This is a genomic window from Phaeocystidibacter marisrubri, from assembly GCF_008933165.1.
Lineage (GTDB): Bacteria > Bacteroidota > Bacteroidia > Flavobacteriales > Schleiferiaceae > Phaeocystidibacter > Phaeocystidibacter marisrubri.
Genome location: NZ_WBVQ01000002.1, coordinates 345,536 through 402,506, shown reverse-complemented (window position 1 = coordinate 402,506; position 56,971 = coordinate 345,536). Strand labels below are relative to the sequence as shown.

At 45.1% G+C, this 56,971-nt stretch carries 53 protein-coding genes (2 of these 53 cut by a window edge); 25 read left to right on the top strand and 28 right to left on the bottom strand.

Annotation, left to right across the window (positions count from 1 at the left end; genetic code table 11):
• Nucleotides 1-1,073, bottom strand: the 5' portion of a protein-coding gene (fumC, locus tag F8C82_RS09250; protein WP_151693305.1) for a class II fumarate hydratase. It extends 325 nt beyond the left edge of the window; the window shows 1,073 of its 1,398 coding nt (coding positions 1-1,073); its start codon is at nucleotides 1,071-1,073; its stop codon lies off the left edge, out of view.
• A gap of 23 nt (nucleotides 1,074-1,096) precedes the next feature.
• The gene (locus F8C82_RS09245) at nucleotides 1,097-1,423 is read right to left on the bottom strand and encodes a hypothetical protein (protein ID WP_151693304.1); all 327 of its coding nucleotides are present in this window, start codon (nucleotides 1,421-1,423) and stop codon (nucleotides 1,097-1,099) included.
• A 138-nt stretch (nucleotides 1,424-1,561) separates the two neighbouring features.
• On the opposite strand from F8C82_RS09245, the gene F8C82_RS14745 reads away from it, so the two are divergent.
• The gene (locus F8C82_RS14745; protein WP_170266210.1) at nucleotides 1,562-1,729 is read left to right on the top strand and encodes a hypothetical protein; all 168 of its coding nucleotides are present in this window, start codon (nucleotides 1,562-1,564) and stop codon (nucleotides 1,727-1,729) included.
• A gap of 69 nt (nucleotides 1,730-1,798) precedes the next feature.
• Here F8C82_RS14745 and F8C82_RS09240 read toward each other — a convergent pair whose 3' ends face one another.
• Together F8C82_RS09240 and F8C82_RS09235 are read right to left on the bottom strand one after the other, a co-directional pair.
• Complete coding sequence (locus tag F8C82_RS09240) at nucleotides 1,799-3,280, bottom strand: TIGR00341 family protein (protein WP_151693303.1); 1,482 nt, start codon at nucleotides 3,278-3,280, stop codon at nucleotides 1,799-1,801.
• A gap of 7 nt (nucleotides 3,281-3,287) precedes the next feature.
• Nucleotides 3,288-4,373 (bottom strand): mannose-1-phosphate guanylyltransferase, encoded by a 1,086-nt coding sequence (locus F8C82_RS09235; RefSeq protein WP_151693302.1) that lies wholly within the window; start codon nucleotides 4,371-4,373, stop codon nucleotides 3,288-3,290.
• A 148-nt stretch (nucleotides 4,374-4,521) separates the two neighbouring features.
• Between F8C82_RS09235 and F8C82_RS09230 the strand changes: the two genes are divergently transcribed.
• From F8C82_RS09230 to F8C82_RS09220, 3 genes are read left to right on the top strand one after another with little or no spacing between them, the layout of a single operon-like run.
• On the top strand, nucleotides 4,522-5,094 hold the full coding sequence (locus F8C82_RS09230) for an adenylate kinase (protein WP_151693301.1): 573 nt from the start codon (nucleotides 4,522-4,524) through the stop codon (nucleotides 5,092-5,094).
• A complete protein-coding gene (obgE, locus tag F8C82_RS09225) occupies nucleotides 5,094-6,095 on the top strand; it encodes a GTPase ObgE (RefSeq protein WP_151693300.1) in 1,002 nt (333 codons plus the stop codon). The genes F8C82_RS09230 and obgE overlap by 1 nt, the downstream gene beginning before the upstream one ends.
• Before the next feature lies 1 nt (nucleotide 6,096).
• Entirely contained in the window at nucleotides 6,097-6,678 is a 582-nt protein-coding gene (locus tag F8C82_RS09220) for a phosphatase PAP2 family protein (protein ID WP_151693299.1), read from the top strand.
• Here the strand turns inward: F8C82_RS09220 and F8C82_RS09215 are convergent.
• Nucleotides 6,653-7,021, bottom strand: coding sequence for a DUF1801 domain-containing protein (locus F8C82_RS09215; protein ID WP_151693298.1), 369 nt, complete (start codon nucleotides 7,019-7,021; stop codon nucleotides 6,653-6,655). The genes F8C82_RS09220 and F8C82_RS09215 overlap by 26 nt on opposite strands.
• A 51-nt stretch (nucleotides 7,022-7,072) precedes the next feature.
• On the opposite strand from F8C82_RS09215, the gene F8C82_RS09210 reads away from it, so the two are divergent.
• Complete coding sequence (locus F8C82_RS09210; protein WP_170266209.1) at nucleotides 7,073-7,453, top strand: fluoride efflux transporter FluC; 381 nt, start codon at nucleotides 7,073-7,075, stop codon at nucleotides 7,451-7,453.
• Here F8C82_RS09210 and F8C82_RS09205 read toward each other — a convergent pair.
• The 3 genes from F8C82_RS09205 to F8C82_RS09195 form a co-directional block, all read right to left on the bottom strand.
• On the bottom strand, nucleotides 7,437-9,629 hold the full coding sequence (locus tag F8C82_RS09205; RefSeq protein ID WP_151693296.1) for a PKD domain-containing protein: 2,193 nt from the start codon (nucleotides 9,627-9,629) through the stop codon (nucleotides 7,437-7,439). The genes F8C82_RS09210 and F8C82_RS09205 overlap by 17 nt on opposite strands.
• Nucleotides 9,630-9,706: 77 nt before the next feature.
• The gene (locus F8C82_RS09200; protein ID WP_151693295.1) at nucleotides 9,707-10,621 is read right to left on the bottom strand and encodes a GYDIA family GHMP kinase; all 915 of its coding nucleotides are present in this window, start codon (nucleotides 10,619-10,621) and stop codon (nucleotides 9,707-9,709) included.
• Entirely contained in the window at nucleotides 10,618-11,970 is a 1,353-nt protein-coding gene (locus tag F8C82_RS09195; protein WP_151693294.1) for a hydroxymethylglutaryl-CoA reductase, degradative, read from the bottom strand. Before F8C82_RS09195 ends, F8C82_RS09200 begins: the two co-directional genes overlap by 4 nt.
• A 140-nt stretch (nucleotides 11,971-12,110) precedes the next feature.
• On the opposite strand from F8C82_RS09195, the gene F8C82_RS09190 reads away from it, so the two are divergent.
• Both F8C82_RS09190 and F8C82_RS09185 read left to right on the top strand, forming a co-directional pair.
• Nucleotides 12,111-12,398 carry a hypothetical protein gene (locus F8C82_RS09190; RefSeq protein ID WP_151693293.1) on the top strand — a complete coding sequence of 96 codons (288 nt, stop codon included), beginning with the start codon at nucleotides 12,111-12,113 and terminating at the stop codon, nucleotides 12,396-12,398.
• Nucleotides 12,398-12,769, top strand: a complete 372-nt coding sequence (locus F8C82_RS09185) for a hypothetical protein (protein ID WP_151693292.1) — start codon at nucleotides 12,398-12,400, stop codon at nucleotides 12,767-12,769. Before F8C82_RS09190 ends, F8C82_RS09185 begins: the two co-directional genes overlap by 1 nt.
• On the opposite strand, the gene F8C82_RS09180 is transcribed toward F8C82_RS09185, so the two are convergent.
• From F8C82_RS09180 to F8C82_RS09170, 3 genes are read right to left on the bottom strand one after another with little or no spacing between them, the layout of a single operon-like run.
• The gene (locus F8C82_RS09180; RefSeq protein WP_151693291.1) at nucleotides 12,732-13,304 is read right to left on the bottom strand and encodes a hypothetical protein; all 573 of its coding nucleotides are present in this window, start codon (nucleotides 13,302-13,304) and stop codon (nucleotides 12,732-12,734) included. The genes F8C82_RS09185 and F8C82_RS09180 overlap by 38 nt on opposite strands.
• A gap of 47 nt (nucleotides 13,305-13,351) precedes the next feature.
• Complete coding sequence (locus F8C82_RS09175) at nucleotides 13,352-14,017, bottom strand: hypothetical protein (RefSeq protein WP_151693290.1); 666 nt, start codon at nucleotides 14,015-14,017, stop codon at nucleotides 13,352-13,354.
• The gene (locus F8C82_RS09170) at nucleotides 14,014-14,472 is read right to left on the bottom strand and encodes an META domain-containing protein (RefSeq protein WP_151693289.1); all 459 of its coding nucleotides are present in this window, start codon (nucleotides 14,470-14,472) and stop codon (nucleotides 14,014-14,016) included. The genes F8C82_RS09175 and F8C82_RS09170 overlap by 4 nt, the downstream gene beginning before the upstream one ends.
• A 157-nt stretch (nucleotides 14,473-14,629) precedes the next feature.
• Between F8C82_RS09170 and F8C82_RS09165 the strand changes: the two genes are divergently transcribed.
• The 3 genes from F8C82_RS09165 (at nucleotide 14,630) to F8C82_RS09155 (ending at nucleotide 18,402) form a co-directional block, all read left to right on the top strand.
• The gene (locus tag F8C82_RS09165; RefSeq protein ID WP_151693288.1) at nucleotides 14,630-15,076 is read left to right on the top strand and encodes a hypothetical protein; all 447 of its coding nucleotides are present in this window, start codon (nucleotides 14,630-14,632) and stop codon (nucleotides 15,074-15,076) included.
• A 371-nt stretch (nucleotides 15,077-15,447) separates the two neighbouring features.
• Complete coding sequence (locus tag F8C82_RS09160) at nucleotides 15,448-15,975, top strand: hypothetical protein (RefSeq protein ID WP_151693287.1); 528 nt, start codon at nucleotides 15,448-15,450, stop codon at nucleotides 15,973-15,975.
• 123 nt (nucleotides 15,976-16,098) lie between these two features.
• Complete coding sequence (locus F8C82_RS09155; RefSeq protein WP_151693286.1) at nucleotides 16,099-18,402, top strand: TonB-dependent receptor; 2,304 nt, start codon at nucleotides 16,099-16,101, stop codon at nucleotides 18,400-18,402.
• A 370-nt stretch (nucleotides 18,403-18,772) separates the two neighbouring features.
• Here the strand turns inward: F8C82_RS09155 and F8C82_RS09150 are convergent, their stop codons facing one another.
• The 3 genes from F8C82_RS09150 to F8C82_RS09140 all read right to left on the bottom strand — a co-directional run bounded on the left by F8C82_RS09150 (nucleotide 18,773) and on the right by F8C82_RS09140 (nucleotide 21,437).
• A complete protein-coding gene (locus F8C82_RS09150) occupies nucleotides 18,773-19,210 on the bottom strand; it encodes a hypothetical protein (protein ID WP_151693285.1) in 438 nt (145 codons plus the stop codon).
• A 249-nt stretch (nucleotides 19,211-19,459) separates the two neighbouring features.
• On the bottom strand, nucleotides 19,460-19,816 hold the full coding sequence (locus F8C82_RS09145) for a hypothetical protein (RefSeq protein WP_151693284.1): 357 nt from the start codon (nucleotides 19,814-19,816) through the stop codon (nucleotides 19,460-19,462).
• Between the two features lie 148 nt (nucleotides 19,817-19,964).
• Nucleotides 19,965-21,437, bottom strand: a complete 1,473-nt coding sequence (locus tag F8C82_RS09140) for an energy transducer TonB (protein ID WP_151693283.1) — start codon at nucleotides 21,435-21,437, stop codon at nucleotides 19,965-19,967.
• Nucleotides 21,438-21,556: 119 nt separating this feature from the next.
• Between F8C82_RS09140 and F8C82_RS09135 the strand changes: the two genes are divergently transcribed.
• Nucleotides 21,557-23,599 carry a tetratricopeptide repeat protein gene (locus tag F8C82_RS09135; protein WP_151693282.1) on the top strand — a complete coding sequence of 681 codons (2,043 nt, stop codon included), beginning with the start codon at nucleotides 21,557-21,559 and terminating at the stop codon, nucleotides 23,597-23,599.
• Between the two features lie 2 nt (nucleotides 23,600-23,601).
• Here the strand turns inward: F8C82_RS09135 and F8C82_RS09130 are convergent, their stop codons facing one another.
• Nucleotides 23,602-24,249 carry a hypothetical protein gene (locus F8C82_RS09130; protein ID WP_151693281.1) on the bottom strand — a complete coding sequence of 216 codons (648 nt, stop codon included), beginning with the start codon at nucleotides 24,247-24,249 and terminating at the stop codon, nucleotides 23,602-23,604.
• A 298-nt stretch (nucleotides 24,250-24,547) separates the two neighbouring features.
• On the opposite strand from F8C82_RS09130, the gene F8C82_RS09125 reads away from it, so the two are divergent.
• The gene (locus F8C82_RS09125; RefSeq protein WP_151693280.1) at nucleotides 24,548-24,970 is read left to right on the top strand and encodes a DoxX family protein; all 423 of its coding nucleotides are present in this window, start codon (nucleotides 24,548-24,550) and stop codon (nucleotides 24,968-24,970) included.
• On the opposite strand, the gene ygiD is transcribed toward F8C82_RS09125, so the two are convergent.
• From ygiD to F8C82_RS09110, 3 genes are all read right to left on the bottom strand, one after another.
• A complete protein-coding gene (gene ygiD / locus F8C82_RS09120; protein ID WP_151693279.1) occupies nucleotides 24,957-25,844 on the bottom strand; it encodes a 4,5-DOPA-extradiol-dioxygenase in 888 nt (295 codons plus the stop codon). The two genes, F8C82_RS09125 and ygiD, sit on opposite strands and share 14 nt — an antisense overlap.
• A 159-nt stretch (nucleotides 25,845-26,003) precedes the next feature.
• The gene (locus tag F8C82_RS09115; protein WP_151693278.1) at nucleotides 26,004-26,522 is read right to left on the bottom strand and encodes a hypothetical protein; all 519 of its coding nucleotides are present in this window, start codon (nucleotides 26,520-26,522) and stop codon (nucleotides 26,004-26,006) included.
• 73 nt (nucleotides 26,523-26,595) lie between these two features.
• Complete coding sequence (locus F8C82_RS09110; protein WP_151693277.1) at nucleotides 26,596-27,150, bottom strand: inorganic diphosphatase; 555 nt, start codon at nucleotides 27,148-27,150, stop codon at nucleotides 26,596-26,598.
• 308 nt (nucleotides 27,151-27,458) lie between these two features.
• Between F8C82_RS09110 and F8C82_RS09105 the strand changes: the two genes are divergently transcribed.
• The 4 genes from F8C82_RS09105 (at nucleotide 27,459) to F8C82_RS09090 (ending at nucleotide 29,728) form a co-directional block, all read left to right on the top strand.
• Entirely contained in the window at nucleotides 27,459-27,893 is a 435-nt protein-coding gene (locus tag F8C82_RS09105; protein ID WP_151694072.1) for a DoxX family protein, read from the top strand.
• A gap of 11 nt (nucleotides 27,894-27,904) precedes the next feature.
• Nucleotides 27,905-28,384: a glutathione peroxidase gene (locus tag F8C82_RS09100; protein ID WP_151693276.1), complete on the top strand. Its 480-nt coding sequence runs from the start codon at nucleotides 27,905-27,907 to the stop codon at nucleotides 28,382-28,384.
• A gap of 1 nt (nucleotide 28,385) precedes the next feature.
• On the top strand, nucleotides 28,386-28,841 hold the full coding sequence (locus F8C82_RS09095; RefSeq protein ID WP_151693275.1) for a MarR family winged helix-turn-helix transcriptional regulator: 456 nt from the start codon (nucleotides 28,386-28,388) through the stop codon (nucleotides 28,839-28,841).
• Between the two features lie 83 nt (nucleotides 28,842-28,924).
• Nucleotides 28,925-29,728: an SDR family NAD(P)-dependent oxidoreductase gene (locus F8C82_RS09090; RefSeq protein WP_151693274.1), complete on the top strand. Its 804-nt coding sequence runs from the start codon at nucleotides 28,925-28,927 to the stop codon at nucleotides 29,726-29,728.
• Here the strand turns inward: F8C82_RS09090 and F8C82_RS09085 are convergent.
• Nucleotides 29,725-31,500: a tetratricopeptide repeat protein gene (locus F8C82_RS09085; protein WP_170266208.1), complete on the bottom strand. Its 1,776-nt coding sequence runs from the start codon at nucleotides 31,498-31,500 to the stop codon at nucleotides 29,725-29,727. The genes F8C82_RS09090 and F8C82_RS09085 overlap by 4 nt on opposite strands.
• Nucleotides 31,501-31,969: 469 nt before the next feature.
• On the opposite strand from F8C82_RS09085, the gene F8C82_RS09080 reads away from it, so the two are divergent.
• The 5 genes from F8C82_RS09080 (at nucleotide 31,970) to F8C82_RS09060 (ending at nucleotide 38,645) form a co-directional block, all read left to right on the top strand.
• Nucleotides 31,970-32,221, top strand: coding sequence for a hypothetical protein (locus F8C82_RS09080; RefSeq protein ID WP_151693272.1), 252 nt, complete (start codon nucleotides 31,970-31,972; stop codon nucleotides 32,219-32,221).
• Between the two features lie 119 nt (nucleotides 32,222-32,340).
• Nucleotides 32,341-32,763 (top strand): hypothetical protein, encoded by a 423-nt coding sequence (locus F8C82_RS09075; protein ID WP_151693271.1) that lies wholly within the window; start codon nucleotides 32,341-32,343, stop codon nucleotides 32,761-32,763.
• Between the two features lie 154 nt (nucleotides 32,764-32,917).
• Nucleotides 32,918-34,000: an efflux RND transporter periplasmic adaptor subunit gene (locus F8C82_RS09070; RefSeq protein ID WP_151693270.1), complete on the top strand. Its 1,083-nt coding sequence runs from the start codon at nucleotides 32,918-32,920 to the stop codon at nucleotides 33,998-34,000.
• Between the two features lie 24 nt (nucleotides 34,001-34,024).
• Nucleotides 34,025-37,186 (top strand): efflux RND transporter permease subunit, encoded by a 3,162-nt coding sequence (locus tag F8C82_RS09065; protein ID WP_151693269.1) that lies wholly within the window; start codon nucleotides 34,025-34,027, stop codon nucleotides 37,184-37,186.
• On the top strand, nucleotides 37,176-38,645 hold the full coding sequence (locus tag F8C82_RS09060; RefSeq protein WP_223279529.1) for a TolC family protein: 1,470 nt from the start codon (nucleotides 37,176-37,178) through the stop codon (nucleotides 38,643-38,645). Before F8C82_RS09065 ends, F8C82_RS09060 begins: the two co-directional genes overlap by 11 nt.
• Nucleotides 38,646-38,731: 86 nt before the next feature.
• Here the strand turns inward: F8C82_RS09060 and F8C82_RS09055 are convergent, their stop codons facing one another.
• From F8C82_RS09055 to F8C82_RS09030, 6 genes are all read right to left on the bottom strand, one after another.
• Entirely contained in the window at nucleotides 38,732-39,181 is a 450-nt protein-coding gene (locus tag F8C82_RS09055; RefSeq protein WP_151693267.1) for an energy transducer TonB, read from the bottom strand.
• Between the two features lie 12 nt (nucleotides 39,182-39,193).
• Entirely contained in the window at nucleotides 39,194-39,664 is a 471-nt protein-coding gene (locus tag F8C82_RS09050) for an energy transducer TonB (RefSeq protein ID WP_151693266.1), read from the bottom strand.
• Between the two features lie 70 nt (nucleotides 39,665-39,734).
• Nucleotides 39,735-39,956, bottom strand: a complete 222-nt coding sequence (locus F8C82_RS09045; RefSeq protein WP_151693265.1) for a VF530 family protein — start codon at nucleotides 39,954-39,956, stop codon at nucleotides 39,735-39,737.
• Between the two features lie 461 nt (nucleotides 39,957-40,417).
• Complete coding sequence (locus F8C82_RS09040) at nucleotides 40,418-41,734, bottom strand: DEAD/DEAH box helicase (RefSeq protein WP_151693264.1); 1,317 nt, start codon at nucleotides 41,732-41,734, stop codon at nucleotides 40,418-40,420.
• A 627-nt stretch (nucleotides 41,735-42,361) separates the two neighbouring features.
• Nucleotides 42,362-45,124, bottom strand: a complete 2,763-nt coding sequence (locus F8C82_RS09035; protein ID WP_151693263.1) for a T9SS type A sorting domain-containing protein — start codon at nucleotides 45,122-45,124, stop codon at nucleotides 42,362-42,364.
• 199 nt (nucleotides 45,125-45,323) lie between these two features.
• Nucleotides 45,324-47,351: a copper-translocating P-type ATPase gene (locus F8C82_RS09030; protein ID WP_151693262.1), complete on the bottom strand. Its 2,028-nt coding sequence runs from the start codon at nucleotides 47,349-47,351 to the stop codon at nucleotides 45,324-45,326.
• Nucleotides 47,352-47,754: 403 nt separating this feature from the next.
• Here F8C82_RS09030 and F8C82_RS09025 point away from each other — a divergent pair, with 403 nt between their 5' ends.
• Nucleotides 47,755-48,405 carry a DUF1801 domain-containing protein gene (locus tag F8C82_RS09025; RefSeq protein WP_151693261.1) on the top strand — a complete coding sequence of 217 codons (651 nt, stop codon included), beginning with the start codon at nucleotides 47,755-47,757 and terminating at the stop codon, nucleotides 48,403-48,405.
• 84 nt (nucleotides 48,406-48,489) lie between these two features.
• Here the strand turns inward: F8C82_RS09025 and F8C82_RS09020 are convergent, their stop codons facing one another.
• Nucleotides 48,490-48,942 (bottom strand): hypothetical protein, encoded by a 453-nt coding sequence (locus F8C82_RS09020; RefSeq protein WP_151693260.1) that lies wholly within the window; start codon nucleotides 48,940-48,942, stop codon nucleotides 48,490-48,492.
• A gap of 513 nt (nucleotides 48,943-49,455) precedes the next feature.
• Here F8C82_RS09020 and F8C82_RS09015 point away from each other — a divergent pair.
• From F8C82_RS09015 to F8C82_RS09005, 3 genes are all read left to right on the top strand, one after another.
• Nucleotides 49,456-50,706, top strand: a complete 1,251-nt coding sequence (locus F8C82_RS09015) for a thioredoxin family protein (RefSeq protein WP_170266207.1) — start codon at nucleotides 49,456-49,458, stop codon at nucleotides 50,704-50,706.
• A 163-nt stretch (nucleotides 50,707-50,869) separates the two neighbouring features.
• Nucleotides 50,870-52,255 (top strand): hypothetical protein, encoded by a 1,386-nt coding sequence (locus F8C82_RS09010; RefSeq protein WP_151693258.1) that lies wholly within the window; start codon nucleotides 50,870-50,872, stop codon nucleotides 52,253-52,255.
• Nucleotides 52,256-52,278: 23 nt separating this feature from the next.
• Entirely contained in the window at nucleotides 52,279-55,065 is a 2,787-nt protein-coding gene (locus tag F8C82_RS09005) for a hypothetical protein (protein ID WP_151693257.1), read from the top strand.
• Between the two features lie 6 nt (nucleotides 55,066-55,071).
• Here F8C82_RS09005 and F8C82_RS09000 read toward each other — a convergent pair whose 3' ends face one another.
• Together F8C82_RS09000 and F8C82_RS08995 are read right to left on the bottom strand one after the other, a co-directional pair.
• On the bottom strand, nucleotides 55,072-56,325 hold the full coding sequence (locus F8C82_RS09000; RefSeq protein ID WP_151693256.1) for a PD-(D/E)XK nuclease family protein: 1,254 nt from the start codon (nucleotides 56,323-56,325) through the stop codon (nucleotides 55,072-55,074).
• Nucleotides 56,322-56,971, bottom strand: the 3' portion of a protein-coding gene (locus F8C82_RS08995; protein ID WP_151693255.1) for a DUF429 domain-containing protein. Its footprint extends 124 nt past the window's final position; the window shows 650 of its 774 coding nt (coding positions 125-774); its start codon lies beyond the right edge, outside the window; it ends in the stop codon at nucleotides 56,322-56,324. Before F8C82_RS08995 ends, F8C82_RS09000 begins: the two co-directional genes overlap by 4 nt.

The window sequence follows — 56,971 nt, the reverse complement described above, 5'->3', positions numbered from 1 at the left end:
TCAAAATGACCCGTTGCACCACCCATAGAAACTGCAACATCGTTGCCCATTACTTGAGCGGCAACCATGGTTAAAGCTTCAGGTTGAGTCGGGTTCACTTTGCCTGGCATGATGCTAGACCCTGGCTCGTTGTCTGGAATGATCAATTCACCAATACCACAACGCGGACCTGAGCTGAGCATGCGAATGTCGTTGCCAATCTTCATCAAACTAACAGCAACGCGCTTTAGTGCACCACTCAATTCTACCATTGCATCGTGAGCAGCCAAGGCTTCGAACTTGTTAGGAGCTGTTACGAATGGAAGTCCGGTAAGGTCAGCGATTTTCTTGGCAACTAATACGTCGTATCCAGCAGGTGTGTTCAAGCCAGTTCCTACAGCTGTACCACCCAATGCGAGTTCACGTACCATTTCAAGTGCGTTTTCAATCGCGCGAATACCATTGTTCAACTGTTGAACATACCCTGAAAATTCCTGACCCAGTGTAAGTGGGGTAGCATCCATGAAGTGGGTTCTACCTGTCTTAACGATGTTCGCAAATTCAGTGCTCTTGGCCTGAAGGGTGTCGCGAAGCGTCTTGATGCCCGGAATGGTATTCTCTACTGTCAATTTGTAGGCAGCAATGTGCATGGCCGTAGGGAAAGTGTCGTTGGAAGACTGCGACTTGTTCACATCATCATTCGGGTGAAGAGCCTTACTTTCATCAGTCAACGAACCTCCACTGATAACGTGTCCGCGATTTGCCACCACTTCGTTGACGTTCATATTGCTTTGAGTTCCTGAACCGGTTTGCCAAATCACCAAAGGGAAGTGATCTTCGAGTTTACCTGCGAGAATTTCGTCACAGGCCTTTCCAATCAATTCAGATTTTTCGGTGGATAGAACGCCTAACTCATTATTCGCTTGAGCGGCAGCTTTTTTTAGGTAAGCGAAGGCGTGAATTACTTCACGTGGCATGGAAGCCTCTGGGCCAATTTTGAAGTTGTTTCTACTTCTTTCGGTTTGCGCACCCCAGTAGGCGTCGGCAGGTACATTTACCTGGCCCATGGTGTCGTGCTCAATGCGATAGTCCATTTTTATTGGGTTTATCTGTGAGATTATTGTAGAATTAGCATAATCAAGAAAGCGGGAATCAAGCTCAATACAGAAGCGAGGAGTCCTTGCTTTACAAATGTTCCTGTAGACGATTCTTTTAGTCGGCGAAGTGCCATGGTGTGATAGGAGAGAAGAAAGCCGCCGTAGGCAAAGGCTCCAGCTCCATAGGCACGGTTCAATTGAATCCACTCTTCGGGCTCAAGTGGTACATTTCCATTAAAGCCAATTAAGGCGTTTTGCTCAATCATCCCAGAAAAAAGCGGAAAGCCCAATGCTATGATAAGCACTGATGCAGTGATAAATGCGATGGAAAATGCCTTCTTGAACATCACGTTGATTTACGGACAAATTTACAACGCGAGGATGGGTTCACAGAGCTAAATTGCTCATTTCTGAATTTTATCCCGAAAAAGTTGTGGCGAGACACGTCTTTTATATTTAATTTAGCGCCGTTAATCATTTTAGATATGAAGTTTCTAGGTTTTCTAATCTTCTTGCTAGTAGCCCTAATGGGATTTTCAATGTTGGTTTTCCTGGCCTTGTTTGTTGGCTATTGGATTACACTGACTACAATCGAGCGTTTCAATCCAGAAATGGCGAACCGCATGGTAGGCTATAAGGAAGAGGAGAAGTAATTCCTCTAACATAGATATGAAAAAGGGCTCCGAATTTCGGGGCCCTTTTTTTATTGGAGTACTTTGAGATCAATTGATGGAGCTAACCCACACGCTGTCGGATAGGCCACGTGTTTCTAGCCATCGACTGATTCGGTTGGTGTATTCTTCCACGCGTTCTTCTGGGATGGAAATATCGTTCTTGAATTGCAAGAAAACCGTGCAGATGGTGTCGTTGCTCAACGCAGATTGCGTCAACTGACCGGCATAAGCATTGGAAAGTACATCGTCGTATTGAGCGAGAATTTCAGCAATCAACGACTTTGGAATTCCCCGCTCTTCCATGAACTCTATTCGATTGTTTAAGGCCTGGATCTCTCTGTCTTTTTCGGAGAGTAGCGACTGACTATTCACGACAATCTCTGCCATACGCGCAGAGTTCCCGCCGTCTTCATTGGCTACTTCCGCGCCTTGGAATACGTGAAAATCGAGTTTGTCTAATTTGTATTTCGGGAGTTTCCCTTTCCAAGATTCAATGACTTCTACGGGAATGGTTTTTCCCAAAAAGACTACGGATAGGTAACTGCTATCCTTGTCAAAAACAAACTGCTCGCGCACAAGAGAAGTCTCTTTGTAGTGGAGTTCATTGTCGATGAATTCTCGAACTCTTTGTTCATAAAATGCCCCCATCACCAAGTTGTAGAAAATGTAAATACTTGGAAGAACGAAGATGAAAATAGTAACACCAACGATGCGCTTGGTCTTGCGCTCTTTCTCTGGATCGGGAAGTTTGCGAACCGGGTACTTCAAGTAACGAACGACAAGGGTAGTTGTTAAGCCAATGAAAATTGAGTTGATCAAAAAGAGATAAATCGCTCCAAAGAAATAGCTCAGTTCACCAGTGGCTATACCGTACCCAGCTGTACACAATGGCGGCATCAAAGCCGTTGCAATCGCAACCCCTGGAATTACATTGCTCTTCTCTCTTCGCGAACCCGCCAGGATACCAGTAGCACCACCAAAAATGGCGATTAATACATCCAGTAAGGTAGGTTGAGTTCGCGCTAGGAGTTCGTCAGATTCATTGCCAAAAGGCATGATTAGAAAGTACGTGGTGGAAGCTATAATCGCCATGCCGACAGCAATCCCTAAGTTTCGAAGCGATCGTTTGAGAAGCTCAACATCATTTACACCAATCGCGAGCCCCGTACCCATGATGGGACCCATAAGTGGTGAAATAAGCATGGCTCCAATCACAACGGGTGTTGAGTTGGTGTTCAGGCCAATGGAACAGATGATAATGGAGAAGATGAGAATCCACAGGTTAAACCCTCTAAATTCCACATCCTTTTCTATGCCTTCTATGGTAGAAGATGGATCAGCATTGTCAATAATGCTCAATCTCTGCCTAAGGAAACGAGTAAAAGTTTGAAGGAAGATGCGAAAGTAAAATCTCGATTGCTGTCTCGCGTGCTCTTCCTCCTTAACATGTTCTTCTACATGCGGATCTGCTGCGTTATCCTTATTGGGATCTTTTGGGGTGTTCGAGGTGTCGTCGTTTTGCTCAGCCATAAACCAATCAAGTGTATAAATCGCCGAACTCTACTTTAACGTCACTCACAAACATTTTAATTTCCTGCTCTTGGGATCGCGGACAAATGAGAAGTCGGTTATCATCTTGAATGACGATGAAATCTTCCATATCACTTATAACCGCCATCTTATCTGAGTCGATGCGAACGATGTTGTTTCGGCTATTATAAAGTAACACCTTTTTTGAATTCACACTATTGCCGTGCTCGTCCTTTTTGCTTTCATCGTGAACGGATCCCCAAGAACCGAGGTCGCTCCAACCAAATGAACTCGGAATAACATAGACGTTTTTCGCCTTTTCCAAGATCCCATAGTCGATGCTTTCATTCTCACAACTCGGATAGATCTCGCTGATGTATTCTGTTTCTGCATCGGTATTCAAGGTATCCCATCCTTGTTCAAAGGCCTGATACATATCTGGCAAATACTTGTCAAACGCGTTCATAATCGCATTGGCATTCCAGATAAAAATGCCAGAGTTCCAGAGGAAATCGCCGCTTTCTATAAATGACTCGGCCATCTCTAGCTCCGGTTTTTCAGTAAAGGTCTTTACCTTTTTGATATTCGGGTGATAGTTCTTGTCGTGTTCCTTGTATTGAATGTAACCATATCCCGTTTCTGGTCGATGTGGTTCAATTCCCAAAGTGAGAAGGATGTTGTTGTCCTTAGTGGTTGTAAGTGCGACGTCCAAAATCTCTTTCAGTGAATCTTCATCCGTCACCAAATGGTCCGCTGGGGTGATAATCATATTGGCCAAAGGATCTCGCTTCTTGATTTTGAAGGAAGTGTAGGCAATGCAAGGTGCAGTGTTTCGGCGCGCGGGCTCTGCAATGATGTTATCTGGGTTGATGTCTGGCAATTGTGCCGCAGTCACATCTACATATTGCGTATTGGTAATCACGTAGATGTTTTCAGCTCCACAGATTTTCGCAAATCGGCGGAAAGTTTGTTGAATCAAAGTCTCTCCAGTGCCAAGGACGTCCAAAAATTGCTTGGGTTTCTTGGATGTGCTAGCTGGCCAAAAACGACTGCCAACACCGCCGGCCATGATTACGCAATATGTATGATTCATGTGATTTTCTTTCAGGGTATGGCAAAGATAAAATTTCAAGCCACTTCAGTGAGACAATCGTCCATTTAGGCAACGTCAATTTTGGCTATCTTCGCGCCACAAAGACAGTCTTTTTTCGCCAGTCTTGGCGAGCATAAAATAAAACAGCATGTTGAATCTTGTTCTATTCGGACCTCCGGGGGCCGGCAAAGGAACGCAGTCTGAGCGACTCATTGACCGATATAACTTAGTTCACTTGTCTACCGGCGATATCTTTCGCTTTAATATGAAGAACGATACGGACTTGGGGCAACTCGCCAAGCAGTATATCGAGAAAGGTCAGTTGGTTCCAGATGAGGTGACCATTAATATGTTGGCAGCAGAAGTAGAGAAGCACCCAGAGGCGAAGGGATTTATCTTCGACGGTTTTCCTCGCACGAAGCCACAAGCGGGTGCTCTTGATGAGTTGCTTCATTCTATGAATACCTCGATTAGTGCCATGGTTGCACTTGAAGTTCCAGAGGATGAGTTGAAGGCTCGTTTGAAGGAAAGAGCGTTGAGCAGTGGTCGTGCAGACGATGCTGACCCAGCAATCATCCAAAATCGTATTGACGTTTACAATGCAGAAACTGCTCCAGTTAAGGACTTCTACATTGCTCAAAATAAATTCCACGGCATTGACGGCGTGGGTTCTATCGACGATATTACATCGCGACTCACTTCTGTGATTGATACATTATAATGGCCGGATCCAATTTCATCGACTACGTTAAGATTCACTGTACCTCAGGTAAAGGTGGACAAGGTTCTATGCACCTGCTTCGAACCAGAGGGAACGCCAAAGGCGGACCTGATGGCGGAGACGGTGGACGTGGAGGTCATGTTATAGTGAGAGGAAACTCCAATATGTGGACGCTCCTTCACTTGAAGTATCACAAGCATATTCGTGCTGAACACGGTTTTGCAGGAAGTAGAATGGACCGTCATGGTGCCAATGGTGAAGATAAGTACATCGAAGTGCCATTGGGAACCATTGCGAAGGATCCAGAAACGGGAGAGACTCTTTTCGAAATCACTGAGCACGGTCAGGAAGTGGTCTTGATGAAAGGTGGACGTGGAGGAATGGGGAATACCCACTTCAAATCGTCTACCAATCAAACACCACGTTATGCCCAGCCTGGTGAAGAAGGTGAAGAAGGATGGAGAATTCTCGAATTGAAAGTTCTTGCTGATGTAGGGTTGGTCGGTTTTCCAAATGCTGGAAAATCAACGCTGCTTAGTGCGGTTAGTGCGGCCAAGCCTGAAATTGCAGATTATCCATTCACTACACTTGTTCCAAACTTGGGCATGGTGGCGTATCGCGATTATCAATCATTTGCAATTGCAGATATCCCAGGAATTATTGAAGGTGCCAGTGAAGGTAAAGGTCTCGGACACCGATTCCTTCGTCACATCGAGCGAAACGCGCTCTTGTTATTCATGATTCCAGCCGATGCAGAAGATCATGCAAAGTCCTACGAGATTTTACTTGAAGAACTTCGCAAATACAATCCTGAATTGCTGGATAAGTCAAGAGTTCTCGCGGTTTCCAAAGCCGACCTTCTCGATGAAGAGTTGGAAGAGGAGATCCAAAAGGAACTGCCATCTGATATTCCGGTGATCTTTATTTCCTCAGTTACGGGCAAGAACATTCAGTCTTTGAAGGATCTACTCTGGCAGAAGCTGAACGAATCTCCAGAGTAATATGACGTTTGACGGACCTATTTGGGAGTTTGATCGACAACTTTTTGTTACCCTGAACAACGCGGGCTTTGAGGCTTTAGACGGCTTCATGCTCCTCGTTTCGGGAACACTCCTGTGGATTCCGTTGTACGCTTACCTAATCTTTCTTCTTTTCAAGAAGTTTCCCACTAAGAATGCCATCGTTGGATTAGCGTGGGTTGTTGTGTTGATTTTCCTATGCGATCAGCTTTCTGTTCATGCCTTTAAGGAGGTCTTTGAACGATTAAGACCTTGTCATGAACCATTGCTGGCAGGCCAAGTTCGATTGGTGAAGGAGTCGTGTGGCGGACAGTTTGGATTTGTTTCTTCACATGCTACCAATACATTCGGTTTAGCCGTTTTCTTAGGAGGACTACTCGGGTCAAAAGTTAAGTGGCTACCGGTTGCCTTATTGCTCTGGGCTGCTTTGGTGTCGTATAGTAGAATCTGGCTGGGCGTTCACTATCCACTGGATATTCTTGGAGGCGCCATTCTAGGCACCGTCATCGCCCGCTTTTTATTGATGGTGGCCAATAGAGCTATGAGCGCTTCTTCATCTTCTTGAGTAAGGCATCTTTGCTGATTTGCATGATCTTTAGCAAATCATTTTCATTGTATTCGTCTAGGGAAGGGATGACGAAACTTCCCACTAATTTCCTGCCGTCAACTCGCAGTTTACTGGCAAGTACGGGTTCTATAGCGCCATTCATAAAGGAAACCTCCAGTCCTCCTGATTTGAGCGGATTTAAATAGATCCATTGCTTGTTGTGTAGGGCAAATACGGGCAAGGACCATTTGATGGCTTCTTTCACTCCTTCATCGGATTGAAGAATCAACCAGCGAATGTGAATCCAAAGAGCATGTTCGTGTGCAGGGCGTCTATCGATGTATTCTTCTACTGGATTCATTTGGAGTTTGGGCTTCCAGCGAACATAACAAAAAGCAAGTATATTCGCTGTATGAACTTCGTATGGGTTTTTATTGGAGGTGGTATTGGCTCCATGTTGAGATACGCAATCTCATTGGGGTACGTAAACACTTTTTCGCAAAAGTGGGCTGCACTTGCCGCTACCTTAACTTCCAATATTATGGCGTGTATTCTGTTGGCTGTAGTTTGGAATCTTCAACAAGGAGCCGGTTTGTCAAAAGCGGGAATGCTTCTCTTGGCAACTGGGATATGTGGAGGATTCAGCACCTTTTCAACCTTTAGCTTAGAAACGTTCTATTATTGGAAGAATGGCGACTGGATGTATGCCGTTGCAAATGTGGTAATTAGCATTGTACTAGGACTTGCTGCAATTGCCTTGATCACACGAGCATATCCTACCTCAGAAGGGTAACCGTTCCTTTTCGCTCTATGTACTCTCCTTCTGTTGATCGGAATTTCACGACCCATACATAGGTTCCTTGGGGAGAAGGTTCTCCTGTGTTTTCGTTCACACCATCCCACCATTCAAAAGCATCTACGCTTCGGAATACAAGGTTTCCCCAACGATCGTAGATATCCAGTCTAAATTCACTGTAACCCGAGGAGAAAGATCGAAAACCATCGTTCAGTCCGTCTCCATTCGGAGTGAAGGCATCAGGCGTGTAAATCAGCGGAATGGGGGCAACGCGGAAGAGGAATAGTTGCTCGAGTCCACATCCATAGATATTATCAGCAACCACACGGATTTCATACCACCCCGTATCGCTGTATTTGTGTCGGAATTGCGTCAGGTTCGTGTAGGAACTACCATCTCCCATGGCAACAGCAAAGCTCTCATCGGGTTCAACATCGGTGATGGTCACATCAACATAGGGATTAAAGATGTCTGTCTTCGTTGGACTCACATTCAAGGTGACTTGCGCCGAAGGGTAGATGGTGATTTCAAAGGTGAAGAAGGCAGAGTCTGCACATCCTTCTAACGTGTACATCAATAGGGAGCCGTTATAGGTTCCAGGGATGTTGTAAACCTTTTGAGGATCAGGCTGGTTACTCGTAGTCCCATCTCCAAAAATCCATTCATAATATACAGGTAGAGTAGAGGTGACCGATTCGCCAAGGTCTAACTCATAAGGAGCACAGAACGTTCCGACTACGTCATTTCCAGTGAAAAATGGTCGCTCGGTTACGATGATAGAATCTCCATAAGTGGAGGTACAGCCAAAATCTGTGACTTCCAATTCAACCCAGTAGCTGCCTGTGGCGTTGAAGTTTATAGGAGGGGGATTTGCACCCGAGAATTGCTGGATATTTGCCTGCGGTGGGAAGGTCCATTCGTACTGCGCATCGGCGCTGAAGTTACCCGAAGCAGCATAGATGAAATTCTGAATATCGAAGCACGGGTTTCCAGAAGAAGTCACCGTAAATACAACTGGATTTCTCACTTCGAAAACGGCGGTTGCCGTATCAGCACAAGGTTCTCCTTTATTTACAATCAGGGTTACCGTATAAATACCCGTATCGTTGAACGTATAGGTAGGATTTGGTTGATTGCTTGTATCTGATGCGATCAAAGGATCGCCAAAATCCCAAAAGAAAGTCGTGGCATTTATGGCATTTTCTTGAAAGGCAACCGTTCTGCCCGAACAAATAGAATTAGGGATAACGATTTGGGAGATAATATCACTTCGAACATTACTCTGACAGTTCGTTACATTAAACTGGTAATCCCTGCTGATGGTTGATAACCTCTGGCCATTCCGGAACTCACTCACACATATCGCAAATACATACTGACCCAGTTGATTTGGAGTGCCTGTTAGCATTCCTGTATTTGGGTTGATGGAGAAGGTTGGATTCGAAGGAATGGGGTTTGCCGCTGATTGGGGAGCATTAAACGGAACAGCAATATATGGTGGAGCCGTAGCTGGATCGGGTTTTACACAGGTTCCACAATCGGGTGGACTAGTCGTTTGTCCACCTCCGTGAAGTGGTGAGCAGAGTTCATAGTAGATGGAGTCTCCATCCGGTTCGATCACAGAAGCATCAATGTTCAATGGGTCATTTAGACAAAGAACAATGGGAGGTTCGCTGGTAAACCTGGGAGAGGAGTTGCATGAAACATCGTTGCTCGGGATATTGACGGAGTAGGTGTTCCCCCAAGTTCCTGGATTGGGAATGTTAGCTATGGTGTTGTTTCTACAGCAACGTTGGTGGGTGATCGTGTACCCTCCGGCAATGGGTGGAAGGGTAACATTTGCGTAGTAATCCGTGTATTCGGTACAAATGTTTGGTGGACTTTGTAGACACGGGTTGTTGGTTACAGCTGGAAGACGGACTTCGGCTCCATGCGGAACTTGAAGGTTTTGAACGATGTTCCCATTAATGTCATAAATAGTAATGGTCGCCAACTGGTCAAAGTCAGCTCCGCCCGAATTACAATCGCGATAAATCCTAAGGTGGATTCGGTATTGGTTATTCCCCAAACACTCATAATCCATTTCTCCCCCTACCAAGTGTGCAGCTTGGGCGCTTGAAAAGGCGAGAAGCAAAAAGACAATAGCGAGATATGAGCGTAATAGTTTCTCCATTCGTTGCAATCAACTATATAAGGTACGAACAAGATGGAGAATAGGTTGATATTTCATGAGAGAGAGTTTTTGAAAATCTATAGAATTAATTCATTCCAGTTGAAAATCGTTGTGATTCCATGAGCTTTAAGTCGCTCTAGGTCTCGGGAGTCTTCTGTAGCGAGTAAGAAAAAATCGCCTCCCCATGCTCCTAAATGCTTGATCGTTCCACTGAGGTTAGGTATCGTATTCTGGAGAACCTCCCTTTCCATAATCGTGCCGAGTATTTCCTCATGCTGAGACATGCATTGACAGAAATGATGAAAATTCTCAGTGGAGTGCATTTGTTCCGTTAATTCCGTGATGGGGTCTACGAGTGTTTGGCGCATTTCGGGAGCCAGCTGACTATAGCTTTTCACTTCTCGCTGACTATTTTGCTTTTTGCCGGAATAGGCGAAATAGAGTTGATCCGCGAAGGTGGGGTGATGTAGAGTTACCTCATATTCTGGTTTCGATTCGTGAAGTTGAAAGAGGACCCCAGCATTTTCATAAGCCACTGCTACATCATATCCAGAGCCTGTGAGTGTATTGTAGAAAAGTTCATGTGGGTTAACTTCCAACCAATGGGCGAGTAAAGCAACTAGACTGCTGCTCGAACCCAAGCCCCATTCATTAGGGAACTCAAGTTGAGTTTCAACACTCCATCCTCCAAACGGGTTGGAGTTGAGGTCGAGGGCTTTCATCAAAAGTCGATGCAAGGTTTCTGCTACTTCGATGTCGTTCTGATTGAGCAATTTTCCATCAGAATCCCAAAGACCTCTAAACCATGCTTCGCCTTTACTATTGGTGCTTTGCCATTTAAGACCAGCGCCAGGAGAAGGGATGGCCGAAAGGTTTTGGCCTAGAACTGTAGGTACAGCCCAAGCGAGTGCACCATCGAGTACGGCGTACTCTCCGGTAAGCATCAACTTTCCGGAAGCGTGAATTTGCTTCGGGCCAAATGAATGACTCATTTGTCTTTATTCACACCTGACTTAGGTACAGGAATGCCTCTGAGTTCGCAGAATTTGGAAACAACCAAGTTGTGATGTGGCACCTTATCGGTAAAGTGCTTTACAATGGCATCGCGTTCTTCCGGAGTGGCTTCAAGTTGGTTGAGAATATTGAAAAGGTGCATTTTCATGTGACCTTTTTGAATACCTGTGGTAACCAATGCACGAAGGGCAGCAAAGTTTTGAGCTAGTCCTGAAGCAGCAACAATACCCATCAGTGTTTCACTGTTGGGATCGCCGAGCATCTCGTGAGCGAGTTTCACCATTGGATGAAGCTTGGTCAATCCACCAACAGTTCCCAAGGCAAGAGGGATTTCAATCCAGAAAGTAAATACGCCGTTCTCCACTTTACAGTGTGTGAGGCTGGAATACTGTCCGTTTCTAGAAGCATAGGTATGCGATGCTGCTTCGATAGCTCGGAAGTCATTTCCCGTTGCAATTACAACGGCATCAATACCATTCATAATTCCCTTGTTGTGCGTTGTTGCTCGGTAAGGCTCCACCTCGGCAATTCGAACGGCACGCTGGAATTTGCTGGCAAACTCCTCTGGAGATACATCCTTGTCATCGTTGAGTTCTTCAACCTTACAAGACACTTCTGCGCGAACTACACATTCTGGGGTGTAGTTACTCAAGATGCACATAACCACTTGAAGATCGCGGTCTTCAGCTGATAGATCGGTTCTCAACTCGATATCTGCTCTCATTACCTGAGCAAATTGCTCTAAACAAGAGTTGATGAAGTTTGCCCCCATTGAATCACACGTTTCAAAACGCGCTTCAATTTGGTAGTAGTTTTCGAGGACATCCGTTTTATTGACCAGAGCAATACTCAAAATACCACCTCCACGAGCACGCATATTAGCCGTGAGTTCTTCAGTCTCTTCGTAGAATTTTGGTTTCCAATCTTCAAAGAGTGTAGAAAGCGTTTCAAACGATCCAGCATAGTTAAAGTGAACATGGCCTACTTTAGTTGTGCTGATGATTTCCGTTTTAAAACCTCCTCTTTTCAACCAGAAGCCCGCAGCTTTCGAGGCTGCAGCAACCACCGAACTCTCTTCAATGGTCATGGGAAGAGTGTACAGTTGATTGTTAATTAGGAAATTAGGAGCTACTCCAAACGGGAGGAAGTAGTTGGTCATCGTGTTTTCGATGAAATCGTCGTGTAGTTGTTGACGCTTTTCGTTCGAATGCCAATACTCCTTTAGCAATTCGCGTGCTTCTTCAGGATTTTCAAAGTGTTCGTTTACTAACCACTCTATTTTACCTTCCTTAGAAAGTTTACTGAATCCCTTAATCGGTTGTTTCATAGCTTCTAATTGTGTTGCAAAGGTAAACGATTCCAAGCAAAGGAATGTTTTTAGTGTGTTCGTTAATTTGAATCTAAAGTTGGGGCAAATATCCACTCGTGTACGTTCGTGATTGTTCCATTTGGATGTATCTTTACCGCATGGCAAACCTCATAAGATGTGCAAGTTGCGGGCATTGGAATGATGCGTCGCTGACAGATTGTGCGGAGTGTAATGCGCACCTGCACGCCGAAAAAACAAAACGTGCTGAGGCTAGGTTGCAACATGGGGATTCAGAGGGGAATACTTGGGAATTTCCGATTATTCAAGTGAAGCCACATTACCCTTGGTACGTGAAACCTTTTCTGTACACGGCTAGGGCTATTCAAATCACAGGCTTGGCCATAGGCGGAGCTATCGCTTGGTCAGCTTGGTGGGCCGCAGCATAATGAAGAAATTCTGGCGAAAAGATCTTCTCTGGTACCTGGCCTTTGTCTTGGTTTTTCTCATCCACCAAGTAATGCAGGAAGTCGGGGTTCATGTTCCCATCCTAGATAATTATCTAGATCCTTTTACCGCGATACCTGTGATGCTAGGTACGCCTTTAATGATCTTTCGGATCTGGCAAATCGATGCCATTTTCTACAAAGTGACCACCATCGCGTTTACGGTTATCCTCATCGGTGTCTTTGAAACGACATATGTAGTGGAGGTAAAGATTCATCCTGATGTTTGGGATATTCCAATGTATGTAGCGGGAATGCTGGTGTTTTTGTGGAAGATCAATCCTCCTCCTCTTTCTCTACAAAGTGAGAGTTGAACTTCTCCACCATTTCGGAGAAGGTTCTCTTGGTTAGTCGCAAGAAGCCATACCCACTGATGTGATATGGAAATGGATTAGGAGGGTGTACCCATTCTGTTTCTTCCCATTCCCAAACATTCAATCCATATAGTCCATTTCTCTTGGTCGTAGAAAAATCAGCCAAGAGATAACTCGTCGGTTTGATTTGTACCGTATCGCCAGCAGCATTCGTAAGAATGTCTGTCCAGTTACTATCGGCTAAGTTGCGGGAATCTTTAGCCATTATGAAATACACAGGAGTAAAGGTGTACTCTTCCTGAAAGGCCAATCGAATTTCGCGATTTTCAGCAGCATTTATTTGTGCGTAATCGTCGGCTTTATCATTCATACCCCGGCTTCTCAGGTAATCTATGCGATCTCCATCGTCATACAAGCGAACGATTAAAACTCCACTGCGAAGATGATCGGCTCTTTGTTTCGCGCCTTCAAAATCAAATTGCCCCATTGCAAATAGCGATAGGAACAGGGATGCAATGGTCAGTGTGTATTTCATCCTAGTTTTTATTAAGTAACGCAAAGGTAGAACGATTAGATGGGCGATTAAAAGATATATCGCGCTTGAAGAGAAAGTCCGCCAGTGTTGTATGCGAGTTCAGTATCAAAAGAATAAAGCGCATTTTGGTTCATCTCAAACTTAAATTCAAAATTTCTCCAAGGCCTGTATTGAAGTCCGAGCGTAACAGTCCCTACCATGTTGTGATCGCCTAACGTTTCTGGATCGAGTCCATAGCCCGCTTGTAATCCTCCATAGGGCTGAATTAAACTCGATGTATTGGTTCGTATGATGTATGTCAATCCCAATCCAGTACCATTGTATCCTACCTTATTGACAAGATCAGTCGTGTTGCCATATTGCAATTGCCCTCCTACAAAGTGCTCAAAACTCCCACTGCGATTCAGTTTTCTGAGATATCGAACAGAAGTGGTCACCCGAAACGAGCTATCAGCGGCATCCAAGCCATAAGCACCAGACAAGTATAAGTGGTCAAAATCACTGAGCATATATCCGAATCCAAGTAGAGCCACGGCTTCGCCCCCTGGATCAGAAGAACTGACTTGAGGAATTAGGCCAACGCCGCCATCTATATGAAAATCGCCCTTTTGGGCGGCAATAGGTGGAGGAGCCATCGTGGTGTCCACTAAAATTGATGAACAGCTGGAAGTTAGAATAGTCAGAATCGAGAGGGATAGGATTTGGTTTTTCAAGACTTCATGAATTTTAATACCAATACATCTCCTGCCATTAAATGCAGTTCATTATCAGAGATTTTGAAAGAAGAAGACGAACGGATGGCATAAACGAGAGCTTTATCTAATTCATCATCTAAACAGGCGAAGGTAGTCATCTCAAAATCTCTATAAACCGTTAGTTTTTGGTTTTCGTCAGTGAGATAACTAACGAGAAAGCTATTGCAGGTGGTATAGCCGGAAAGTTTTCCATTCTTTGAAAAGACGACATATGGACTTGATCGATGAAAATCAGTTACGCTTTCTCCATCAGGAGTGATCAGTTCCATTAAATCCCATTTGATTCCAGCGAGTTGAGACGAATCGGTCGAAGCTCGAATCGAATCGGTTTCCATCAATTGAGAATGTACAGTTGGCAAGTCTGTGTTCAGTAGCAGGCTGAATATCGGAAGGAGGGTTGTCATCAGTTTCATAAGCTTCGAAATTAGGATAGTAGTCTATGGATTAAGGTACGATACTCAAGAAATAAGCATACCGTTTTTTTAATAGAGGGAATTGACAATGGAAATAACCTACGCTTCTGAACGTTGAAATTTTCTATCTTCCACCGAAATTTCAACGAAAGCTCACATGAAGAAGATTGGACTGATACTTAGCTTAAGTCTTGTTGGATTCTTTTACAGTAACACGTCGAAGGCACAACTTGTACTTCAGTTTGGATATGAGAATATTTTCCAAGGTGCCTATGTAGGTGCGGGTTATATTTTCGCGGATAGAGTGATGTTAACAGGAGAAGTTGGGCTGGGCTCTGAGTTTCTCATTCCCAAGGCTGATTTGGCTGTGCGGTTTTTGCGATTGAGAGAATCGGAACTCGATTTCTATATCGGGGCTGGTTACGGCTATACATTCGAAAGGATAGAGAATGTTTTTCCATCTTACATGTACGAAGGTATTGTGTCCATGCACTATCACGGATTTATCGTGGGTTATGCTCTAGGATTTTATGATCCCACCAATCCGGCATTGTCGGGAGTTGGTGATTACCACTACTTCAAAATAGGCGTACAGTTCGACTAAAGTCCTAATGTTAGATGAAGGAAGAAGATTGAAAGGTATTCAGGTTCTGAATGCTTTTCAATCTTTTTTTTGGTTGGATTTTCGGGGGATTTTGCCCCGGGGACAGCACCCCTGTCCCCAGTTTTAAGTTCTGAATTCTCGTGGAGAAATTGCCGTATCTCATGCGACACTTTTTCAACTAAAAACGTTTGAAAACTAGGTGTTTACAAACGTTTGCATGGCGGCTTCTTCAGAATAATTATGTAGATTCTCGATGGGCGGGGAGGGCAAAGCCCTAGTACAATTCGGCGTTGTTTCCACCACATTCGAATCCCTAATCATGACCTCTCTATTTTATTTTCTCCCCTTCCGTGCCCTACATTTGTCCACACATGCAGAAACTCAGAATCACAGTTGGATTGCTCTTTACTGCCCTTTTATTGTGGCAGGCTATGGGCGTGTTTCCAACTTTTGAGTTCACTTTGAATCGCGTTCGTCGAGAGATGAAGGCGGCGATAAAAAATGGAGTGCCGGAATCAGAATGGGTGGAGTTTGCTATAGATTCTATTCAATCTCATATCACGTGGACAAAACCTGAAAAGGAGTTTCGCTACCGCGATAAGATGTACGATGTCCTTCATTATCGAGGTGATTCAAGTGAAATTGTGGTCTGTATCATGGACGTTAAAGAAAGCGGTCTCTTCGAACATCTCGAAGAACTCGTGGCGCAGTCGGGGTACGGAAATGATGACCATCCTGGGCCAATCCGACAGGTGATCAAGGCGTTTTCTCCTGTTTATATCTTATCCGAAGACATGCTGATACCACCTGCCTTGTCATGGCATGTGATTCATCGCTCTGAATATCATCTACCTGGATCAGCCATCCATCCACGTGAGGTAGAACATCCACCTTGTTAAATGACGCAATCCACCTACTTGATAGCCTGACTTAGCTAAAGTTCAGGCTAGTGGTGTGTGCTCTATTCTAGAGTATTTCACCAAACCAATATTGGAGAGAAGTAGTCATTTAACATATTGAATATGAAACAGTTTTTCGCTGTTTGCGTAGCCTTATCAACTTCAGTTCTAGGCTATGCACAATCCTTTGAAGGCCAAGTGGTCGACAAGCTAGGTAACCCTGTGCCTAATGTTTTGATCTCGCAAGACAATTCTGTGATCGGTCAGACGGATGCAAATGGAACCTTTAGTATGAATTGTCCATCTGGAAGCATTGTGTTTTCGAGTATCGGTTTTGCAAAGACGGAGTTGTCTTACGTGAACTGCGACGAGAAGATGATAGTGGAGCTTCAAAATTCAGAGGTAATTCAGGTAGTTGATGTTTTTGGACGGTATGCCGATCCTCAAATTGACTTGCCACAACAACAGAATAGAAGTGTAGTGACTCGTGCAGATCTGCAGGAGCAAACCGGTTTGTTCTTGGAAGAAAGTATGAACAGAACTCCGGGAGTTCGCGTAGAGAAACGCACCATGGCCGGAGGTCAGCGGGTTACAATTCGCGGGTACGGAAATACCGAGCGCTTTAATGGCTACGGATATCGAGCATACTTGAATGGTATTCCCGTGACAAATGCAGAAGGGGTAACCACTTTGGATGACATCGATCCTTCCCTTCTTCAGAATATCACTGTAATTAAAGGTCCAGCAGGCACGAGGTATGGCAATGGAATTGCAGGTGCGGTTTTGATGGAGTCGCTCCAACCCGCGAAAAGTGGAACTCGCGTTTCTCAAGAGGGACTGGTGGGATCATACGGACTTTGGCGCACCAACACGCGTTTCGAAAACCGAGATGAGAATTCCTCTATCATTCTGAATTACGGTCATCAGAATTACGATTCATACCGCATACACAGCGCTTCAAAGAAGGATTTCCTATCCCTTTACGGCAATGTCAATTACGCGGCAAATCGGTCAATGAGCTATTACTTCGGATACGCGAATTCGCAAGATCAATTGGCGGGTCAATTGGACTCTACACAATTCTATAACAGAGAGAACATAGGAGAGGATCGCTATTTGGGTAATGATGGTCGTGTGTATTACGAAGGATATCGGGCCGGACTTTCTCATGCGGTACAATTCGGATCTTGGTCGAATAACACGAGCGTTTTCTTTTCAAATATTGATCTTGAACAAGCGTATGCAGTGGGTTTGAATAGAAAGAACACCACAGGAGCTGGGGCGAGAACGGTCTTTGATTGGGCAAACTCCGACGGATACTTGGTAGGTAGCGTGGGGGCAGAATTGCAATTCAACAGTGCTTATGGCAAGACATATCGCTACATGGATCATGTCATTCTTGGAGTGAATTCTGATATCGAGTTTGACGGAGCTAATGCCATGACCTTTACAGAATGGACGTACCAATTTGCTCCTAAATGGAGTATTACTGGAGGCCTTAGTTACACTTCGGTTAAGTATGATATCACTGATCGACTCACCTATGTATCAGGTCATGTAGATGGAAGTGGCAATCTGACCTTCCCTTCGCAGTTGAGTCCTCGCCTTAGCCTTTTGAAAGAAGTGTCGAATGCCTTGAGTTTTCAGTTGAGCTATAGCCGTGGTTTTTCTGCCCCAACCTCTTCGCACATCGTGATTGGACAAACTGGAGAAGTGAATACATCACTGATTCCTGAAATGGCTGATCAGGTTGAATTTCATGGGTTTGGATCTACTGTCGACAACCGTTTGCGCTACGATTTGAATGTGTACGCACTGATGATTAGAGACAAAATCACAACGGAGGCGATCGCGGATAGTACGGGGTCTGTGATCTATACACGCTCCACCAATGCAGGCGGTCAGAACAATTTCGGAGTAGAGTTAGCTCTGGATTATGCAATTATTCGAGGATCTTCATCCCTTGTGAAAAACTTGAATTTGTCTGCTAATTACTCGTACAGCAACCATACCTATGATGGCTTTATGAGTGATGCTAATAACAACTCGGCTACTGAAGATTATTCTGGTAATGCAGTTTCAGGTGTGCCGCCGCATTTGGCAAATATCATGCTGACCGGTGAGTTTGCTGGTGGATTCTATGCGAACATCGGTTGGCAATATGTAGACGAAATGCCGATCACATTCGACAACAAACACTTCGCTCCATCTTTCAATTTGTTGAATGCCAAGGTGGGGTACAAGATAGAGCTTGGTCGATTTGCATTGGATGCATTTGTAGGTGGACAGAATCTCACCAACGATTTGTACTATACCATGATCGTCTTGAATCAGAGCTTTTCTGGACCAAGTTCACCTAAGGTTTACTTGCCAGGGGTAACGAGTTCATCCTTCTACAGCGGCTTGAAACTTTCGTACAAACTCTAAAAGATCAATCCGGACTCGCTGAAAAGGGAGTCCGGACTTTTGGTATGAAAAGTTTGATATGCACCTTCGTCACGCTAGTAGTGGTTGCTTCTTGTGGCCGATTTGGCAATGAAACTTCGGAGTCTAGCACTTCTTCAGAGAGGTATCTTTGTCTTTCAAGCAATACACTGAAATGCTGTATGCCCTCGGGAAGTCCACGTACGGTATTGAGTCGTGAACGCATTGCGGAATGTTATGGAGTTGAAACTTCTCTGGCTAGTGGTCAACTTATAGTGAGAGGGGTGAAATAAAAGGGAGTGTCGCTAGCGACACTCCCTTTCAATGTGGTAGCCGATTGAAGGCTACCCTACCTGCATGTATCTTAACTACTTCAATTATGAAGGGGAGGAGATAGTTCGATAAAGTCGACAATCTCCTCACGCAATTCATCAATAACAGCACCGATAACTGCACAGTCGTGTAACTCCAATATCGATTCTAGACTTTCCAGTTTCATGAGAGAAATGAGTTCATGTACGAGGTATTCGGCGGAGTTTAATTTCTGAGCGACTGGAATCTCTCCGAAATAACTACTCACTCTACAGGGAAAGTGATCCATCAAAACCAAGGCACTTAACCCATCGGAACTGAGGTCTTTTAAGATTTGAATGTCATCAGAATCCAATTGATTGATGTTGCTGGATTCAAGGGCGAAGAATTGAACTTTTGGAGATTCTTCTGCCAATTTATTAATGCAGGAATCTCCACAGTATAGAAGTAGTGTTTTGTCGGGAAGTCCCTCTACAAAACGCTTATAGTCTAAATGCATCTCAATAGAAGTTGAGAAATGTTGATAGGTAAAACCTTCGGCACGAAGGAAAAAAGGGAACGGACTCGTTTAGAATTCAGAGAAAGACTCTGAATATGTGAGAAGCATGCCCGAATCTCCGAGCCCGTTCCTTTGAGGATTCGCAATTGCGATGTGTTGTAGATGTGTCAGCAATGTGACACATGATACCACTGCGGAATACTGCAGTAGCGTATACCGTGATGTGGCTGATATTGTCAGCTTACCGTTTTAAGAAAGGTGGAAGCGCCACTGATGATTTCGCACATACAGCTTTGTTGGCGGCATGGCGAGCAAACTCACATCGATGGGCTGCGATGTCGAAAGAAAATCGCTGAGGATAGAAAAGAACTTCCTATCGGCGAATTCGTACGCGTCAAATTCATCATCCTCGGTTTCTTCACTGATGTCTTCTGCTACAAAGTAGAATAGATCGTGACCTACTGAATGATTGAAGTGTTCGGATTTGGGATGAGGTTGAGCCGTGTTCACTTCTGTAATAGATGCATTGGCTCCCTTGCTACTAAATGCAGCTGCGATGGTAGCAAAAGCCCAAATGATTACAAGAAGTCGAAACTGGATTTTCATCCTTGAGTTTTAGAGCTACAAAGGTAAAAGACATCTTAGCGAAAAACGCAAATTTCCGTTAAAACATCTTTAGAATGAGTAGCTTAAAGGTTGTGGTTGGATAGTGTCTCTAAGTACCAAGGTGAAGTGTGAAAAGCGCTTCTCACTTCTATTGCAATCTTGCATTTAGAGGGACGCTGTATCGCATGCGAACTGGCTTGCCGTCTAGTATAGCTGGAATCATCTGTGGGAGATGACCCACCGCTCGCATGGCAGCCTTGTCAATTTCAATATCCCCAGAAGAACGCACTACATTGATGCCAACGATGGCTCCATTGGTGGCAATGACAAAATCAACCCAAGCTCTTCCCTGGCTACCTATTTGTCGACTGATTTCTGGAAATTCGAAATGCTTAGCGATGGTCGAGTTGATCTTTTGTTGAAAGCAAATGAATTTTTCATGTTCGCTAGTCTCTGTACATTCAGGTAATGAAGGTCGAGCTTCACCACTTGTGTGCGTGTTGATATAGTCCATGTCACTAAACACAGGGTAATCCTCTAGGGATTGCGTGAACTGGCGCTCGATAATTGAATTAAGAGAAGGGTAGATGTAGACATGGGACGGCTCGTTCTCTTTCATGTTTTGTTCCCATGATTCAGCAGGGCCAACAATGATCGTAGAGGTTTGGTTGGAGTGATCATGAAAGATGGCCATGTGATAACCATTTAGTGTATAGACGGGGAGGCCTATGGTAGAGTAGAAGTATTCAAACTTGTCGGCGTCTCTGGATTCTTGATCATAGGGTAGGGCCAAGTGAACCACTGGCACCTCTTCGGATGAACACTCTGAAATGAGATCCTCTAAATATTTAGCGCATTCTAGGTATGTGACGTAGCGGACATAGTTTCCATCATCGGTCGCAACTCTCTGAATGTATGGGCCGTTTTCTCTTTGTCGCCAAACTTCTGGTTCGCCTTTCACAATAAATTCACTTTGGCCAAGTGGCACACGAAATCGAACGATGTCTTCAGCGGGTTCAATATTGGTCCAAGTTGTATCCAAGTTGTATGCTGAATTCCCCTCTGCGATATTCAGCAACTCGTACCATCCTACACAACCGGCTGTCATTCCATCTTTCCAACGAATCAAACAAGGATAGGCATTCCATTCAATGCGCTGTACCGAGATTAAGGTTGTGTCGTTTGTGATGTAGAAATCAACAGCAGGGCCGTTTTGGGTATACATGCCAGGCTTGTGGAAGATGTAGAGGATACTGTCTCCCTTTCTGTAGGGCTCTAATTTATTGCGGATATCCTCAATTTCAGATCGAGAGAAATCCCACGTAACGATGTGACCAGCAGATCTCGTTCTGTGTATGCTAAAGGAGTGAAGAGAGTCAGCCCAACGCGTAACCATAGCAGGGATGCGATAGGCGAGTGTATCGATTTCAACGTCCAATAGTGGGTTCACCTTTTCTGAAAGAGGTGAAAAGCGACTGGATACTTGAAACGGTGAATCTCCTCGGGTGATTCTTGCCATCTCTTCAATAGAGATGGATTGAGAAAAGACACAAACAGAGGAAAGAGTGAACACACCGATGAGGAGTGTTTTTAGGATGAGAGCGAATCGAGATGCCAACATGAAATTCAAGCTGAATTATTTAACAAGGCAAATATACTGTCACTTTTAAAACCTTCACATTTTGTAAAGTGCACTATCTAGACCTTTCTCTATATTCGCTTTTCATCACAGGAATTCCCATGAAGAAGATTTTACCTCAATTACTCGGATGTCTGGTGTTGGTGCTGATTGCAACTTTCACGGCCACCAAGGGAGAATTGTTGAACTATGACGATGAACGCTATATCGCTAGTAATCCGTGGTTGAATGGGACGTCAAATCCAGATGAATCAATCCTGACGACTTTTTTTGATGGTCACTATCATCCATTAACCCTCATCAGTTTGAAGCTGGATTTGGGCTTTGGAAAGGATCCCATTGCTGCCCACCACACGGTGAATTGGTTGTTGCATGGATTGAATGCCACAGTCCTCTTGTGGTTTGTGTTTACGCTGACAGGCAATCGAAAACTTGCATTGGGCGTAGCCTTGTTGTGGGGATTGCACCCCGTTGCTGTAGAGAGTTATGCATGGATGACTGAACGAAAGAATGTATTGTATGCCCTGTTTTTCCTCTTGGCAAGTACCCAGTATATACTTTACCTGAAGGAGAGAAAGATGGCCCGATTGGGGTATGTGGCTCTGTTCTTCGCGCTATCGTGTTTGTCAAAAGCTCAAGGAATATTGCTGGTGCCCGTTCTCTTTTTATTGGATTACTATGTATCTGGTTTGCTGTGGGATAGGAGTAGATGGAAGGAGAAGTTGGGATTCGTGCTCGCAGCTATTGCAGTCGCCTACATCGGACAGTTAGCGCAGAATGAAGCGTGGAATGTAAGTGAACAGACTTACGGAGTGGTCAACCGCCTGTTTACGGGGTCATATGCTTTTGCGGTGTACATAATACATACTGTTATTCCGGTTGGACTTTCACCGTACTATCCATATCCAGCAGATTACAATGCGGAGTTATCAATCTTACATTATTTGTCGCCTTTGGTTTTTGTAGCCTATGCTCTTGCCCTTTTCAAGGCCTATCGCAGAGGAGCGAAGCTTTGGTTCTTTGGCCTGTGTTGGTTCATCGTGAACGTGGTATTACTTCTCAAGATACTAGAAGTGCCATTCGGAGCATACATCATGGCAGATCGATATGCTTATGTTCCAATGATGGGGTTGTTGATCCCTCTCGTTTCTGAATTGTACACGCTGGTTCAGAAATATGTCAAAGCCAAGAATCCAGAATACATCGCAACTGGCGCAATTGCATTGGTGTTCGTGGTTTTGCTGCGCAGTGGAATCTCAGATTGGAAATCCAGCGAGTCGCTTTGGTCGAAAGTGGTGGATGAATATCCAGCATATCCTCATGCCTACAATATGTTGGCCTTGGGCTACATTGGTGAGGGAAATGCAGAAGATGCTATCCAGACATTTGAACAGTTAGATCAACTCAGTCCGGACAAATCAGATGCTCCAATCAACCTTGCGGTTTTATATGAGCAAATGGGGAATTCACTGGATGCGGATGAACAGTTGGAAATTGCACTCCAACGGGAGCCGGAGAATGAGCAAGTTCTTGAGAAGGCTACTATTATCAAACTGAGAAGGAACAAGTTGGAAGATGCCTTACGGTATTCCGCTAAGGCCATCGAACTGTATCCTGAATCTGTGGAGTTGTACATTTTGCGCTCACAGGTCTTGGCACGAAATGGTCAGGTGGAAGAGGCAATAGACCTTCTTGAAGAGCAACCTCAAACCAATGCGGTTCAAAAACTCATTGGACAACTCCAACAATTGCAACGAAGTACACCATCACAGGGGGCGTCACGAGAACGCAATGCGGCTAAGATGTTCATGGACCAAGGCGTACAAGCGGCTAAGTCGGGCAATTATGATCTCGCATTAGAGAACTTCGACAAGGCTATTCAGGCAGATCCCACCATGTACGAGGCCTACGCTAACCGAGGTAGCTTCTACGCTCGTGTTGGAGAAACGGCTGAAGCAGAAGCCAACTTTCTTCAGGCGGTGAAGATCAACCCCGGGGCCTTTACCGTGCATGCCATGTTAGGGTTGCTCTATGCCGAAACGGGAGATGTTCAGAAATCCTGTTATCACTACCGTGTAGCGGCTAATGGAGGGGTTCAAGTAGACCCTCGTATGTTGGCGAAATGTGAGGAGAATGGACTGTAAGCTTACTTGCTGAGCTTCATGGTGTCGAGTTGCCAAACCTGGCGAACGTAGTAGTAGTGATACTGGATACTGTCGGGGTCTCCTGTGAGTTCTGTGTACACTTCGGGGTAGCCAGCCAATCCAATTAGCTCTCTTTCGCTGTGTTTGGCCGTTTGGAAATCCAATCCTGTTCGCGTGCGGTAAAAGGGTTTTGGATCTTCTCCGAACTCTTGAGGACGCAATAGTTGAAAGTAATTAGCTCCTATGTGACCTTCTACAAAGAAACTACTGTCGATGAAGGGCTCTACCTGATTGGTTACGGTGGTAGTTTGGGTTGACCATGTTCCAGAATTGGGATCGAAGGTGCGCACTTCTGTCTCTTCCGTGTAAATGCGATCAGTCCATTCCAAGGCCCCTTCAAAATTACCGTTACTGCGATTGTAAAGGGAGATCGATAGCTCGCCTCTCAGTTTATTTCGACCAGTAACGTAAGTGATTTCTCTATTTGGAACATCTACATCAATAAAGGTGTCTCTCGTCTCTCCAGAGAGTTCAACATCGAGATTCATATTGCTAGTGAATTCAAATCCGGTAGACGTAACGGGGTCTTCGCCACAGGCAAATACAAGTAGTCCCAAACCCAAAATAGAGAAGATAGTGCGCTTATTCATGCTAACAAATATGAAGAAATTGACGGTAAGTTGTTTGTTCGAGTGAACAAGGGCCGGCGCATCAATTTCGTGATCGTTCTGTATAGATTGTTACGAAGTTGTGTGACAACAGGTTGGAGAGCGTGACAAATCTATGCGGGGTTAGTAAGAGTATGTCGCCTTTATCCGTGAGATAAGAAGGTACAGGGCATTTAAAAAACGTGCAATATTTCTATGAGCACTTATTCTTGCGTAGCTTGGCTGTATTCTATTTGGTGGTTCAATCCCCCTACTAACACAAGGGTTCAATAAAATTTCAATGAAGTTCTTCAAAGAAGTAAAATCTCACAGTAAAGGCGTTGATTTCTCAATATTAATTTTGCGATTAACCTTCGGAGGGGCTATGCTCGTGCACGGCTTATCGAAATGGAGGAAGCTTTTCAGTGGAGAGGAAATTGACTTCATTGATCCGATTGGAATTGGAGAGACCGAAAGTTTAGTACTGGCCGTATTTGCAGAAGTAGTCTGTGCCATTTTGTTGATGATAGGTTGGATGACGCGCTTTGCTCTTATCCCCCTACTGGCGACTATGATGGTTGCCTATTTCATCGTTCATTGGAACGACGATTTTGGCTCGAAGGAAGCATCTCTGTTGTATGGCGTGGCTTATTTGGCCTTGTTTATTACCGGTCCAGGGCAATTTTCTCTGGATAGATTAAGAAAGAAGCCTAGCCGATTCTAAGTGAAGTCATGCTCAGACTACCTGCTAATAGGTGGTCGTTGAACAACGTGATTTCTTCACTGCCTTCGCGTAAAGCCAAGCTATAGAGTAGGGGTAAATAGTGGTCGGGTGTAGGAATGGCATTGTTCCAAGCTGTGCCTTTCGACTTGTACTCCAACAACGGCTTGAAGTCTCCGTCTAAGATGTACTTGTTGATTTCTTCATGAGCTTCATGCGCCCAATCATATCCGTGATCAACGGTATTGATGTTTCTCCAATCCACCATGCGTAAGTTGTGGATGATGTTTCCACTGCCAACAATCAAAACTCCTTTACTGCGCAGTTCGCTGAGTTTCTTCCCCAATTCATAGTGGTAAGTGGCAGGCTTTGTATAGTCGATGCTCAACTGAATGACAGGAATGTTGGCATCGGGATACATGTGTTTAATCACCGACCAAGCTCCGTGATCGAGGCCCCAGTTGTGATCTAGTTCTACTTCGGTTGGACTGAGGATTTTAGCGGTCTCATTCGCCAACTCGGGGTGTCCTGGTGCTGGATATTCAACATCAAAAAGCGCTTGAGGAAAACCGCCAAAGTCGTGAATAGTAGGTGGCATCTCCATGGCTGTAACTTTGGTTCCTCTCGTAAACCAGTGAGCAGATACACATAAGATGGCTGTTGGAGTAGTTTTGATATTCGCCGCTGCATTTCTAAAACCACGAACAAATTGATTCTCTTCAATGGCATTCATGGGGCTTCCATGACCCAAGAAGAGTACGGGCATCTTTTCAGAAGGAGTAAGTGAATCACTCAACTTCGAAAGATCGGATAAACTGGATAGACCCATAGCGATTGGCATTGCGGAAAGTGCCTTGATGAAGTCACTTCTTTTCATAAACTTAGATTGAGGAGGTGCTCAACAACCTCTGCAAGTTACGAAAATATTTTAATCAATGTTACAACATTAAAAATACCATTACCTAAAGAGGATAGAAGGAAAGCACGGCTGAATTCGCACGGAATCGTCGAGCTGTCATTTCTGATATTTATAGTGTTATCGCTTAAAGGAGATTCCCCAAGAAAGACTGATGCCCGGAATAGGGTCTTCAATTTGTGCATTTAATTCTCCGCTACCTGGAGCTCCAGGGTAATAGCTCATTGGCATCCAAACACCTGCGCCCACTTTGAGATAGCTGCTTTCCAGATGGAAGGTATAGTTGATATTCGGGAAGAGCATCATATCCATTTCAGGACTAGTGGTCGTATTCAGAGGACTTACGAAAGGGAAAGCATGATAACCTGCGGCTTCCATTCCAATTCCCCAATCTTTATAGTAATAGTGCAGTCCAATGAGTGTTGATGAGATAGCTTCTCTATCATCAAAGAACGCCACCGGTACACCTAGACCCAGCTTTAAGCCAATGGCATTGTTGTCGTTTAAATTCCAAACCCCTTCGGCGTTGATTGAAAGTCCGATGAAGTTGGTTCCACCAATTTGGATTTCCGTGTTCAGTGTTTGTCCAAAGGATGCGAATGAGGCCAAGAAGGCCAAAATCAAGAAAGAGCGTTTCATAGAGATGAGCTTATTAGAGTGACTAATAAACACAATCAAAATGAAACGCTCTCCTAATAAGATGTTAAGAAGTTTACTTCTTCAATTCTGCAATGTAGGCGTCGTAATCAGCCATAGATTGTTTTAGAATTTGCTTGGCTGTAGCCGCATCTTGGAAGTCTTCTACTTCTACAGTTTTGTTCTCAAGTCGCTTGTATTCTTCAAAGAAGTGGCGGGTTTCTCGCAATAGGTGTTCTGGAAGTTCAGAGATGTCGTTGTAGTGACTCACACTCATATCGTTTGCTGCAACGGCGATGAGTTTGTCGTCCAACTCACCTTCGTCTAACATGCGCATAACGCCGATGATTTTTGCACGAACGATACAAAGTGGAACAACATCAATTTGAGAAAGTACTAGAATGTCCAATGGATCCTTATCGTCACAATAGGTTTTAGGAACAAAACCATAGTTCGCAGGATAATAGACAGATGAATAAAGTACACGGTCCATCATTAGGAGTCCGCTTTCTTTGTCAAGCTCGTACTTGGCACGCGTGTTCTTAGGAATTTCGATAATGGCATTTACCTCGTCTGGAGCGTTTTCGCCATAATTTACTTTGTGCCAAGGGTTATTTGGATCAAAAGACATGCTAACTATTGTGTTGTGTTTGGTATTCTACCTGCGTTTTCAGGGGCGCAAAGGTAAGCATTGCACGCGTTATATCTGGCGCTACCAGAGATTTTCATGTTAAGAAATCTGTAGGGCAATACTGTGATTTAGACGGTAGTAAGCGATCGTTTTATTCCCTTGGATAAACGAAAGGAGGACCGAGTACGAGTTGCGCTTGATCGTACTCCCCTGATATAAATCAATGCTTTGGAATGATTTACTCTTTTTTTGTCGTGTGCGATATTCTTTTATACATTTGCATCGTGAACGATATAATCGAATGCGATATGAATTGGAATACAGTAAAGACAAGCAGTGTTCAGAATGTGGCGAGAGTGATTCTCGGTTCATTCATGTTGCTAGCAGCAGTGGGGCATATGACTTTCCAGCGATTGGAGTTTCGTGCTCAAGTACCTCAATGGGTGCCTTTAGATACGGATTTAGTGGTGATTCTCAGTGGAGTTGTAGAAGCGGTTCTTGGACTGGGGATGATCATAGGAGGGAAGTGGAAGGTACGAGTAGGATTGGCTCTTGCCCTTTTTTACGTGCTCATTTTCCCAGGAAACATCGCACAATACCTCAATGGAATTGATGCCTTTGGATTGGACAGTGATAGAGCTCGACTCATCCGTTTGTTCTTCCAGCCGGTATTAATTCTGTGGGCTTTGTGGTCCTCTGGTGCTATTAAATGGTGGAGAAATCGAAAAGCAAATCAAGCATAAATAGAGTGGAGATGAATAGTCCTTTTTATCAATTAGAAGCGAAGAGTTTATCAGGAAAGCCAGTGTCTATGAACGACTATGCGGGGAAGACGGTCTTGGTGGTGAACACAGCTAGCAAGTGCGGCCTCGCTCCTCAATTTGAAGGTTTAGAAGCGCTTTATCAGAAGTACAAAGACAAGGGATTGGTGGTTTTCGGTTTTCCGAGTAATCAATTTGCCAATCAGGAGCCTGGAGATGCCGAGTCGATTTCCGAAGCGTGTCAATTAAATTACGGCGTAAGCTTCCCTATGTTCGACAAAATTGAAGTGAATGGATCAAATGCTCACCCCATTTTCAAATACCTAAAAAGTGAATTAGGAGGTATCTTTGGAAGTCGAGTTAAATGGAACTTTACCAAGTTCTTGGTGGATGCTCAAGGAAAACCTGTCAAGCGTTTTGCACCTACCACCAAACCCGAAGCCATCGATAAATACCTGGCAAAATTGCTGTAATATGAGTACGAGTCCCAAAGAGTTGTGGTTGGAAAATCAAATTTGCTTCCCCTTGTATGCAGGGTCCAGATTGATCACCAAATTGTACACTCCGTTTCTTCAAGAATTGGATATTACCTATCCACAGTACCTGGTTTTACTTGTGTTATGGAAGGAAGACGCACAAACTGTTTCTCAAATTAGCGACAAATTGTTCCTGGAAACGAATACCATCACACCTCTTCTCAAACGGATGGAGCAGAAGGGATTAATTGCCCGAGTGCGAAGTACTGCTGATGAACGCAAGGTGAACATTGTGCTAACCTCAAAAGGTCTTGACCTTCGTGAGAAAGCAGAATGTATCCCGAATGAAATCGTGAAGCAATCCAATAAATCGGATGTGACCCTAGAAGAAGTGATGCAACTAAAGGAGACACTGAATAAGATGTTGCGAATTTGGTCGGAAGCAGAAGAGTGATTGAATACTTCTGAGACTTTCTACACGTCACTTTGTGTAATTGAAGTACCTTAAATACTCAGAACGATTAAATGCGTTTCACCATGAAAGTAGAAGGGAAAGTTTGGGTGGTTACCGGAGGCGGTAGCGGAATGGGCAGAGAGCTTGTGCTCCTGTTGTTGAAACGAGGCGCTAAGGTGGCAACCTTGGATATCAATGGGGATTCTCTCGCAGAAACGGCAAAGCTCGCAGGCGATCACGCTCAGAGTCTATCTACGCATGTCCTCGATATTACGGATAGAGAAAAGGTTCATGCCTTTCCAGAAGAGGTTATTAAGATTCATGGTGCGGTAGATGCGATAATCAACAATGCTGGAATCATTCAGCCCTTCATCAAAGTGAACGAGTTGGAATACGATGTGATTGAGCGCATCATCAACATTAACTTTTACGGAACGCTCTTCATGGTGAAGGCTTTCTTGCCGCATTTGTTGAAGAGGGAGGAGGGCTACATCGCAAACATCTCCAGTATGGGTGGTTTCTTGCCCGTACCTGGGCAAACGTTTTACGGCGCTTCAAAAGCAGGAGTAAAACTTCTCACAGAAGGTTTGCACTCCGAGTTGATGGAAACGAACGTTCGTGTATCTTGTATTTTCCCTGGGGCGATTGATACAAATATCACGGCGAATAGCGGGGTAGAAACTCCGGGTCATGAGAAGGCAGATGCAAGCAAGTTCAAGGCGCTTCCAGCTCCCGAAGCTGCACGAATTATGCTAGATGGCATAGAGAAAAACAAGTACCACATTTTTGTGGGGAAAGATTCAAGCTTCATGAATAAGCTTTGGCGACTCGCACCCGAACGAGCCGCGAAATTGATTTATTCAAAAATGAAAGCGTTGCTCAATTAGCCTCTATCTTCTCCTAGTAAAGGGTAAGAGAGAACTTGTCCGAGGTTTTCTGCAGCGCGGAGGTCCATCAAATAGCTAGGGTCTTGCAAGATCTTTTTGATGTGGGCTCGATAGAAATAACCCAGAGCGCTCTGCTCAACTTCCAGTACGTTGTTACACTCTTTGAGAGCCAATTGTAAGTCTTCACTTGAATAGTCTTCTCGTAAATCTTCATAATCGATGGAAGGCAGTTTTTCGATCTCGTCTAATGAGTAGACAGCGAATGAATTGAAGAGGTGAAAATCATTCAGACGGTAGCGGCCTAAGATGATTTTAACGCGGGTTAAGGGAATGACAGTGCTACTTGGGTCGAGTTCTGATGCCTTTTTCAAGTCAGCCTTCGCCAACTCGGTTTCCCCCTGCACCAAGTGCAACTCACAGCGCATCACATACGCCGAGCTGAGGTATGGAGTTATGCCAGAATTGCCCAACAGCGATTCCATCAGAGTTACGCCAGAATCAGCATAGGTAAGTGCCAATTCCGGTTGTCCCGTACTTTGGTAGCATTCCATTAAACTCATGTGGATATCCGCTACAAAGGTGTACAGCACAGTTGAGGCTCCCATTTGCTCGGAATAATCTGGACTGTTATCGGCTGTTTCTCGAGCTATGGTTCCGCGAAGAGCGAGACTTTTTTGATAAATAGGAATTGCAGCGGCGTAACTTTTTAACTTGATAAGGGCATTGGCTTTAAAGGAGAGCATCATTGCACTATTCGGAAACTTTGTCAATCCTCGGTTGTAGGTTTCAATCGCGGTTTCAAAATCCTTTAAGTTGTACGCGGCTATTCCTCTTTGATAGTAATAACTCGACCTATTTGGATTGCAGAGTTGCTCTTGCTCCCTTTGGAGGTATGCTCGCTTTTCAGCATTTTCGGGTCCCGATAAGAGAGGAAGAAGCGCAGTGTATTGTTCACAGACTCCATCCATATCTTCTCTGTCGTAGTATTGCTCAGCCCATTGGATGTGTAGGTCTTGGTTGTCACCACTAAAAGCAATAGCCTCACGGATAGCTGCATCGGATTCCTCAAACCGTCCAAGATGATGAAGGATATTGGAATACAAACTCAGCACTGCTATGGAGCTATCGGCTTTCAAATATCCCTCACATAGAATTCGGGCGCCAATCAAATCTCCATTAATGGCGTGAAGCCGTGCCGATGCTAATTTGCAAAAGAGATTTGCAGTGTCTAGAGCCCTGCCTGCGTCAATGTCTGTTTTAGCCGTGAGCGACATTCCATTCGCCAATCTATAGGACCCTCTTACTCCATAATACTCGGCCATCATTGGATCTAATGCAATGCTCTTGTTTAGGTGAATGATGGCTGAAATGCTATAGTTTTTCAAGTCCAACTTGGCGAGAACATATTCTGTGTAGGCCAGTTTGGGAGCACGAATGAGCTTTATCGTGGAATCCGCCTTTTTCAAGTCAGAACGATCCATGAAATACAATGCATAGTCGGCTAAACATCGTTCACAAGTGGGGTCTTTTTGAAGGGCCTTTTCGTAGAGTTGAATGGCTTGATTGACATCTCCCATTCCTCGAAGAATTCGCCCTTTGATGCACAGTGTCGCGGGGTCTCCAGGTTGAGTGTCCAATTGATTCTCAACTTCAATTAGTGCATTTTGATAATCAGCTCGAAAGATGAGAACATCGATGTCATGATGTTCGTTTCCTTGAGCCAAAGCGAATATGCTGAAGAGAAAGAATAGACTGAGTAAAGTGTTTTTCATCGGTTTGGGATGGTGATCGTCTAGCCGAAAGTACAAAATGGTTAGCATTGGTCATCCGCCCTTCTAGAAACACGGGAAGGGATTCGCGCGGTTGATATGGGGTTAGGTGATTAGGTGTTTAATGGGTTTTAGAGGTTTGAGGGGTTTAAGAAGTTTTAGGGGTTGGGTGTTTGGTGATGGATGACGGGGGACGGATGACGACCTGCAGTTCCCTTCTACCGCGCGAATCCTTTCGCGTGGGTTATTCAAGGTGAGGGATGTTTGGTGACAGGTGGTAGATGATGGTGGATGGAAGACGGGTGGTGGATGCTAGATGATGGGGGATGGATGACGGATGACGGATGATAACCTGCAGTTCCCTTCTACCGCGCGAATCCTTTCGCGTGGATATTCAAGAGGAGGGATGTTTGGTGACAGGTGGTAGATGATGGTTGATGGAAGACGGGTGTTGGATGCTAGATGATGGGGGATGGATGACGGGTGTTGGATGCTAGATGATGGGGGATGGATGACGGATGACAACCTACAGTTCCCTTCTACCGCGCGAATCCTTTCGCGTGGGTATTCAGGGAGAGGGATGTTTGGTGACGGGTGGTGGATGATGGAAGACGGGTGGTGGATGCTAGATGATGGTGGATGGATGACGGATGATAACCTGCAGTTCCCTTCTACCGCGCGAATCCTTTCGCGTGGGTTATTCAGGGAGAGGGATGTTTGGTGACGGGGGGGGATGCTGGATGCTGGATGATGGTTGACACCCACCAACTATCCCCCTTTTAACAATCTTTTACCCCTGCATTTTCATTCATTCCAACTTATTCCTATAGTTTTGCTGCCGAAATGAAACAGGCTGTTCACTTTTTCATCACACTAAGCTTGCTCTTCGCTGTAGGAGTAGGATATATTTTTACCCGTGATGGCTACAGGGAAATGGATCATGCTTCCACTGCTGCAAAGCAGTCCACAATTCATTTGAATCATTTGGAAAGTGTGTCTGATTTCAATGAACCCGTTTTATTTCTTCCTTCAACACCCCACCACAAGCATTTTGAAATAAAAGCTGAAGTCCTGGAGACTGAGGAAGACGAGGTACACCATGCCAAGTCAGTTTTCTACTTCGCTCAACTTGCAGAGATTTTATCATATGCCCTCATTCTGGGCTATCTCATCAATGACTTTAAAAGGTTTGCCCGATTCCTTGGGCATTTTACGCAACGCGTTTCCCCGCGTGTGAGCGTCCTTTACGGAGTATTCCGTTTGTGAAAATTGAAGGGTTGATATAGTCGATTCTACGACTTTGTCAATCCATGGTGCTCTCCTGCACAACGACCTTCCTGTTGGATAAAGCAGCGAAGGATTTGGTGTTTCTCAACACCACGTGATTTCATCAATTCCACATCGTTTTAAGTTTATTGTTATGAGAAAGATTCTCATGCTCGCCAGTTTGTGTGCAACTCTATTTTTCACAAGCTGTTCTTCTCACGAAGAAAGTCATGAAGAAGAGACCGTCTTCACGGTTACGAGCCCGATTCGAATGGACACATCGATTACCGATGATTATGTCTGTCAGATTCGATCCATTAGTCACATTGAGTTACGTGCACAAGAGCGCGGATATCTCGAGAAGATTTATGTTGATGAAGGTCAGTTTGTGAAGAAGGGCGATTTGCTCTTCCAAGTGATGCCGAACCTCTATCAAGCGGAACTCAATAAAGCGAAAGCCGAAGCGGAGTTCGCCGAAATTGAATACAACAACACAAAGAGATTAGCCGATAGCGACGTTGTGGCTCCCAATGAGCTCTACATGGCCAAGGCCAAATACGACAAGGCGCTGGCTGAACTACAGTTGGCTCAAGTCCACCTTCAATTCACTCAAATTCGCGCTCCCTTTGATGGATATATCGACCGCTTCCACGTTCGATTGGGAAGTTTGCTAGATGAAGGCGATTTGCTCACCACACTATCGGACAACAGTGAAATGTGGGTTTACTTCAACGTGCCAGAAGCAGAGTATCTGGACTATCGCACAAGAGTTACCCGCGATAGTATAATGCCGGTAAAGCTGCAGATGGCAAACAACAAGATGTTTAAGTACAGTGGGGAGGTTCGCACTATTGAGGCCGACTTCAACAACGAAACGGGGAATATCCCTTTCCGTGCCACTTTCCCTAATCCTGATGGACTTCTTCGTCACGGTGAAACGGGGAATGTAAAAATGAGAGTACCTCTAAAGAATGCTCTGCTGATTCCACAAAAAGTAACCTATGAGGTGTTGGATAAGAAGTTTGTATTTGTGGTAAATGAGGAGAATATCATCGAGGCGCGAGAGGTGAAAATCGGAGCGGAAATGCCGCATCTGTATGCCATTACGAGCGGACTCTCTGAGGGGGACAAGGTGCTTCTTGAAGGACTGCGTTTGGTGCGAGCAGGTGATAGAATCAAGTACGATTTCGTATCGCCAGACACCGCTATTTCTGAGCTTGGACTCTACGCTGAGTAATCTCGAATCCTCAATACAACGGATATGTTTAGTAAAATAATCCACAGACCGGTTTTCGCTATTGTGATTTCGGTCGTGATCGTATTCATGGGTTCTTTGGCAATCAAGCAATTGCCGATCTCCCAGTTCCCTCAAATTGCGCCTACAACGGTAAACGTGTTTATCGCTTACCCGGGTTCCAGCGCAGATGTTCTGGTAAAATCCACACTAATTACCCTTGAGAATGCCATTAACGGTGTTCAGGGAATGCGGTATATGGCAACGGATGCTACGAGTGCTGGTGAGGCTACACTCCGAGTGATCTTTGAACCGGGTACAGATCCCAATCAAGCTGTTATTCGAGTCAAGACGAGAGTGGATCAGGTAATGCCGCTCTTGCCGGAATTGGTACAGCGTGAAGGGGTGATTATCACGCCTATTCAACCTTCTATGTTGATGTATGTGAACCTCTACGCCAAGGATACAACCATGGACGAGAAGTTCTTGTACAACTACGCCAATGTGAAGATGGTGCCGGAGATTAACCGGATTAATGGTGTAGCTCGAGCACAGATTTTGGGCAGTCGCCGCTATGCAATGCGGGTTTGGTTGAATCCAGATCGCATGCGTGCCTACAACATTTCAGTGGATGAAGTGATGGAGGCTATGCAGGAACAAAGCATCGTGGGGCGTCCAGGGCGTTTGGGAAGAAGTTCGGGTATTCAGGCTCAATCGCTCGAATATGTACTCACCTATAAAGGACGTTATAACGAGCCGGAAGAGTATGAGAATATCATCATTCGTGCAAACTCGGAAGGGGAGAGCATTCGACTGGGCGACATTGGTAAAGTGGAGTTGGGAAGTGAGTTCTTTGATATCTATTCCAACCTCGATGGTCACCCTTCTGCGGCGATTGTGTTGAAGCAGAATTACGGCAGTAATGCGAGTCAGGTTATTGCGGATGTAAAAGCAAAGCTGAAGGAAATGGAGGGAGATTTTCCTCCGGGAATGGACTACAAGATTAGCTACGACGTATCCAAATTTCTCGATGCTTCGATGGATCAAGTGGTGCATACTCTTCGCGATGCGTTTATTCTAGTGGCCTTGGTGGTGTTCATCTTCTTGGGGGATTGGCGCTCTACGTTGATTCCTATTCTCGCAGTACCGGTTTCTCTGATTGGTGCGTTCTTCGTTATTCAGTTCTTTGGGCTCTCCATTAACTTGGTGACGCTTTTCGCGCTCGTGCTTGCCATTGGTATTGTGGTGGATGATGCCATCGTTGTGGTGGAAGCCGTTCATGCGAAGATGGAGGAGGAGCACCTGAATCCGTACAATGCGGTAAAGAAGGTGATGCGCGAAATTAGCGGTGCGATTATCGCCATTACCATGGTTATGGTTTCGGTATTTGTACCGATTTCTTTTATGGGCGGTCCTGTGGGCACTTTCTACCGTCAGTTCTCCATCACCATGGCGAGTTCCATTGTTATTTCTGCACTTATCGCCCTTACGCTTACCCCAGTTCTCTGTGCGATGTTGCTCAAGAACAACCACGGAAAAGCACGCAAAAACAATTTACTCACTCGCTTCTTGGATTCCTTTAACCGTGGCTTTGATAAAATCACGGGAAGATACACTGCCTTGCTAAGGCGAATGGTGAATCGCAGATGGCTCACTTTTGGCATCCTTGCTGTTTTCTGTGCGGGGATTTTCTACGAGAGTCAGGTGCTTCCGGGCGGTTTTATTCCAAGCGAAGATCAAGGGACTATTTATGCTATCATTCAAACGCCTCCGGGAGCAACTCTAGAGCGCACGAACCAAGTTTCTCAACATCTTCAAAAGATTTGTGAGGAAATTGATGGAGTGGAGACCGTGTCTTCATTGGCGGGATATGAAATCATGACGGAAGGTAGGGGTTCCAACGCCGGGACGTGTTTGATCAACCTTAAACCTTGGAGCGAACGCCATCATACGGTGAAGGAGATTATGGAAGAGCTCGAAGAGAAATCAAAGGGATTAGGCGCTATTATCGAATTCTTTGAGCCACCTGCCATTCCAGGTTTTGGTTCCTCTGGAGGTTTCTCCTTGCGCTTGTTGGACAAGACGTCTAGCACCGATTACCACGAATTTGATGAGGTGAACAAGCAGTTCATGGAGGATTTAGCGGAGCGCCCAGAGCTCTCAGGTCTCTTTACCTTTTTTGCAGCCAATTATCCGCAGTACGAGTTGGAGATCGACAACGATTTAGCCATGCAGAAGGGCGTGTCCATTGGCGATGCAATGGAGAACCTCAACATAATGATCGGTTCGACGTACGAGCAAGGCTTTATCAAGTTTGATCGATTCTTTAAAGTTTATGTGCAGTCGGCTCCAGAATTCCGTCGACTCCCATCTGATGTTCTGAAGATGTACGTGAAGAACGAAGAGGGAGAAATGGTACCGTATTCTTCCTTTATGAAACTAGTGAAGAAGCAGGGGCCGAATGAGGTGACGCGCTACAACATGTACAACTCTGCCGCAATACGTGGTTTACCTGCCAAAGGCTATACCACAGCCGATGCCATTCAAGCCATTCGTGAGGTAGCGGCAAAGAAGCTTCCCAACGGATATGACATTGCATGGGAGGGTTTGTCGTACGACGAGGCAGGAAGAGGGAATGAATCCATTTACATTTTCATCATTGTACTGGTGTTTGTTTACCTCGTTTTGGCGGCTCAATACGAGAGTTTCATCATCCCAATGGCGGTTGTGTTCTCCCTTCCTGTAGGTGTGTTTGGCTCTTTCTTCTTGCTGAAGATGATGGGGCTAGACAATGATATCTACGCACAAATCGGATTGATTATGCTCGTGGGACTGCTCGGTAAAAATGCCGTGCTGATTGTGGAGTTCGCTGTCCAGAAACGTCAGGAAGGTTCGTCCATTTTTGATGCTGCGATTGAGGGGGCTAAGGTTCGTTTCCGCCCAATCTTGATGACTTCCTTCGCTTTTATTGCTGGTTTGATACCATTGATTGTGGCTACTGGTGCTGGAGCTATTGGTAACCGAACCATAGGTGCATCGGCGCTGGGAGGGATGTTGTTTGGCACCCTGTTCGGGGTAGTTGTAGTGCCGGGTTTGTACTACATCTTCGCCAAGTTGTCTGATGGTAAGAGTTTGATAAAAGATGAAGATGATAGTCCGCTATCCGAAATGTACAATGATGAAGAATAATAGAATAATTCGACTCGGGACGGTGGCCGCTTTTCTGGCGATAGCCATATCATCTTGTAAACCGCCTGAGTTTATCGAAAAAACTGTGAATACCAATGTGCCAGTGAGTTACGCAACTCCCGATACATTAGTGCCTGCGGATACAGCTGCGACTGCAGATTCCATGACCACTGCGCAAATGAATTGGCGCGAGTATTTCACCGATTCCAATTTGGTGGCCTTGATTGATACAGCTTTGATCCACAATCAAGAGTTGAATATCACCCTACAACAGATTCGCATGTTCAACAACGAGATCCGCTCTCGTTCTGGGGAATACTTGCCGTTTGTGAGTGTCGGTGCAGGTGGAGGTGTGGAGAGATCACCTCGCTATTCGCGCAATGGTGCAACGGAAGCCAATCTTGAAATTGAACCGGGTAAGGCTTTTCCAGATCCCCTGCCTGATGTGGGACTTGGTCTCTATGCCGATTGGGAAATTGACATCTGGAACCGATTGCACAATGCGAAAGATGCTGCGGTGAAGGAGTATTTGGCTTCTATTGAGGGCAAAAACTTCATGGTGACCAACTTGATTGCCGAAATCGCAAACTCCTACTACGAGTTGTTGGCGTTAGATAATCAATTGGCAATTGTAAAGCAGAACATCCAAATTCAATCCAATGCCCTTGAGATTGTAAAAGTTCAAAAGCAAGCGGCACGCGTTACGGAATTGGCTGTTCGAAAGTTTGAGGCAGAGTTGATGAATACCAAGAGTCTGCAATACGATATTCAGCAACAAATTACCGTCACAGAAAATAAGATCAATTTCTTGTTGGGTAGATATCCTCAACCCATTGTGCGTAATGCCTCTGGATTTATTGATCTAGTGCCCGATACGGTGTACACCGGATTGCCTTCAGAACTTCTTGCCAATCGTCCCGATATCCGCAGAGCAGAATTGGAAATGCAAGCGGCTGATTTGAATGTATTGGTCGCTAAGGCCAGTTTCTATCCGCGTTTGAGTATCAATGCTGGACTGGGCTATTCGGCTTATAATCCAGGTTTGATGTTTACCACACCGGCTTCCTTGTTGTATAACATTGCAGGTGAATTAACCGCTCCACTATTCAACAAGCGGGCTATTACGGCGGCGTATTACAACGCCAATGCCCGACAAGTTCAGGCGATCTATGAATACGAACAGGCCATTTTGAATGGTTACATGGAAGTGTCCAATCAAATGGCCATGATCGAAAACCTAGAACAGAGCTATAAGCTGAGATCTCAACAGGTGGATGCACTCAATGCTTCCATCCAGATTTCTACCGACTTGTTTAAATCGGCAAGAGCAGATTACATGGAGGTTCTTATGACGCAACGCGATGCCCTCGAATCTAAGTTCGAGTTGCTTGAAACCAAGAAGCGTCAGATGAATGCCATGGTAAACATATATAGAGCTTTAGGTGGTGGTTGGAATTGATGAATGAATCAGGAGAGCAATTCATCAATGGAGCCGGGGAGAAATCCTCGGCTTTTTCTTTAGACTAAAGTTTAAATCCGTGCTCCTTACATGATTTGAATGGAGAACGGTGCAATGAAGCTCATGCGAACAGGCTTGCCATCCACCATGGCGGGTGTCATTTTGGGTAGAAGTTGAAGAACGCGAATGACTTCATTGTCGAAGGCTTCATATCCAGCTGACTTTTCAATTTTGACCTCCGTAATGCTGCCGTCGGTTTCAATCACAAAAGATCCAAATGCTTTACCACCTCCTTGGCGTCGGATTTCCGGAGTTGTGGTGAATTCAGACTTCAGATGATTACTAATGACGGTATTCAAGCATTGAAACCTTTCACTTTCAGTAGTGGCGTCTACGCAGTCGGGATGAATAGGATATTGTTCAACTTCACGATAATTCAGAATCTCAGAACTATCTTCTTCAAGTTCTGGAAGAGTTTGTCCTGCAGAAAAAAAACTGACGAGTAATAGACCTAGGGTGTAGAAGTGTGCTTTCATATTTTGTAAAAGTTAATCGTTCGTCCAATTAGCATTAATGGGAACGGTATATCTCATTCTCACAGGTGTATTATTTTCACCTATGGCGGGAGTCATGGCAGGTAAGCTACTTACAATTCGTAGGGCTTCGGCATCTACAAGTTTGTTTCCTGATGATCTAGATACCTCAGTGCTAGAAATGGATCCATCTTTCTCTATGATAAACTCAACCCAGACTTTACCACCTGGTTCTTTTTGCATTTCACGGGTTATCGTAAAATTTTGAATGATATGCTCTTGAATTTTCGTCTGGAAGCACTGGAATTTTACGTCCTCATCGTCTTCATTCTCACAGCCTGGATAAACGGGTAGGAATTCAACTGAAATAAAAGTAAGGACCTCGTCATCCAGCTCATCATAGTCGACGGGAATTGGATCCGGTGTTTGTCCCAGTCCAGTTATTGAGAGAATGGAGAAGGCAACAACTAATGTTCTGAGTAGCATAGCGAGAGCTTTACAAGCTGTGAAAATAGGAAAGAGGTGGATGTGAAGCAAGGGAGCCTGAAGCCTGAAATCAGGCGCCAGACTTCAACATCTTTAAATACAAGCGTTCCACTTTTTCCCTAGCCCAAGGAGTTCTTCGCAGGAATTTCAAACTGGATTTTACGGAAGGTTCAAATTGGAAACACCGAATAGGAATGCGTTCTCCGAGCTCTTGCCAACCGTAATGGTCGTGAAGCTCCTCAACAATTTGAGCGAGCTTAATACCGTGAAGGGGGTTGTTGGGTTGAGTCATGGTTTTTGGGGTACTGGTACTAAGTACTAGTTTACAAAGTTGAACTTAAATATTTAGATAGTCTGCCTAAGCTTTGATGAATTGAAATGGGGCATTTTGAAGAATAGAATTGCTTCTGGTTCTTGAATGAGCCTGACTTCACGCATTGCATACATCATGCTTTTTACTTCATAACCCCCTCTGTAAATATTCAGGAATTTCAGAAAATGACGGTTAATAAAGATGTTCTTGTGATTTGATCCTTTAAAGTGTACTCCTTCTGCAAAACCAAAGAGTTCTTGAATTCAAAGTATACTTCCAGAAACAGTTAAGATGATATTTGCTGAGCATTAATTTCAGTATCACTTTTGAAGATCATAAGTAATGGTAGCTCTGAAATGAACCATTTTTCATTCAGAACCTACCCAATCTCACTTCAATGTTTAGGTTGTACCCGTACCCCGTGCCGAGCATTCGTACTCCTACTTTGTACTCGTACCCAACACCGATATTCTCACCTTCTTCGTTTTCAGTCGGCTGTTGTTCAATTGGTCTACGAGTCTTCTAGCTTTGCTGCGAGCTACGGAAACATAAGCGCAGTCTGATTTGAGTTCAATCACTCCAAGCTCACCTTTTTCCAACCCACCTGTTTTGAAGAAGAGTCCCGCGATGTCACCTTTCGAAATCTTGTCTTTTCTTCCACCCGTGATGTACAAGGTTTCCCAGTCCGAGCGAAGGTTGATTTTCTTGGGTTCCAGAATTTCTTCCTCCAATCGGTACATGTAGGGAGGAAGTGGCTTGCCTTCTCGCTGTATGATATAGGCGGTACCGCTGCTCTTCATACGTGCTGTCCGACCATTTCTGTGAATGAATTCTTCTTCGTGGAACGGCAACTCATAGTGTACAATAAAGTCCATTTCTGGAACGTCTAGACCACGAGCTGCTAGATCGGTAGCCAAGAGGATGCGCTCAGTTCCATTTCGGAATTTGATGAGCGATTGCTCTCGGTCGAGTTGTTCCATGCCTCCATAAAAACACGCATGGTCAATGCCGTGCTCTTCCAGTGCTTCACTAACAAGAGAAATGCTCTCCTTAAAATTGCAGAAGATGATTCCGTTCTTTTTCCCGATGTGGTACAATAGGTCGGCTAGAGTAGTCAGCTTATCTACAGCTGTTACTTTTCGCATTTCCAATTTGCTCCTAGATTTACCAGTATAGTTCAATCGGGTGGCGTTTGATATTCCCACAAAATCAGGGATATCTACTTTTTGGGTAGCCGATGTGAGGACTTTCTTCTTGAGATTGGGAATGGATGAAACGATTTCCTTCATCTCTTTCTCAAATCCCACTTCCAACGATTTGTCAAATTCGTCGAGGATCAAAGTCTGGATGGCACTAGTGTCGATGTTCTCTCTTCGAATATGATCGGCGATTCTTCCTGGCGTACCAATCAAGATGGTCGGAGCGTGGTTCAAGTCCATTCTGTCCTTGTGTTGAGATCGACCACCGTAAATGGCATTCGTCTTAAAACCTGTGCCCATATCGCGAATCACCTGCTCAATCTGAATGGCCAACTCCCTAGATGGAGTTAGAATCAGAGCTTGTGTAGCAACTACATTCGGGTCCAAATATTCCAATAGAGGAAGGACAAACGCTAGCGTTTTACCTGTCCCTGTAGGCGATAACAAAACCACTTCGGCATTTTTGCCAAAGGCTTCTATGGTTTTCTCTTGCATCTCGTTGAGAGATTCAATACCCAGCTTCTTAAGAATTTGCGGGAGGTTTGCTAGTGTTGTCATGCCGCAAAGGTAGGGGAATTGAGAGTGGAAATTTGGGTTTTAGGGTTTTGGTGGGTTTAATGGGTTTAAGAGGTTTTAGGGGTTTAAGAAGTTTTAGGGGTTTAAGAAGTTTTAGGGGGTGGGTGTTTGGTGGTGGATGATGGGTGATTGGTGACGGGTGGTGGATGACGGGTGATGGGTGCTTGGTGGTGGATGACAGATGATGGGTGACGGGTGGTGGATGACGGGTGATGGGTGTTTGGTGGTGGATGACAGATGACAGATGCTGGATGACGACCTACAGCTCTCTTCTACCGCGCGAATCCCTTCGCGTGGATATTGAGGGTGTTGGATGCTTGATGACAGATGACAACCTGCAGCTCCCTTCTACCGCGCGAATCCTTTCGCGTGGGTATTCAGGGGAGGGATGTTTGGTGACGGGGGACAGATGACGGGTGATGGGGGATGGATGATGGGTGTTTGGTGGTGGGTGACAGATAATAGATGCTTGATGACAGATGACAACCTACAGCTCCCTTCTACCGCGCGAATCCCTTCGCGTGGATATTGAGGGTGTTGGATGCTTGATGACAGATGACGGGTGACGGATGATGGGTCGTGGATGACTTGCGCCCATCACCCGCCGACTCAGTAAACCACAATTCTCTCTGTCCAAGTTTCATGGTTCAAAGTCATTCTTACCATATAAACGCCAGCAGAGAGAGATGGAAGAGGAATAACGTTGCGGTCTGAGTGGGTTTCGACGTCGAATTGAGTGATGAGTCGGCCGTGGAGATCCAGTATATCTCCTGCTACTCGCGAGCCCTCGATTGCATTTTGATTGAACAAGATGAGTTGATTGCCCGACAGGCCAACGGTAAGTGGGGTGTTTGAATAGTCATCCAAGCCCACGCTATTGTTGTTGAAGTGAAGTACAAAACGATCTTCTGGGTCGTTTTGGTTGACGGTGAAAGAATAGGATCCTCCTCTCATCAATTGGGTGTACTGTCCGTTGGTTTTATCTTCTAATATCGCATCTGTAAACGATGACAGTTGATTTCCTTGAAGGGTGAAGGTGTAAACTCCCGATCCATTATTAGGCTTCAAGTGAACGGGGAAGTCGGTGGTGCTTGTAGAAGCGGCGCAGATGCTCATTTGCTTATTGGCAAGGGCTACAAACGCGTACGGATGCCCAAGAGTGGAAGGCAATTTGTGTGCATCCATATTTCTATCGTACCCAGCCGTGGCAGACGGGTCAAACTGAATTGCGATTTCATCCGTCATTTCTCCATTATCATCCCATAGGTTTAACTTGATGTATTCGGGATTAGACTTGAGTACTGGAGTTGATTGTGAGGCGTCCGTTTGGCTATACGAAAGGGTGAGGTCAGCGTCAGGTGTGGCAGTGGTTTGAATCCAAAACGCTTGTGCTGGAGGGATGAGTTCAGAACCTCCTGCTACTCCAACGGAACCATTCCAAGCAGAGTATGTGGTTCCTCCCCAGATGTATATGATGTTGTTCGTGTTTGAAGGAAGTGCTTGCCCAGTCCAATCGTAGGTAGCGGTGAAAGGATTGGCAACGAGGTTCCAGCCATATCCTGTGGCTCCTCCAGAAAATAGGTCATCGCCGTTTGTTCCATCGTGATAGTTGAGAGTAATGCTTTGATCGGTAGTCACTATGCCTGTCCCTTCAGCGGCTATGGTTCCATCGGTTGAACGAAGAAAATCGGTGCCGTTGGCCGTGCCTGCGTAAATGGTATAACCGACGGTTGGGTCAACTGCATCTGTGATGTTGGCTGGTGCAGTCCACTTGGAATTTACGGAATTCCAATACCAAACAGACCCTGTGCTTCCGCTATTTGCAACAATGGTAGCGCCAGATTCTGGCAAGGTGTTGAGTGAAGATCCTGATACCCCTGTACTGATGTTGTAGTACTTTGGAGTAGAGGCAGAGAGGTATATTTCTCGAACAAAAGAAGGAGAGTTTGAGGTGCTCACAGTGCCTTCTAATTTCATGTGCCCCTGTTCCAGAGCATCCGCGTTCATCGTGATTGTGGAGCCGTTAAACGTCACGGTAGTTCCCGATGTTGAAGCAAATCCAACACCTGGTTCGATGTTAAGGGTTCCTCCAGAGCTGCCAATCGTCAATTGATGATTGTTGTCGAGTGTTTTCACTCCTGACCCCGTGAGACTCAGATTGTAAATAGTTGATGCGCCTGATGTGCCGCCGGGAATGGTTTGATCTCCCGCGGCGTAAAACTCAACGGTAAAACTGGAAAGAGTGAAGTTGAGGTCGGCAGGGAAAGGCAGTCCTGCTCCTGTATAGGCCGTACGAAAGGTGTGGGTCCCAGAAAAAGAGACCGTAGAAATTGCACCTGTAAGCTGATAGGTGTCCATGTCTAATGAAGCGTTGCCTAAAAATCCTAGAGATCCACCAACACTTAGGTTCCCCAATGCCGTTACTGTTTGGTTGGCTGTAAATCCAATGGTGTTAGAAACAGTTGTCCCTGCCGGGATGGATTGGTCGGATGCTCCATCAAATTGCAAGTTGTAGAACGAGCAATTGTCGGGATAAGGAGCCGTGGAGGTGTTCCCCGTTAGGAAGGTAGATGTCCCCATTCCGCTAATGGTTCCCGAACCTGTAACTTGGTAGGTGTCCATGTCTAAAATGGCATCGCCCGATAAAGTTAATGTCCCATCGACACTGATGTTACTTAGTGCGGTGATGGTAGATGAACTGATAGTTAGACTTCCATCGAATGCGGTATTGGCGGGGATGGTCTGTGTGGTGCCTGCATTAAAATCAACCAGGACATCTGCAGGGTAGGTTATCGCTGAGATCGGAGTAGCTCCAGTGTTTTGCGTGTAGATGGCATGCGTACCTCCGCCCGTTACAAGACCGACAGTTAGAGAATGCGTTCTCATGTCCAATTGATTGGTTCCAGAGAAAACCAAAGTGTTCACGTTCAAATTGGCCTCTGCATAGGCTGTACCCGTTCCGGCAATTTGTAGAATTCCCACACTACAGATTGGTATATTTTGAGCAGAACTGGTCAGTGTTAAGGTACCTGTTCCAACAACTGCAATATTGGCCACATTTGTAAAATTACCACCTAAGGATATTTGTGCCGAGCTATTGATGGTGATGACAGCCGTGCCATTGGAACACGTGATCGTTCCTGGAACGGTCCAGGTGTTAGATGAAGGAACATTTCCATTGTTATTATCCAAATCCCAAACGTCAGATGCACTCGTAAAGTTAGCGGGATGAGAGCCCGTTCCTCCACTGACGGTCCACCAGTTATTGACGTTGTTCAAAGCAGCTCCAGCTGGACTTAAATAATAGGTGGTCCCGAACGCAGACATACTCGAAACCAAAAGAAAACAGAGGGTTTGGTAAAATGATCTCATAAGGTTGAAATGTAGGTGATTATAAATATAGAATTTTTGGGGATTAAGTGGGGCTTGATGTTGGGTGACGGGTGACGGGTGATGGATGACGGGTGTTGGGTGACGGGTGACGGATGACAACCTGCAGCTCCCCTTTGCCGCGCGAATCCTTTCGCGTGGCTATTCAAGGGACGGGTGGTGGATGACGGATGAAAGAAGATCAGGTCCCTTCCAACTTCAATAGCTGTGCATTTACAGCTACAATGACGGTACTTAAACTCATGAATATAGCTCCTACAGCTGGGCTGAGCATAAAGCCTGTGCTGTACAAAACACCTGCGGCGAGGGGAATGGCGAAGGCGTTGTAAGCGGTAGCCCATATTAAGTTTTGGATCATCTTTTTGTAGGTGGCTCTGCCGAATTGGATGAGTTTAAAGATGTCGTTCGGATCACTGTTTACGAGGATAATGTCGGCGGTTTCTGCGGCAATATCGGTTCCACTTCCCACCGCAATCCCAACATCGGCATTGGCGAGAGCGGGAGCATCGTTCACTCCATCTCCTGTCATGGCAACAAACTTACCGTCGTTCTGGAGGTCTTCTACCACCTTTACTTTTTCATCGGGAAGGACTTCTGCATAGTAGCCGTCCAAATCGAGTTTATCGCTGACGGTTCGCGCTACACGTTCATTGTCGCCAGTGGCCATATAAACGGCAATTCCTTCGCGCTTGAATTTGCGAATGGCACCTTCCGCCTCGGGTCGGATTTCATCGGCGAGCGCAATGTAACCGAGGAGGTCATCACCCTGCAAGACATAAACCACGGTTTGATCGTCCGATGCATCTTCTCTTTCAGGAAGAGTGATGTTGTTCTCGTTTAAATAACCCGGACTCACAACGGAAATCCAGTGGTCCTTCACTTTGGCCTTAGCGCCTTTGCCTGTAATGGCTTCAAAATCCGACGATTCAGGTAAGCTGAGGTTGCGTTCTGATGCGGTCTTGAGAATCCCTGTAGCGATGGGATGTTCAGAGTGTTTTTCAACGGCCGCGGCCAGTTTGAGTATCTCTTCGTCGCTGGTGTTTGAATGGGTGCTCGCAAATGAAACTACACCGAAGTCGCCTTTGGTCAATGTACCCGTTTTGTCGAAGACAATGGCGTTGATTTTTCTGGACGATTCAAAGGCTGCTCGGTTTCGAATAAGAAGACCATTGTTAGCCGATTTTGACGTTGAAATAGCCACGACAAGCGGAATGGCGAGTCCAAGGGCATGCGGACAAGAAATCACCATTACCGTTACCATGCGTTCCATGCTGAAAGCGAAGTCATACCCGAGTGATAGCCACACCGCTAGGGTAATGGCTCCGGCACTCAAGGCGACATAAGCGAGCCATTTAGCCGCTTTGTTCGCTAGATTTTGTGTCTTTGATTTCGATTCTTGCGCTTCTCTAACCAGTTGAATGACTTTGTTGAGGTAGCTGTCTTCACCTGTGTGCTTGACTGAAATTTCAATAGAGTTGTTACCATTAATGGAACCACCTACTACTTCATCGTCAACTCCCTTTTTAACGGGTTTCGATTCTCCGGTGAGCATGGATTCATTGAGGTGAGATTCACCCGATGTAATCACTCCATCGGCAGGGATGGACTCACCGGGTTTAATGAGGAGAATATCATCGCTATTCACTTCGCTCAAGGGAACATCCACAAATTCATCTCCCTTTTTCAAATGTGCCTCTGAGGGCATCATCTCCACCAATTTTTCCAAGGCGTTGCTCGCTCCTAGTATCGATTTCATTTCTACCCAATGCCCCACGAGCATTACGTCAATCAATGTGGCCAACTCCCAAAAAAACAACTTGCCCTCAAGTCCAAATACCACCACTGAACTGTAGAGATAGGCGACTGTAATCGCCAGTGCAATCAAGGTCATCATGCCTGGACCACTGCTTTTCAGCTCGTCCTTCAGGCCTTTCAAAAAAGGCCATCCTCCATAGATAAAAATGAAGGTGGATAACGCCCAGAGAACATACAGCCGACCTTCAAAAGTCCATTCAACTCCCAGAAAAGATTGAATCATGGGGGATAGAATGAGAATGGGGATCGAAAGAGCGGTGGAAACCCAAAATCGCTTTTTAAAATCTTCAATCATCATCCGGTGATGATCGTTGTGGTTCTGATGCTTATGTTGACCCGAGTTATGCTGAGAATGCTCCTCCTTCTCACTCATGTGTTGTTCTGAATGATTCATTGGTGCTTGTTAGATAGGTATATATTGGGGTAACGGTTTGAGGGTGAATTTGTTTGGGGGAGGGTTTAAGGGGTTTATGGTGTTTTAGAGGTTTAAGGGGTTTTAGGTGTTGGAAGTTGGGTGACGGGTGATGGGTGATAGGTGATAGGTGATGGATGCCGGGTGGTTGATGACGAATGGGTTCTACAACTCCTATCTACCGCGCGGATCCCTTCGCGTGGGTATTGAAGGTGATAGTTGATTGGTGATAGATGATTGGTGATGGATGTTAGGTGACGGATGATGGAGCTTGAAACCTACTAAGGATTCTAAACTTTACTATTTTTATCGAGAAGTTGTCTGTGGTTAGAAGTTAGGTTCTAAACGTTAGACTAAAGACTAGAGACGAAAAACCAAGTCCACCATGAATCCTGAAGTAGATAAATTCATTGCCAATTCACCCTTGTGGAGGGAGGAATACGAAACCTTACGAGGTATTTTGTTGGATTGTGGGTTGACGGAGGTCATCAAATGGGGTGTTCCGTGTTACATGGACAACAAGAAGAATATCGCCTTGATTCACGGGTTTAAGTCCTACTTTGCGTTGGGGTTCTTTAAAGGTTCTTTGATGAAAGACCCGCAGGGTGTGATGGAAGCGCAAGGGGAGAATACACAGTCGTCGCGCACACTGAAATTGAAGGACGCACACCACATTATCGAATTAGAACCTGTCATTCGAGCTTATGTAGCTGAGGCAGTTGATTTGGAAAGGTCGGGTGCAAAACTGGTGTACAAGAAGAAAGCGGATTACGAAATCCCGATGGAGCTACAGAATCGATTTGATGAAAATCCCCAGTTTAGCAAAGCTTTTCACACGCTTACGGAAGGCCGACAAAAGGCCTATATCCTATATTTCTCTGGAGCGAAGCAGTCGAAGACGATTGAAGATCGCATCGATAAATTCACGGAGAGAATTCTGAAGGGCAAAGGCTTTAATGATTGCACCTGTGGACATTCCAAGAAGCTGCCTGGATGCGACGGCTCGCACAAAGAGCACGGGGGAAAGCCGTACTAAAAGAACTGTGCTAGGGAAGGGCTTTCGGTAACGACGAACAAGCTGGACCCCGCCACAAACATGCGATTAGTCCGAGATCGATGGTTAGTCGATATCCGCAAAAATGATGGTGAGCTTGAGTTTGTGGAAGTATTCCAGTTCTCCGGGGAGAACGCCATCGTATTCGAGATAGCCATAGCCGTAAGTGAATACAAACTGATTGTATGAAATAGAGACCGAAGGGTAGATGGAATAACCCATGTCGGCCTCGTAGTCATCCATGAGGTACATTTCACCACCCAAGCCGAGATACAGCACGGAGACATGTCCATTTCCACTAAAATCGGCCACTTGAAATCCCATATCAAGTCCCATGGCGATGAACTCATCCGACAATCCCAGTTGATAATCAAAGAGCATGTCTTTTCCGCCAAAACCAGCGCCAAAAGTGTAAGACTCTAGGGTGGGGCTATAACTTCCAGAAAGTGTAAAGTGTTGGGATTGGGCGGAATAGCTCAATAGGGCCATTATGCCAATGAGGTAGGATTGTAATTTCATAGCAGGTAGGTTGTTCCACAAATATAACACACTGACTCATTGTGTATTCTGATAGTGTGTACGTTCCGTTGTTTGGCAGACCTAGAATTAATAATATCCAATCATGCTCGAGAACAGGAGGTGATGGATTTTTTGTAGTCGTGGAAGGTCTTTTTTTCATCCACAATTAACTCACATTTACACACTTATTGTGCAAGGTGAAATAGTTTTGCAATGTCTTCCAACCGTCCAACATTTTTTACCGTTTGTATGGATGAACGTGTGTGAATTGTACAGTCTTGTACAGAGTGAATTTATTTGGAAATTTGGACCTCTCAACTACCATCCTTTCGAAAGATCATTTCGCTCAACAATAATCACCCGCAGTCTGCATTGTGCGAGCAGACTGTACACCTGTCAACAGATGGGAAGCAAGCCTCCGGTCGTGAAAACGGCTGGGGGTTTTTTGTTAGCGTCTGGATGCCAGATGGCAGTTGCCCCAAGATTAATTATCTTACTGAAAAATTCGCTCTCATGTTCAAATATCTATTGACAATAGTGGCGATGTGCGGCACTATGTTCGTGCACGCCAATGATACACTCGATTTTTTTTCGGGGAATTACGATCAACTTTTAATCGAAGCAGAATCTTCTCAAAAGCCAGTGCTGCTGTATTTCCATTTTAATGGATGTGGAGGTTGTACACAGATGGAGAAGAACGTTTTTGTAGATCCAGACGTCCAGCGTTATTACAACCAATCTTTTCTCGTGTTTGAGGTGAATATCAAAGAGGAAGAAGGGATGAAGGTGAATCAGAACTATAACGTTCAGTTGGCACCTACCTTCATTTTTTTGAATCCAGCAGGAGAACAGGTTCACAAAATTGTTGGAGTCTTTTCCATTCCAGATTTTGTCAGGGCGGGAAAGATTGCTGCTCAGGAGGAAGAGACTCTGAACGCTCTCCAACAGCAATATGCGGCGGGCAATAGAGACAGCGACTTTTTGTATCGCTATTGTCAAGTTTTGCGCGATGCAAACGTGATGGATTCTGGTGTAGTCTCTCAGTACATCCAAACATTGCCGGAGAAAGAGTTGAAGTCGGAGCAAACCCTATCCTTTATTTATGAATATTCATTTATTCACCACGATGCGGTATTCTCATTCTACAGTCCGGCAATCAAAGCCCTGCGAGCAAACAAGCCAGTGGTTTATGAGAAATACGATTCTGCTAATGTGGAAAGAAGGATCATGTATATCGCCATGGGCGACCTAGGTAAGGCGATTCGTGATAAAGACCGCGAAAAGTATGAGGAGCTCATTCAGTATTTAGAGAAGTATCTGCCTACCGATGTTCCTTTTCTCGTTTTCCCAGAAGTTGATGGTCGGTTTACCATGGCTACTCAAGTGGAAGGACTCATCGATGAATTTCGCTTACAGGCATTGATTTCATTTGAGGGAGCCGATGCGGCCTATGAACATCTCATAACCGAAGTGCCCAATCCAAGAGAACTCGATGAAAGCAGACTGATTTCAACCGCTGCGACCATTCGCTATTTGACTGAAGATCCAAAGCTTCTTGGCTTAGGCTTGGAGTGGGCGGAAATTGCCATTGAACTGTATCCGAGCTATCACAGCTATTCTGTATATGCTCATTATCTCTACACTTTAGGTCGTTATTCCGAAGCCAAAGAAGCAACGCTAAAATCCATTGAATTGGGCGAAGCAGATGATTATTACTGTCAGATGGAAGAGGAGCTTTTGGTACGTATTGAAGAGAAGTTGTAGGAGCTAGAGGTTATCAGTGCTAGGTAACTCAAACTTTTCCTATATTAGTGATTACCAAATACCTAACCTACTAAAGTCACCTTCTCTCGCGAACAGTAAATCATGCCTGCATCTTATTTGTACCGGTAGAATTCTCAACTGAGAACGAGGGGCCTATTTTGCCATGGAAACACCTAGCCATGATAGTAAGAAAAGTTCCAATTCGAAATCAAGAGTAAAGAATGTGTCGTCCTACTTCCCTTGGATTGTTACCATAGGAGTGGGAGGCATGGCGTACATCTTTGCCATATTCTGGAACTTTCACATCACTCCTCAAGAGCAACCTAGCATCTTTAATACGGCTTTTTGGTCTCGGTCTGAGAAAGACGCAGCCAGAGTTCGGGATACGGTTTTTAGAATGAGCAAAGCCGATTTGGGGCGGTATTTTGGGGAAACGAACATTCACAAACATCATGCGGAGAAGGCCGGTATCGGTCGACGAGATAGTAGTTCCAAGTACGATGATGACGACTGCATTTCGGTTTGCTTGGGTAGAATGTATATCCATGATATCCACTCGAATACGGAGAAGATTCGGTACTATGCCGTGGATACTACCCATATACTCCGACTAAAAAAGCAACCTTTCTTAGAGTTCAGTGAAGAAAGAGACAGTGAGTTGATTGCTTCTTATCATCACGAAAATACAGGGATGACTATGTTTCTCAATCAGCGACCCAATACCATTCGTTGGATGTTGCTCATTGGACTCATGACGTCCTTCAGTTTTATGGTGACTTTCTATCTGCTGAACACGATTCGCAATAAGGATGCTGAAGTCCACCGCTTTATCCCAAAATACACGTGGTATCGTCAAGGATCTACGCGATCGGGAAGGAGAGAATGGATGACTTCCATTGTGGTTACGCTCTTGGTGTTCTCCTTGTTATTGGTCCTACAGGTTGTTCCGCGAATGCAAGATTACTTGGTAGTTCCAGTGGATTTGTGGGAATTGAGCAATGTGGGATTCCGCGATCCCAGTTCTTTTATGGGGTGGATACAAGCACCGGGTTACATCGCTTCCTTTTTATGTGTTTTACTCATTGTCCGCATTGGCAATCAGCCATTTAAAATTTCAGATTGGGGATTCGACAACTTGAGAGATCAGCAGGAACACCTGAAGAGAATTGAGAAACTCGCATTGAGAACGAGTGCAATTTTAGTCATCATCCTTGCTTTTAGTGTGATCTCAACCATGCTGCATTTTATTGCTGTTGAGGAGTTCTTCGTGGGATCTATCCAACCCATCTTGGGCATTCAGTCGGTGATCAACTACGGTTTTATGTTCTCCATTTTTACTGCACTTCTCCTCATTCCGTTGTGGTTGCTGATTCAGAAATGGGTGAATGAACACAAGGAGGGAATTGCAGGCGAACCGGAGTTGGAAACGTCCTTTGCCACCTTCCGTGAAGATTATTTCAAGAACATGTCGCTCAAAATTGGCGCGGGAATTCTCGCCCCACTTGCCAGTGGATTGGGCTCTTATTTACTTCAACATTTTATGTCCTAAACATCATCTAATCTCTCGCCATTATGTCTAAAGTAGCCAAACTAGCCTTCGCCATGGGGGGCGGAGTCAGCCTGGGTTCCTTCAGTGGGGCCGGACTCACGCAGTGTATCAAACAGCTCATCTTGAACGGTGGGTATTATGAAGGAGATACCTTCCATCACTATTCGGATATCGAAATTGACGTATTTTCAGGAGCCAGCGCAGGCTGTATTTCTCTTGGAATCATGTTGCGAACGCTCACGGATCCCGAGAGTGAGTTTGCCTACATCCCCAAAGGGTCAACCACGCCCATCACGCTCACCTTTGAAGGTGTTCGCTTGGAATTGGAATCCAGCGATGAAGAATTGAAGCAACGTTTGGCTCACGCTTCAGGTGATGAGCGAGAGCGATTGTTGGATCTCTATACCGCCGCGGAAATTACTCAGCGTGTTCAGAACAACATTTGGTGCAACGAGATCAACCTAAAGAATTTATTGGGAGGAGCCATGCGCACAGTTCAAGGCGGGATAGCGAATAAGGATGCGCTCTTTAGAATCGCCAAGAAGTACTTTGGAAGTGATGTAAAAATCAATCCTAAGAACCGCCGACTCCTTGCGGATCGAGTGATCTTCATTTGTACGTTGGCCAATTTAGATGGTTTGGTGCTGGAAGGAAGAGAGAAGCACAGTGGGTTGATGGAGAGTTTAGATGAGATGAAAGAACAAGCGCAACGCTTGGCGCTGTTGGATGGAGGTCGGTCTAAGACGCACCGTGACTATCGCGTGTTCGATGTGAACTTCAACAATCTTGAAGAATTGGAGGGAGTGGAAGAGGGAGAACTTTGTTACGATGATAAGACGCGACACAAGTATCCCAGACGGTGGTTTCGAATTTATCCGTGGAAAGAAAATGCTTCAGAAGAAGGTCGAGTGAGTCACAATCTGAATGACATGACCACTTGGCGAAAGATCTGTGCAACTTCTGTGGGATCGGGGAGCATTCCTCCCGCGTTGGAACCTACATTGCTAGAGCGATATTCTTGGGAATACAACCCGCATGTTTGGAATGCCACGGTAGACGTGGATGTTCCTTCCAATAATCGAGTGGGCGATGTTGAACCGGGTGAGAACGATCACAAGTACACCACAGATAAGCACTATTTCTCCTATGTAGATGGAGGCACTTTCAACAATGAACCCATTCGGGAAGCGCACAGAGCGGCGGCCTTTATCGACAATCTAGAGGAGATGAAGCCCGCGAGCGAACGTAGGGAATTCGACCGACTCATCATGTTCATCGATCCTTATGTGGATCCGAGCATTCACAATTTGAGTCAGGCGTATTTAACTGCAAAATCCGACAAGTACGGCGCGACCACCAGAGACGAGCGCAAGCTCAGCAATGGGGAAACCTTAAAGATGAAGTTCGGTGCTATTATGGGTGTGGTGGCTCCGTTGGTTGGAGCCCTGCGTTCCGAGGGCATGGTCAAAGAAGGTTTGCGCATCACACGGTACAAGAACCGAATAACCGACAACCAGACGTGGGCTGCCAAGAGTTCCAAAGAGTTGACGGCAAATGATGAACTTCTGCATACCCTTGCCAAGCAATTAGAAGCTTGGTTTGATGGGGTGCGAGAGACTGAAATGTTGCCACCGGGACCTGTGACGGCCATGTACGGACTACTCAATTATGTTCGTCGCATTCAAACCGCCGACCTTGCATCTGCCTACGCTCAACTTAGAGGGGCAGAGTTGGACGGCTTGGAATCCCATCTTTACGAGCTCGTGGCACAGGGGGAAGACGCCCTAGAGGCCATAGATCGCAGTCATGCAGCCGTATTAATGCGTGTTTTGAATCTGATGAACGCTGAGCGATCTGGCGACACCTTGTACAAGCGCAACGCCAGCAAGCTCATTGCCATCGCTCCGCTTCAAATTGACAAGGGCAAAATGGACATTCAGTATCTACCCGGCGTTGGCTTTGGCGGCTTTGCCGGTTTCGCGTCCGTCAATACCAATTGGTTCAACACTCAATCCGCCGCATGGTCGTCTGATCTCTGTTTGCGTTTGCACAGAGTCATTCACAAACCCGGAGAGCCCATTGGAGAGGACGAATTGTTCACCTACTTAAAATCACCCGTATTCAATGCCACCAAGCCCGATGAAAAAGATGCCGTAATCAAAGATGAGTTCTATGCATTATCGGGGGATATACAATCGTATGTTGACGACATTGTAGTGGGACTCTTCCATCTTCCCAAAGACAAGAATAAAAAGGGGATGGGATTGTGGACCAAGATTAAGTTGGGATGGTCCCTCCTTGTAACCGATGAAAAGAAGGCACTGCGCGAGTATATTTCTGGGAAAGTGGGTGAAGCCGTTAAAGATGTCTATTTGGGAATGGACAAGCACACCTCGGTCATCTTGCTCTTCGAAAATCAGCGCAACGAAGTTGTGGAGGTCACCTTCCTCAACGAGAGTGGCGACATTGAATCCATCGGTAAAATGGACAGTGGTAAGTCGACAAAAATCACCTTAAAACTTCGTCATGGTGTCTTCCCGAATGCCCTCTCGGGCGCCTATGAAATCGGCGTAAAGAACGAATATGCCTTCTACAGAAAGGGCACCCGCTCCGACAGTCCCATTGGTCAGTTTACCGCCTACATAGCAGGTCGGCAAGAGCTCATCCAGCTTCCAACCTTCCATGAACTAAACAAAGCCCGACTCAAGCCTGTCCTCATCCTAAAATGCGAAATCACCGAAGACGGCAGCAAGTGGTGTCAAGTGCCAGAGTCAGCCTATTTAAAACCGACGTATGAGTTGATTGGGTAGGGGGGATTATTTTAAAGATTTGAAGAACATCTCTAAGATTAATTTCACTCTTTCTTCCAAATTGATGTCATCCGTATTTTCAAGGTCAGAGAGTTTAAAGTTGATCCTAAGAATGTGTGCGTAGTCAGTTTTGGGATTTTCGTTCACAACCTCAATAAAGTCGGGCCATTCCAATGCTAATACTTTCTTTCGAATGGATTCGAAATGAGCTTCTACACCCTTTTTTGTGAATAATTCAAACTCTGCCTTAAAGGTGTTGGTGTGCTTGATAGGGTTCATATTGACATAGAACCGTAATTTCTTCAGGTCCTCTTCACTCCAGTTGGTTAGAGGAGTAAGTAACTCATTTTTCTTTGAAAAGATGAACCACCTTTCTACAACGCTTCTTGCCTTGGGTTTGGATTTGTACCCTAAAGCATTAAATGCGTTTGTAACGGAATCAACCACATATCGGTCATTGTGGTAAATGTGATGTCTCATTTCGTTCACATCTTCTATTCGTTTCTGAAAGAGCTGGAACCGTTCCTCTTTGAATTTCATTGCGGCACGCTTAGTTAGATTGACAATGTTTGAATAATATTCTTGGAGTAAGAATAATTGACGTGTAGGGATAGAATCATATTTAGCAGTAATACGGCTTAATACATTTTTTATCAATGTTTCGTGTGTGATATTGCTCACGAGAACGCTCTTCTCTCTATAGCTTTCCAAAAGTTCTTCGCGCAACGGGTAAATGGACAGGATAGGGAGAATTTTGGTATCACAGTCATCAACACTCCAATAGGTCTCAATTGGATTGTATAAATCTGCATAGATCTTATTCTCAATCACCATTGACCATAAAAGTTCATTGTTGGATTCATCTTGATTCGCGCCCTCATAGAGAGTGTTGGTCACATATATGTCAACAAATTTCTTTTCGACAGGAACTTCAGTAACCACAGATATCGTTTCGTGCTCGGCTGTATTCGATTTAATGTCCTCAATGATAGAGACGACCTTATTTCGATTTTTTGATTTCTCTGGATAGGCAGAGATAAAGCAATCACACATGGCTTGAATGAAGGTGTCGCCAAGTTCGTGGTCGGCATTCGGATCGAGATAATATTGGAGGATCTTACTGTTTTTAACCTCATCGGAAGTAATGCCTGCAATGTCGAATATTGTGCTAGGACGTTTCTCCTTTTCAGGAATCCTTTCCAATAGATCAGAGAGAATACTATCAATATCTTGTGTATTCGTAAACTGAGGTATTTTCATTTATTCAGAGCGTTGGAATTATTGAAAGGCACCCAGATCCATCCTTCTTTGAACAAACAATCATCACAGATAGTGTCGCCAGGTGGTTGACATTCTTTCCTTAAATATTGAATGGTAGTTGCGATGCAGAGGAGAGCATCTATTTGGTGATGGTTCATGGTCTTGTTCATAGCCGGAGCAAAAGCTGGATCAACTTGAGATAGATACCGTTGTACTTCAGACTTGTATTCGTTACTACCTTTCTTTGGTAGTTTTTTAGTGACAGGAAAAGACTTGTTTAAACTAGCCGCTGGATACACTTCCAATATTCCGCTGGTCGCACCATTGGTACGAATCACGTCTTCGAACCAATCCACGGTGAAATACTTAGACAACCTTTTACAGGTTTTAAAGGCGGCTTTTGCTAGTGGTTGAGCCGTTACTTCTAATGGGTTTATATACTTTTCTTTGGCAACCCATTGCTCGGTTTTACGCCTGAAAATATTCTCATTCGGTCTATTCTCTTTGGGGCAACGTTTACAGGTTGTAGATTCACGAGGAGAATTTGAATTCCATTCCTTTTGAAAGGCGATTGGCCAAGCCAGAGGCATGTCTATAGCAATGATGGTATTCTCTAGGGGGCAACTTAGAATGTTCTTTAGATCGC

What these genes read in the sequence shown, in the direction of transcription:
- F8C82_RS09035 (WP_151693263.1), bottom strand. Translation starts at nt 45,124, where the DNA reads ATGAGATCATTTTACCAAACCCTCTGTTTTCTTTTGGTTTCGAGTATG.
- F8C82_RS09090 (WP_151693274.1), top strand. Translation starts at nt 28,925, where the DNA reads ATGAAAGTAGAAGGGAAAGTTTGGGTGGTTACCGGAGGCGGTAGCGGA.
- F8C82_RS09130 (WP_151693281.1), bottom strand. Translation starts at nt 24,249, where the DNA reads ATGAATAAGCGCACTATCTTCTCTATTTTGGGTTTGGGACTACTTGTA.
- F8C82_RS09030 (WP_151693262.1), bottom strand. Translation starts at nt 47,351, where the DNA reads ATGAATCATTCAGAACAACACATGAGTGAGAAGGAGGAGCATTCTCAG.
- F8C82_RS09155 (WP_151693286.1), top strand. Translation starts at nt 16,099, where the DNA reads ATGAAACAGTTTTTCGCTGTTTGCGTAGCCTTATCAACTTCAGTTCTA.
- F8C82_RS09145 (WP_151693284.1), bottom strand. Translation starts at nt 19,816, where the DNA reads ATGAAAATCCAGTTTCGACTTCTTGTAATCATTTGGGCTTTTGCTACC.
- F8C82_RS09005 (WP_151693257.1), top strand. Translation starts at nt 52,279, where the DNA reads ATGTCTAAAGTAGCCAAACTAGCCTTCGCCATGGGGGGCGGAGTCAGC.
- F8C82_RS09245 (WP_151693304.1), bottom strand. Translation starts at nt 1,423, where the DNA reads ATGTTCAAGAAGGCATTTTCCATCGCATTTATCACTGCATCAGTGCTT.
- F8C82_RS09235 (WP_151693302.1), bottom strand. Translation starts at nt 4,373, where the DNA reads ATGAATCATACATATTGCGTAATCATGGCCGGCGGTGTTGGCAGTCGT.
- obgE (WP_151693300.1), top strand. Translation starts at nt 5,094, where the DNA reads ATGGCCGGATCCAATTTCATCGACTACGTTAAGATTCACTGTACCTCA.
- F8C82_RS09105 (WP_151694072.1), top strand. Translation starts at nt 27,459, where the DNA reads ATGAATTGGAATACAGTAAAGACAAGCAGTGTTCAGAATGTGGCGAGA.
- F8C82_RS09055 (WP_151693267.1), bottom strand. Translation starts at nt 39,181, where the DNA reads ATGAAAGCACACTTCTACACCCTAGGTCTATTACTCGTCAGTTTTTTT.
- F8C82_RS09045 (WP_151693265.1), bottom strand. Translation starts at nt 39,956, where the DNA reads ATGACTCAACCCAACAACCCCCTTCACGGTATTAAGCTCGCTCAAATT.
- F8C82_RS09110 (WP_151693277.1), bottom strand. Translation starts at nt 27,150, where the DNA reads ATGTCTTTTGATCCAAATAACCCTTGGCACAAAGTAAATTATGGCGAA.
- F8C82_RS09095 (WP_151693275.1), top strand. Translation starts at nt 28,386, where the DNA reads ATGAGTACGAGTCCCAAAGAGTTGTGGTTGGAAAATCAAATTTGCTTC.
- F8C82_RS09215 (WP_151693298.1), bottom strand. Translation starts at nt 7,021, where the DNA reads ATGAATCCAGTAGAAGAATACATCGATAGACGCCCTGCACACGAACAT.
- F8C82_RS09060 (WP_223279529.1), top strand. Translation starts at nt 37,176, where the DNA reads ATGAAGAATAATAGAATAATTCGACTCGGGACGGTGGCCGCTTTTCTG.
- F8C82_RS09170 (WP_151693289.1), bottom strand. Translation starts at nt 14,472, where the DNA reads ATGAAACTGATGACAACCCTCCTTCCGATATTCAGCCTGCTACTGAAC.
- F8C82_RS09015 (WP_170266207.1), top strand. Translation starts at nt 49,456, where the DNA reads ATGTTCAAATATCTATTGACAATAGTGGCGATGTGCGGCACTATGTTC.
- F8C82_RS09195 (WP_151693294.1), bottom strand. Translation starts at nt 11,970, where the DNA reads ATGAAACAACCGATTAAGGGATTCAGTAAACTTTCTAAGGAAGGTAAA.
- ygiD (WP_151693279.1), bottom strand. Translation starts at nt 25,844, where the DNA reads ATGAAAAGAAGTGACTTCATCAAGGCACTTTCCGCAATGCCAATCGCT.
- F8C82_RS09085 (WP_170266208.1), bottom strand. Translation starts at nt 31,500, where the DNA reads ATGAAAAACACTTTACTCAGTCTATTCTTTCTCTTCAGCATATTCGCT.
- F8C82_RS09000 (WP_151693256.1), bottom strand. Translation starts at nt 56,325, where the DNA reads ATGAAAATACCTCAGTTTACGAATACACAAGATATTGATAGTATTCTC.
- F8C82_RS09230 (WP_151693301.1), top strand. Translation starts at nt 4,522, where the DNA reads ATGTTGAATCTTGTTCTATTCGGACCTCCGGGGGCCGGCAAAGGAACG.
- F8C82_RS09040 (WP_151693264.1), bottom strand. Translation starts at nt 41,734, where the DNA reads ATGACAACACTAGCAAACCTCCCGCAAATTCTTAAGAAGCTGGGTATT.
- F8C82_RS09220 (WP_151693299.1), top strand. Translation starts at nt 6,097, where the DNA reads ATGACGTTTGACGGACCTATTTGGGAGTTTGATCGACAACTTTTTGTT.
- F8C82_RS09115 (WP_151693278.1), bottom strand. Translation starts at nt 26,522, where the DNA reads ATGAAACGCTCTTTCTTGATTTTGGCCTTCTTGGCCTCATTCGCATCC.
- F8C82_RS09180 (WP_151693291.1), bottom strand. Translation starts at nt 13,304, where the DNA reads ATGAAATACACACTGACCATTGCATCCCTGTTCCTATCGCTATTTGCA.
- F8C82_RS09050 (WP_151693266.1), bottom strand. Translation starts at nt 39,664, where the DNA reads ATGCTACTCAGAACATTAGTTGTTGCCTTCTCCATTCTCTCAATAACT.
- F8C82_RS09100 (WP_151693276.1), top strand. Translation starts at nt 27,905, where the DNA reads ATGAATAGTCCTTTTTATCAATTAGAAGCGAAGAGTTTATCAGGAAAG.
- F8C82_RS09160 (WP_151693287.1), top strand. Translation starts at nt 15,448, where the DNA reads ATGCAGAAACTCAGAATCACAGTTGGATTGCTCTTTACTGCCCTTTTA.
- F8C82_RS09025 (WP_151693261.1), top strand. Translation starts at nt 47,755, where the DNA reads ATGAATCCTGAAGTAGATAAATTCATTGCCAATTCACCCTTGTGGAGG.
- F8C82_RS09080 (WP_151693272.1), top strand. Translation starts at nt 31,970, where the DNA reads ATGGATGACGGGTGTTGGATGCTAGATGATGGGGGATGGATGACGGAT.
- F8C82_RS09020 (WP_151693260.1), bottom strand. Translation starts at nt 48,942, where the DNA reads ATGAAATTACAATCCTACCTCATTGGCATAATGGCCCTATTGAGCTAT.
- F8C82_RS14745 (WP_170266210.1), top strand. Translation starts at nt 1,562, where the DNA reads ATGAAGTTTCTAGGTTTTCTAATCTTCTTGCTAGTAGCCCTAATGGGA.
- F8C82_RS09010 (WP_151693258.1), top strand. Translation starts at nt 50,870, where the DNA reads ATGGAAACACCTAGCCATGATAGTAAGAAAAGTTCCAATTCGAAATCA.
- F8C82_RS09210 (WP_170266209.1), top strand. Translation starts at nt 7,073, where the DNA reads ATGAACTTCGTATGGGTTTTTATTGGAGGTGGTATTGGCTCCATGTTG.
- F8C82_RS09150 (WP_151693285.1), bottom strand. Translation starts at nt 19,210, where the DNA reads ATGCATTTAGACTATAAGCGTTTTGTAGAGGGACTTCCCGACAAAACA.
- F8C82_RS09240 (WP_151693303.1), bottom strand. Translation starts at nt 3,280, where the DNA reads ATGGCTGAGCAAAACGACGACACCTCGAACACCCCAAAAGATCCCAAT.
- F8C82_RS09165 (WP_151693288.1), top strand. Translation starts at nt 14,630, where the DNA reads ATGAAGAAGATTGGACTGATACTTAGCTTAAGTCTTGTTGGATTCTTT.
- F8C82_RS09190 (WP_151693293.1), top strand. Translation starts at nt 12,111, where the DNA reads ATGGCAAACCTCATAAGATGTGCAAGTTGCGGGCATTGGAATGATGCG.
- F8C82_RS09200 (WP_151693295.1), bottom strand. Translation starts at nt 10,621, where the DNA reads ATGAGTCATTCATTTGGCCCGAAGCAAATTCACGCTTCCGGAAAGTTG.
- F8C82_RS09065 (WP_151693269.1), top strand. Translation starts at nt 34,025, where the DNA reads ATGTTTAGTAAAATAATCCACAGACCGGTTTTCGCTATTGTGATTTCG.
- F8C82_RS09135 (WP_151693282.1), top strand. Translation starts at nt 21,557, where the DNA reads ATGAAGAAGATTTTACCTCAATTACTCGGATGTCTGGTGTTGGTGCTG.
- F8C82_RS09205 (WP_151693296.1), bottom strand. Translation starts at nt 9,629, where the DNA reads ATGGAGAAACTATTACGCTCATATCTCGCTATTGTCTTTTTGCTTCTC.
- F8C82_RS09140 (WP_151693283.1), bottom strand. Translation starts at nt 21,437, where the DNA reads ATGTTGGCATCTCGATTCGCTCTCATCCTAAAAACACTCCTCATCGGT.
- F8C82_RS09075 (WP_151693271.1), top strand. Translation starts at nt 32,341, where the DNA reads ATGAAACAGGCTGTTCACTTTTTCATCACACTAAGCTTGCTCTTCGCT.
- F8C82_RS09070 (WP_151693270.1), top strand. Translation starts at nt 32,918, where the DNA reads ATGAGAAAGATTCTCATGCTCGCCAGTTTGTGTGCAACTCTATTTTTC.
- F8C82_RS09185 (WP_151693292.1), top strand. Translation starts at nt 12,398, where the DNA reads ATGAAGAAATTCTGGCGAAAAGATCTTCTCTGGTACCTGGCCTTTGTC.
- F8C82_RS09125 (WP_151693280.1), top strand. Translation starts at nt 24,548, where the DNA reads ATGAAGTTCTTCAAAGAAGTAAAATCTCACAGTAAAGGCGTTGATTTC.